The sequence below is a fragment of the Actinoplanes aureus genome (genome assembly GCF_015704865.1).
In the GTDB taxonomy this organism is placed as follows: domain Bacteria; phylum Actinomycetota; class Actinomycetes; order Mycobacteriales; family Micromonosporaceae; genus Actinoplanes; species Actinoplanes aureus.
Map to the genome: position 1 here is coordinate 56773 of NZ_JADQTO010000028.1, position 57671 is coordinate 114443.

The following is a 57671-nucleotide window of genomic DNA, read 5'->3' on the forward strand; positions in this document are numbered from 1 at the left end:
AGGAACGTGTCGCCGCCGTGGCCGCCAAGGACCCGAAACCCCTCGCGGCGCGGCAGCACCCGGACGTGATCGAGTTCAACGTACTGCCGCCGCTGCACACGCACGGCAGTGCCGCCGCCGAGACCACTACCCAGGCGTGGTTCGACGGGTACGCGACCGACATCGGCTACGAGGTGCGCGACCTGCATGTGACCGTGGACGGAGACGTGGGCTTCTGCTCGTTCGTCTACCACGTCTCCGGCACGCTGAAGTCGGGTGGCGAGGTCGACATGTGGGTGCGCGCGACCCTCGGCTGCGTGCGGCAGGACGGCCGGTGGCTGATCGTGCACGACCACGAGTCGGTCCCGTTCGACCCGGCCACCGGTCAGGCGCTGCTCAACCTCACGCCCTGACCAGTCCGGCGTCCACTATCGCGTCGACGGCGTCGGCGCGGACCGCGTACCGGGTGATGCCCCAGCGCTTCTCGTTGCGGGCCATCGCCGCCCGGATCTCGTCGCCGGTGCCGATCAGCACGAACGGCGCCTCCAGCAGCTCCGGGACCGGCATCCCGAGGTTTTCCGCGTGCGGCGCCGCGGCCGCCTCCGCGTCGTCGGTGACCGCGACGATCTGCACCAGCGCCTCCAGCGCGGGCGGCTCCGCGCGGGTGGCCGCGCCGGTCACGACCTGCTCGATCTGCCGGTCGACCTGATCGGGACGCCAGCGCGCCTCGTGCCGGTGCCCGTCCTCGAGGGTGCGGCCCAGCCCGCTGAGCCCGACGATGTCCGCGTGCTGCCCGGCCCAGCGCAGGATCCGGGAGTTGGCGGTGCCGATGGTCAGCGGGATCCGGTCCTGGACCGGTCGGGGCTTGTCCAGGCGGGCCTCGGCCATCTCCAGCAGTGGCTCCCGCCTGGTCACCGTCTCCCCCGGCTCCCGCCTGGTCACCGTCTCCCCCGCGAGCAGGGCGACGACAGCCTCGGCGACGGCCAGGCAGCGGTCGACACGGCCGCGCACGTCGGGGCGCTCCCGGCCGATCGCCCGCCACTCGGCCGGGGTGTGCCCGGCGCCGAGTCCCAGCCGGGCGCGCCCGCCGGAGATCACGTCCAAGGTGGCGACGTCGGCGGCCAGGTGGATCGGCTCGCGGACGCCGGCGTTGGAGACGTAGGCCCCGAGCCGGATCCGGGTGGTGACCGCGGCGGCCGCGGCCAGGGCGACGCTCGGCGCCGCGCACGAGCCGGGATGGTCAGCGGCCTGCAGCGTGTCGAAACCGGCCTGTTCGCAGCGCTGCGCCAGGCGCAGCCAGGAGGCGGCGTCGGTGGGCTGGGCCTGCACGGAGAAGACCTGGGTCATGGGGGGACCCTGGCATTGGGGTGGCGCGTGGGGAAGGTTTTTCTGCGGTCGGCCGAACCGGTGCGTCAGGAATTCTCGGTGGGCGGGGGCACGGGCAGCGGGCGCGCGCCGTGCGGGCGCAGGCCGTCGAAGATGATCGCCAGGTAGCGGCGCCAGAGGTCCGGGCCGCCGTGCGGGGCGAATCCGGCCACATGGCCGGGCGCGCACATCAGCAGCGCGACGTCGGTGCCGGTGACGTCGGCACGGATCGCGCCGGCCTCGCGGGCTCGGCCGACCAGGGTGTCGATCTGGGCGAACATCGCGGCACGGGCGTCGGACAGCCGCTCGTTGACCGCGTGGGCCTCGCGCAGCACCGACAGGTCGTTCTGCTGCTGCCGCTCGGCGGCGAGGGTCAGGAACTCCAGCAGCGCGGCGCCCGGGTCGTCCGCCGTGGCCAGCCGTTTCCCGGCATGGGTCAGCGCGTGGACACGGTCCAGCATCACCTCGGCCAGCAGGTCGTCCTTGGTGGGAAAGTGCCGGAACACGGTGCCCTTGCCGATCCCGGCGCGCTGGGCGATGTCGGCGACCGACACGTCGAGTCCCCGCTCGGCGAACGCGGCCTCGGCCGCGGCCAGCAGGAGCGCCCGGTTACGGGCGGCGTCGGCGCGCATACCGAGATTCTATTAAGTTGACCGGGCGGTCCGCTTAGGGCTACCGTTTTGCTCGGAACATGACCGGGCGGTCCGCTTATCGGAGGTGCGAGATGAAGGCTGTTATCACCATGGGCTACGGCGCTCCCTTCACGGTCGCCGAGGTTCCGGTGCCACGACCGGGGCCGGGGCAGATCCAGGTCCGCATCGCAGCGGCCGCGCTCAACCCGGTGGATCTCAAGATCGCCGCCGGTGACTTGCGGCCCCTGGCGGAGCTGTCGTTCCCGCACGTGCCCGGCAACGACTTCGCCGGCACCGTCACCGAGGCCGGCCCCGGCGTGACGGCCTACCAGGTCGGCGACGAGATCTTCGGACACGCCATGCCACGAGCGCTGCGGCCGGTCGCCGGCCAGACCCACCCGTCCCTGGGCACCGGCACACTCGCCGAGTTCGCGGTGGTGGAGGCGGACACCCCCTTCATCACCCGACGCCCGCGCAGCGTCTCCGCCGCCGAGGCCGCCGCACTCGGCACCGCGGGCCTGGCAGCTCGCGCTCTCGCACTAACCGCAGCCGTCCAGCCCGGCGAGACGGTCCTGGTGATCGGCGCCTCCGGCGGTGTCGGCACCGCGTTGCTCCCGCTCCTGCCCGCCGCCGCCCGCGTCATCGCCACCGCCCACCCGGCCGACGCCGACCTGCTGAGCAAGCTCGGCGCCGACGACACCATCGGCTACGACGAGGCCACCTACCCGACCGGGGTGGACGTCGCGCTCAACCTGGCCCTCCCCAGCGACCAGCTGGCCGGCGTGGCCCGCGCGCTGCGCCCGGGCGGGCGTCTCTACACGATCACGTTCCCGGTCCCCCGCCAGGAGTGGCTCGGCCGAGACGACGTCTCCCTTCAACTGGTCCTCGACACCGAGGGCGAGCTGGGCGGCATGCGGGAGGTCGCCGAGCTCGCGGCGGAGGGTGCGCTGGTGGCGACTGTTGGGCGGACTTACTCGCTGGAGGAGGGGCCGCAGGCATACGCGGATCTGGCACAGCGCCACACGGTTGGCAAGCTGGTCATCCTTCCCTGACGGGGTCGGCGTTCTTGCCCGGGGCGCTGTTCGGGTGTGGCCGGCCGGGGTTTGGGGGGTTCGGGGTGGCTGAGCTGGCTGGGGCTGGGCGAGGGTCGGGTCAGGTGGCTCCGGCTGGGGGGGTGCAGGCGGCGTCCAGGGGCGGCGGGCCGGGCCGGGCACTGAGGCCGACCCGGGCGGCAGGGCCGGGAACCGCAGGGCCGGGCCGACGCTTAGGCCGAGCCGGCCGTCAGGGGGCGGGCCACGCGGGACGGCAGCGCGGGGCCGAGCCGCCAAGCCGAGCCGGACCGCCAGGCCGAGCCGAACCGCCAAGCCGAGCCGGACCGCCAGGCCGAGCCGAACCGCCAGGCCGAGCCGAACCGCCAAGCCGAGCCAGACGGTTAAACCGCGTTGGCAGGCGACAGGCGGCTGGGGCGAGAGGCCGGACCGAAAGGCGGGCGGCAGGGCCAGGCGCTGAGGCCGAGCCGGACAGCCGGGCCGGGAACCGCAGGGCTGGGCCGGCAGTCAAGCCGAGCCGGGCGGCAGGGCCGGGCCAAGCGGGGCACCCAAGCCGAGCCGGCCCGCCAGGTGGAGCCGGGCGGCCGAGCCGGGCGGGATCGTGGGCGGATTAGGGCGATGCCGCTGCCTGCCTTCGCCGGCGATGGGGGTCAGCAGCGGCCGGCGGCCATTTTCATTAGATGGTCGAGGACCTTTTCGCCGGATGTTCGGAGGCCGTCGTGTTCGAACTCGTTCGTTACCCACGTGCGCAGGTTGGGGACGGCTGCGGCGGTTTCCAAGGAGAGGCCGGCGTCGACGTACATGTCGTCGGCGTAGACAGCGGCGCAGATTGGGATCTCGTTGGTTGCGAGCCGGTCGAGGTCGTACAGGGGTGGCCAGTCGTCGGCGTCGGCCAGCAGGTTCGCGGCGGCGGCGAAGGGTTTCAGGGAGGTGATCTGCTCGAACATCCAGGGGTACATCATTTCGCCAGTGAACAGCAGCGGGTTGGCGTCGGCGGCGAACTCGGGGTGTTGGGCCATGGCACGGGCGGCGGCCCAGCCGGTTGGGCGGGAGCCCTGGCCGTAGGTGTATTCCTGCAGCGCGAAGAGTGGGGTGTCGATGAAACCGGTGGAGCGCATGACCTCGTACCGGAAGGTGTCCGACAGCTCGGACCCGTGCCAGGCCTCCTCGAAGAGCCAGTGCAGTTGGGCGTATCCGGGGCTCATGCCGAAGGCGTTGCCGAGCAGGCGCAGGCGATCGACGGTGAGCCGGTCGCCGTCGGGCAGGCGTACGTCGGTCGTGGACAGGTGGTCGGCGACGCGGCGCACGATGGCGGCGTCTTGAGGGAAAGCGCGGTAGAACTCGGCGTTCTTGGCGGCGACCCGGGGGTAGGTGCGGGCGTACACGTCGTCGGCGGTTGCGGTCAGGCCGGGCACGCCGCCGGTGATGTAGCAGGTGCGCAGGCCGTGCGGGGCCGTGGACAGGTAGGTCATGGTGACGAAACCGCCGTAGCTCTGGCCGAGCGTGTCCCATTTCTCCCCAGCTGCGACTCGGTGCCGCAGGATCTCCGCGTCGGCGACGATGCTGTCGGCGCGGAACAGCTTGAGGCGGGCGGCGAGTTGGTCGGCGGGCATGTCACGTACCGTGCGGGCGGAGATCGGCGTGCTGCGGCCGGTGCCGCGCTGGTCGAGCAGCAGCACCCGGTGGGTTTTGACCGCGTGGCCGATCCAGCTGTCGGCGGCCAGCGGCCGCGGGGACTTGCCGCCCGGGCCGCCCTGGAGAAACAGCAGCCACGGCAGGTTGTCGCCGAACCGATCGGAGGCGGTCACCTCACGGGCGAAGACCTCGATCGTGGTTCCGTCGGGCCGGCGATGGTCCAACGGAACGGTGACGGTGTGGTCGACGAAACGCAGCCCAGGATGCGCGATCATCCGCCGATGATGGCAGCTGGTGCGCCGGCTCGCTTGCTGCTGCCGCGTCTGAGAACGCTGAACACGCGGTGCGTTCCATGCGCCAGCGAGACAGCCACTGCTCCTTGCTCGGTGGTCGATAAGGCGGGGGTTTGCGGGCCGGCTGTGCCTGAGGGCTGTCACCGTGCCACTCGCACACGCGCACCAGGGGTACGCCGTTCTGCCAGCCTGGGGCCGAGCTTGGTTTCGGGATCGAATGCCGGGACGTGGCATTCATATGGCCGGTCGGGGTCTCGGCGGCCAGGAGTCAGTGGGCTGGGAGCGGGTATAGGTCGATCATGACTGACTACGATCCTGAGCAGTTCGCGGAGTTCACCACCCAGGACGGGCCGGGTTCGGCCGACGTCGAGCGGGTGGAGCATCCGGAGCAGGAGCATCCGGAGCAGGAGGCGCACGGCGGGAGCATGGCGCCGGGTCTCGTCGACCCCACCGGGCGCCAGGTTGCGGACCCGCCGCCGGGCCGCTGACCATCGCAGCCTGACGGGCCGGCGGCAAGCGGATCGCCTGCCTCCGCAAGCGGTGGGTCAAGCGACAGGGGCCGCGCAGCGGGCGCGACATACCGGTCGCGGTCGGCGCTGCGGGCAAGGGCAAGCCCGCGGCAGCGCGGCGGGCAAGGGCGAGGGCAAGGCAAGGGCAAGGCCGCGGCGGGCTCGTGGCGGGTTAGCGGCGGAGCGTGCGCGGCGGCGGGCGCGGCGGCGGGGGCGGCGGGCATCACATGTGTATCAGGGGTGGATTGGCATGGCCCGGCTCATTGCCGTTCTTCGATGGTCGGTGGTGGGGTAGGGGAACCATTCCCCTGTACCCCGGAGGTCGTTCATGAGACGACGATCCCTGGCCGCCGTCGCTGCGGTCGCGCTCTGCGTGACTTCGGCATTCGCCGCCTCCTCTCCCGCTGGAGCGGGACCGACGCCGGACCCCGCCGCCGAATACGAGATCTACGACGTGCGCACGCACGCGCACCGCAACACGATCGCCCACACCGGTGTGGCGATCGAGGACATCGAGCACGGGGTCGCCACGGTCACCGCGACCGGTGCCGAGGTGAGCAAGCTGCGCAAGCTCGGGTTCACCGTGAAAGAGGTCGACCCGGTGATGGGCACCCTCGACTTCCCGCCCGCTGACTCGGCGTACCACAACTACACCGAGACGATCGCCGCGATCAATTCGGCTGTCGCCGCGTATCCGGCCATCGCCAGCAAGCGGGTCCTCGGCAAGTCGTACGAGGGGCGCGACATCGTCGCGGTGAAGATCTCTGACAACGTGGGCACCGACGAGGCCGAGCCGGAGGTGCTGTTCGACGCGAACCACCACGCCCGCGAGCACCTGACCGTCGAGCAGGCGCTCTACCTGCTGGGCCAGTTCACCAGCGGCTACGCCGCGGACACCCGGGTCCGCAACATCGTGAACAGCCGGGAGATCTGGATCATCCCGATGGTCAACCCGGACGGCGTCGAGTACGACATCGCCAGCGGCAGCTACCGGTCGTGGCGCAAGAACCGGCAGCCGAACAGCGGTTCCAGCTACATCGGTACCGACCTGAACCGTAACTACGGCTACCGGTGGGGCTGCTGCGGCGGCTCGTCCGGCAGCACCTCGTCGGCCACCTACCGCGGCCCGTCGGCGTTCTCCGCACCGGAGACCCGGGTCATCCGCGACTTCGTGAACAGCCGGGTCGTCGGCGGTGTCCAGCAGATCAAGGCCGCCATCGACTTCCACTCCTACTCGCAGCTGGTGCTCTGGCCGTACGGGCACACGACGGCGAACACCAGCACCGGCATGAACGCGGACCAGGCCAACACGTTCGCCACGTTCGGCCGGCAGATGGCCGCCACCAACGGCTACACACCGCAGCAGTCCAGCGATCTGTACATCACCGACGGTGACTCCCTCGACTGGCTCTGGGGCACGCACAAGATCTTCGCGTACACCTTCGAGCTGTACCCGGGCGGCGCGTCGGGCGGCGGCTTCTACCCGCCGGCCAGCGTGATCCCGCGCGAGACGTCCCGCAACCGGGAGGCGGCGCTGCTGCTCGCCGAGGTCGCCGACTGCCCGTACAAGGTAATTGGGAAGCAATCCACCTACTGCTGATCCGATACTCGCCGCGTGCGGATATCCGAAGAGACGGTCCGGAGCCTCGTCGCGGCGCAGTTTCCGGAGTGGGCGGGCCAGCCGGTGCGGCAGGCCCGCTCCGCCGGGACGGTCAACGCGATCTTCCGCGTGGGCACCGGCCTGACGGCCCGATTCCCGCTTCGCGAGGGTGAGACCGAGGCGGTTCGGCGCGAGCTTCTGGCCGAGGCGTACGCGGCCAGCCTGCTGCACAACCGCACCCGGTTCGCCACACCGCGGCCGGTGGCGATCGGTGAACCGGGACACGGCTATCCGCTGCCCTGGTCGGTGCAGACGTGGCTGCCCGGGACGATCGCCACGGACGACGACCCCGGCGAGTCCGAGGCGTTCGCTCGTGACCTGGCCGAGCTGATCGCCGGGATGCGGGCGGTCGGCACCGACGGGCGCACGTTCGCCGGACGCGGCCGGGGCGGTGTCATCGCGAACCACGAGGACTGGGTGCGGACCTGCCTGGCCAACAGCGAGCGCCTGTTACCCGTACCCCGATTGCGGCGCCTGTGGGATGCGATGCGTGAGTTGCCGCGCGGTGGTGACAAGGACGTGATGACCCACAGTGACCTGATGCCGGGCAATGTCCTGGTGGCCGGAGGCCGCCTGGCCGGCGTCCTCGACGTCGGCGGCTTCGGCCCGGCCGACCCGGCGCTGGACCTGATCGGCGCCTGGCATCTGCTGGAGTCCGGGCCGAGGGGCCTCCTGCGCGCCGAGCTGGGTTGTGACGACCTGGAGTGGGCGCGTGGGCAGGCGTGGGCGTTCGAGCAGTCGCTCGGCCTGGTCTGGTACTACGAGACCAGCAACCCGGTGATGAGCCGGATCGGCCGGCGCACCCTGGAGCGCATCGTCGCCGATCCGTGCGTGACGGTATGAGCGAACCGAGATTTAAAGATTTATCTACATAGATGCATGCTCTCCTCAGCGGCGTTCCCCACCGGGCACGCCCCGACTGAGGAGGACCCCCGAGATGCGCAGATGGCGAACCCTTCTGGCCGCCGTATTCACCGTCGCGAGCATGGGCGTGCTCGTCGCTCCGAGTCCCGCCGTCGCGGACGGGCCCGTCGTCACCCCGTACGTCGTCGGTGGCACCCGCGCCGCCCTGGGTGAGTTCCCGTGGATGGTGCGGCTCTCCATGGGCTGCGGCGGCGCTCTCTACAGCCCGACCCTGGTGCTGACCGCCGCGCACTGCGTCAGCCGGACCGGCACGAACACGTCGATCACCGCCACCCTCGGTGTGGTGGACCTCCAGTCGAGCAGCCGGATCACCCGCCGGTCCAACTACGTGTACCGGGCGCCGGGATACAACGGCAACGGCGACGACTGGGCCTTCATCCGCCTCTCCAGCGCGGTCACCGGCGTCGCCACCCTGCCGATCACCACCAGCACCGCGAACGACTCGGGAACCTTCACCGTCGCCGGGTGGGGCGCCAACCGTGAGGGCGGCGCGCAGCAGCGTTACCTGCTCAAGGCCAACGTCCCGTTCGTCAGCGACGCCACCTGCAACTCCAGCTCGATGTACGGCGGCGAGGTGATCGCCGCGGAGGAGATCTGCGCGGGCTACACCGCCGGTGGGGTGGACACCTGCCAGGGTGACTCGGGCGGTCCGATGTTCCGCCGGGACGCGAGCAACGCCTGGATCCAGGTCGGCATCGTGAGCTGGGGTGACGGGTGTGCCCGCCCGAACAAGCCGGGCGTGTACACCCAGGTCAGCTACTTCTCCTCGGCGATCCGCTCGGCCGCGTCAAGCCTCGGCGGCTGACACCACAACGCCAGCAGCGAAGATCGTCGACATCCGGGACCCGGATGGGACATCGTCGGAGCCATGCCCGAGCAACTAGCCCTACGGGACTGGGACGAGATCGCCGAGGGCCGTAGCTGCCGGTCCCGGCGGTCGCGCTGCGGCCCGGAGCGGCCGGTGATCGCGGGCATGGCGGGAGGTGTGAAATCGGCGGGACGGCGATCCGCGTACCGAAGAAAAACGATCAGAGAGTGACGGGCGCTGAAGCGCCGCACACCGCATCGCGGCCGCCGTGCTTGGCGGTGTAAAGCGCCTGGTCGGCGCGTTCGAGGAGCTGCTCGGACGACTCCCCGCCGTGCCACACCGCGTAACCGATGCTGCACGTCTCGGCGTCGGGCATGGCCCGGCGGACGCGTTCCAGGAGCGCGGCGGCCTCGTCCGGCGTGCGGCCGGACAGGGCGATCACGAACTCCTCGCCGCCCCAGCGGGCGATCGCGTCGCCGGGGCCGAGCTCGGCGGCGAAGGCGGTCGCGCTGCGGTGCAACAGGTCGTCGCCGGCGTTGTGACCGTACGTGTCGTTGTACCGCTTGAAATGGTCCAGGTCGGCGATCGCCACGGTGAGCGGGCGGTCCTGGGTCATCAGTTCGGCGAGCCGGCGCTGCCAGGCCCGGCGGTTGGGCAGGCCGGTGAGCGTGTCGGTGAACGCCATCTGCTCCAGGCGGTTCAGCAGGCGTTCGTGGTCCAGGGCGAGCGCGGTCTCGTCGGCGAGCAGGGCGACGGCTCGGGCGCGGTGGTCACTGACCGTTTCCACCCGCCGCTTCCAGCCGACGGCCAGCACCGCCATGGCCTTGCCGTCGACGAGGACCGGCTGCCACAGCATGGAACGGCCCTCGACGAGCTTGAGCAGGGCGGGTGAGACGCGCGGGTCCTGTGCGGGATCGGACAGGAAGATCGGCTCACGGTCGCGGTAGACGCGGGAGATCATCGAGGTGCCGTCGAGCGGGACGCGGGTGCCGAGGACGTCGGCGCCCGCCACGCCGGTGGCGACCATCTCGGCGCCGCTCGGATTCGGTTCCAGAAGGGTGACGTTGTCGGCTTCGGCGAGGTCGCGAACCGCCTCGATGATCGTGCTGCGAGCGTCCTCGCCGGTGCGGATGCGCCGGGCGGCGGCCGAGACGGCGGCGAGCAGCCGGTCCGATTCGCGGACGGCGGCCTCGGCCCGGCGCCGGTCGGTGATGTCCTGAAGTTGCAGCAGCATCCATGATCCGTCGCCGCCGCTGCTGTGGCCGACGGTCAGCCACGCCCAGCGCTCGGTGCCGTCCGGGTGGACGAACCGCTTCTCGCCCTCGCCGTCCAGGTACGGCCGGACGCTGGAGCCGACGAGCTGATCCCCGGACAGCCCGGCGAGGACGCAGAGGGCCGGGTTGACCGCGACGAACCGGCCGTGTTCGTCGGCGATCCCGACACCAGCCGGGGAGGCGTGGAAGAGGCTGGTGAAGCGTTCGGCGACGGCGGCCACCTCGTCGCGGGCGTCCCGCAGCTGGCGCTGCCGGCGGCTCACCGTCTCGTGCAGGATGGCGGCGAGCAGCGCCGCGATGACCAGTTGGACGGCGTAGTGGCTGAGTTCGGCGGTGCGCAGCTCAGGGCGCACGGCGACCGCGGCCGCCCATCCGGAGAGACCGCCGAGGGTGGCGGCCGCGGCGACGCGCCGGGACGGCACCGCCGCTCCGACCCCAACCAGGGCGAGCATCAGGAGCGTGGTGAAGTGCAGCTGCCCGGTCACGGCGACCTGCGCCACGCTGTCCAGCACCGGCAGGAAGCCGAGGGCGCCGCCGGCGAGCCAGCGCAGCCGGGGACGGTCGGCGGCCGGCAGTGCGGCGAGGGCCAGCAACGCGGCCGTGACCGCGGCGAGCAGGGTCATCGCCGTACGGGCGGAACCGGTCAGGGTGAGGGCGTTCGTGATCGTCAGGGCGACGTAGAAGGCGGCGACGGCACCGCGCATCCACCGGGTCGCGCCGGTGTCGTGCTGCTCTCCGATGGTCAAGGCCGTCCCTCCCTTCGCCGCAACGCTTGTCGGTCGGCGAGGCGGGGACTTGAGGGATCCGGCGGGTTGACCAGCGCCGGTAGGGTCGGGGCATGTACCGCGACCCCCGAATCCGTGTGTCGGACACCGACCGGGACGCGATCGTCGCACGGCTGAACGCGGCGACCGCCGAGGGCCGGCTCAACATCGACGAGTTCAGCTACCGGGCGCAGCGGGCGTACGCGTCACGCACCTGGGGCGAGCTGTCCCGCCTGGTCGCGGACCTGCCCGCACCGCAGGAGGTGCAGCCGATGCCGCCGCCGCGCAAGTCCACCGTGAGCGTCAGCCGGCTCCCCCTGCTCGCGCTGATCTTCGGGGCGCTGTCCATCCCGACGGTCGCCTGCTTCCCGCTCGGTTCGACCGCCGCCGTGGCCGGGATCGTGCTGGGCGCCCTCGGCATCCGCTCCGGCAACCGTGGGATGGCCGCCGCCGGGATCGCCTGCGGTGTTCTCGGCCTCGCCCTGCAACTCGTCGTGTTCGCGGTGTTCGGGGTCATGGACGCGGCATCGCCGGACTGATCAGCCTGCGAAGCGTGAGCTCCGTGCCATGGTGCGGTAGGCGGCCAGGGCCGAGGAGTCGGTGTCGAACCGGAAGTTGTGGTCGCTGTCGTGCTGGACGTCGGTGTCGAACCAGGCGACGCCGCCGACCGCCGGAGTCCTGGCCACCCAGCTGTTCAGCTGCTTGATCCAGCCGGCCTTGTTCTTCACCGCCGCCGTCTCGGTCAGGATGATCGGCTTGCGGCCGCCGTAGAGCTTCGTGATCGGGTTGAACAGGGTGGACGGCGACTCGCCGTAGAAGTTGTAGCCGGAGATGCCGACCCAGTCCACGTAGGCGTCACCGGGGTAGTAGTTCTGCACCTTGTTGGCCGAGGTGTTGGGCGAGGAGTTCCAGTTCGGGCTCCACACCCAGGCGATGTTGTTGGCGCCGACCTCGCCGAAGATGCGGTGAATCCGCTTGTACGCCTTCACATAGTTCGCCGGGCCCCCGTTCTGCGGGCCGCTCCACTCGAACCAGTCGCCGTTCATCTCCCAGCCCCAGCGCAGCAGAATGGGCCGCTTCATGCCCTTCAGCTTGCGGGCCACGGACCGGATGTTGGCGTCCGACGAGCCGTTGTTGATGCCGGCCAGCGGGGCGCCGTGCCAGGAGACCATAAGCACGCTGTTCTTGCTGACGTCCGGCTCGGAGGACGGCACGTAACCGGCCCACGGGTAGAACCGGTGCACGATGCGCTGCTCCCGGTCGAGCTGGCCGCGGCGCAGCGCGAGGCTCTGCTTCAGCGACTTGCCGCCGAGCGCCATGTACGACCCGAGCATCGCCTTGCCGGGGGTGAACGGCACCGGGCCGCCGCGGCCGTCGGATTTCGCGACCTGCGCGGTGGCCGGCTCGGTCGGCTTCTTGGAGGCGGGTGCGGAAGCCGAGGCGGTGGGCGGCGCGGGCGGGACCACCGAGGCGGTGGGTGCGGCCGACGTTGCACCGGGGACAGAAGCGACGGCAGAGGCAGAGGCGGGCGACGGTGCGGGCTCGGCCACCGGTGCCGTCCCGGCGGCCTGGGTGCCGCCGGTCGTGCCACAGCCCGCCGTGAGGGTCAGGGCCAGGAGCGCCAGCATGAATCGACGTGACCGCCTGCGGCCGTTGTCCGGCTCGGAAAACACACTTTCTCCCGTCGAACGGCTGCGAGGTCCGCCTCATCATGCCCCACGCGGGAGCCCTGCGTCTCGCCCGGGCGGCGTCGTTGATGATCTACGGCACAACCAAATCCGACAAGCTCCCCCGGGTGTTCGCATAATCGGGCATTTGCCAATATGCGACCTCATCCGATCATCCGAAAAAACTGCCGGAACAGCGGCGCGGAAAGCGAATTACGCACGCCGCCGAGAGGGCGGGCGTACGTTCTCCGGTGGAACGAAAACGATCAGGAAATCGTCAGACGGGGGATTGACATCATGCACGTTCGGAAACTGGGCGCCACAGTCGGAACCGTACTGTTCATCGCCGCCGCGGGCCTGACCCAAGCCGCCACTCCGGTAGCGGCCGCACCAGCAGGCGACACGATCATCGCCAGCGCGACCGACTTCCGTGACTTCAAGAAGGGCTACCGGGACGGGTACCGGGACGGGTACCGGTTCGGGTGGGAGATGGCGCGGGACGAGTGTAAAAAATCGCAGAAAATGATGTTCAAGTTCGACGACGATGAAGAGCGGGAGAGCGACTACATGCGGGGATACAACAAGGGGTACACCAAGGGAGAGGACAAGGGATTCGACAAGGCCTTCTGGGAATACTGCGACTGAATAGTCGTTACCGGCCGGGAACAGCGGACGGTCGTTCCGCCCGCTGTTCCCGGTGGTGTGGTCATTGTTCGTACAGTTTGTCGATCTCGGTGGCGTAGCGGTCCTGGATGATCCGGCGGCGCAGCTTGAGCGTCGGGGTCAGCTCGCCGCTCTCCGGCGTCCAGCCGGTCGGGAGCACCCGGAAGGTCTTCACCTGTTCCGGCCGCGACAACTTCGCGTTGGCCGCCGCGACCGCCGCTGTGATCTCGGCGACCAGCGCCGGATCGGCGGACAGCTCGGTGAGCGTCGCACCGGCCAGTCCCCGCTTGGCGGCCCACACCGGCACGCTCTCCGGGTCGAGAGCGATCAGCGCGGTCACGTACGGCCGGCGGTCGCCGATCGCCACGGCCTGGGCGATCAGCGGGTGCGCCCGCAGCAGGTTCTCGATCTGCGCCGGGGAGATGTTCTTCCCGCTCGAGTTGATGATCAGTTCTTTCTTGCGGTCGGTGATCGTGAGGTACCCGTCGTCGTCGAGCGTTCCCACGTCGCCGGTGGCGAGCCAGCCGTCGGCGTCGGTGACCGGGTCGATGCCGCCGTCGGCGCGCAGGTAGCCGAGGCAGACCAGCGGGCCGCGTACCAGGATCTCGCCGTCGGAGGCGAGCTTGAGCTCCATGCCGGCGTTGGCCCGGCCGACCGTGCCGGTACGGAAGTGGGTGGGCGTGTTGATGGTGGCGGTACCGGTGGTCTCGGTCATCCCCCACACCTCGAGCACGTCGAGGCCGAGACTCGCCAGATAAAGCAGCACCTCGACCGGGATCGGCGCGGCACCACTGCCGGCGTGGATCATGTTGTCCAGGCCGAGCCTGGCGCGCAGCGGGCGCAGCACCTTCTCGTCGAGCACGGCGAGCTTGGCGGCCAGCTCCGGTGGCACCGGCTGCTCGGCGGCACGCAGCTGGTACGCCTCCAGCGCCACCTCCCGGGCCGCGTCGACAGCCGCCCGCACCGGCGGATCGGCGGCGGCCAGCTGCCCCTGCACACCGGCGACCATCTTCTCCCAGATCCGCGGCACCCCGAAGAACGAGACCGGCCGGATCTTGACCAGCCCGGCGAGCAGTTGCGCCGGGTCCGGGCAGATGGTGACGTGCCCGGCCCGGTAGATCGGGTTGTAGATGCCGAGGATGCGCTCGGCGATGTGCGCCAGCGGCAGGTAGGCCAGCCCGGCGGCGTGGTCCGGGACGTCGACCGTGGCCTCCAGGACGACCGACTGGTAGATGACGTTGGCGTGGCTGAGCACCACACCCTTCGGGTCGCCGGTGGTGCCGGAGGTGTACAGCAGGGTGACCGGCTGCTCCGGGCGGATCTCGCGCCACGTCTTCTCGAAGGCCACCAGGTCCGGCTCGCCCTGGGCGGCGAGTTGCCGCAGGCTCACGAACCCGTCGCCTTCGGCGTCCACGACCACCACGTGGCGCACCTGCGGCAGCTCGGCGAGGATCGGCTTCCACCGCTCCAGCTCCTTCTCCCCTTCCAGCACGATGATCTCGGCGGCGCTGTGCCGGGCCAGATACTCGAGCTGGGTGGTGGAGAGCGTGGCGTACACGGTGGACGGCACGGCGCCCAGGTGGGTGGCGGCCAGGTCGATCAGCCAGTGCTCGGGACGACTGGACATCTGGATCAGCATCCGGTCGCCGGAGCGCAGGCCGAGGTCGGCGAGCCCGCGGGACAGGACGGCGATCTCGTCGCGCAGCTCGCGCCAGGTACGCGTGCGCTCCTGACCGAGCATGCTCAGGGCCGGCAGGTCTCCGAATTCGGTGGCGTTGCGGTGCAGCAGGGCGGGAATGGTCAGGCCGCGGACGGTGTCGGCACACCGTTGGGCGAGGTCGGCGTCCATGGTGTTGCCTCCTTCGATACAGGGGCCACACTGATGTGACAGGCGCCACTGTAAACGCCGGTTAACTTCCTGGGAAGTGCACGCCGGTAAACCGGCCGGCAGGCTGCGAATCTTGGCTAACTTCAGGCCGTCAGAACGGTCTGCATGAGGCGCACCAGATGCCGGTCCATCCCGGTACGCCGATCGAAGCGCACCCACCGGCTCAGATCGGCCACCACGTTGAGCGCCGCGTGCACCAGCACCCGCGCCTCGGCAGCCGGTACCTCCGGGCGCAGCCGGCCCAGCAGCCCCACCCACTCCTCGACGTGCAGCCGCTGCACCTTGCGCAGCTCGTGCCGGTCGGCGTCGGGCAGGTTGTTGTTCTCCGCCAGGTAGACCGAGACCAGGGCGCTGCGCTCGAAGGTCAGCTCGACGTAGGACTCGGCCATCCGGCGCAGCGCGTCCAGATCGCCGCCGGCTCCGGACAAGGCGACCGCGGTGGCCTCGGCGACGCGCTCCGAGGCGCGGTAGAAGGCGGCGGCGAGGATGTCCGCCTTGCCGGGGAAGTACCGGTAGACGCTTGACGCGTTGATGCCCGCGGCCCGGCCGATCTCCTCGACTCCGACGGCGTGGTAGCCGTACCGATGGAAGAGCTTGACCGCCTCGGCGAGGAGGATCTCGCGGCGCGCGCCCACCCGCGTCGCCGGTTGTTCGCCGGGCTCCGGCCCCACCGGCGCCGGCGTCGGCGGCTCGTCGCTCAGCACCGCCCGCGCGACCCGGTGCAGGGCCGCCTCCGCGCGGCCCTTGGCGATCGCCGCGCGGTGCGTGCCGAGGCTGCCGAAGACGCTGAGCGCGGCGCGGCCCAGGGCTTCCGCGTCCGGCTCGGTCAGTTCGGGCCGGACCTCGCGCAACGGTACGGCCAGCCGCCGCACGAACGCGGCGAGCCCGGCCCGGAACTCCTCGCGGTGCTCATCGGTCAGATAACGCCACTCCCACTGGTAGAGCCCGGCCACCTTGCGGCCCTCGACGCCGAGCCGGGCGAGCACGGCGAGCAGCTCGTCCAGCTCGGTCGCGCTCTCGGTGGCGGTCAGCACGGTGCCGGCCAGCTGGCGGGTGGCGTGGACGAGCATCGCGTACTTGTTCGGGAAGTGCCGGTAGATCGCCGGGCCGCTGATCCCGACCACGGTGGCGATCTCGTCGATGCTCACGCCGTGGTAGCCGCGCTCGCAGAACAGCTCGGCGGCGGCCAGGGCGAGTTGCGCCTTGCGGTCTTTCGGCCGCTTCCGGGCTGCCGCTGCTGTCTGCACGGGGCACAGCCTAGCTGTGAGTCGCCGCCTTGACACCTAGGGGAAACATCGGCAAAAGTTAGCCGCAATTCGCATCCGAGGGAGTAGGCGATGACTACCGAGGCCTTCATCTACGATGCCGTGCGGACCCCGCGCGGACGAGGCAAAAAGAACGGCTCGCTGCACGGGGTGAAACCCATCTCCCTGGTCGTCGGACTCATCGACGAGCTGCGGCGCCGGTTCCCGAGCGTGGACCCGGCCGACATCGAGGACGTCGTGCTCGGCGTCGTCTCCCCGCTCGGCGACCAGGGCTCCGACATCGCCAAGACGGCCGCGATCGCCGCCGGTCTGCCGTACACGGCGGCCGGCGTGCAGCTCAACCGCTTCTGCGGCTCCGGCCTGGAAGCGGTGAACGTGGCCGCGCAGAAGATCCGCTCCGGCTGGGAGGACCTGGTCCTGGCCGGCGGCGTCGAGTCGATGTCGCGGGTGCCGATGGGCTCCGACGGCGGCGCCTGGGCACTCGACCCGGAGACCAGCCTCAAGACCGACTTCATCCCGCAGGGCATCAGCGCCGACCTGATCGCCACCATGGACGGCTTCTCCCGGGAGGACGTCGACACCTTCGCGCTGGGCTCACAGCAGAAGGCGGCCAAGGCCTGGCAGAACGGCTACTTCGACAAGTCCGTGGTCCCGGTCCGTGACCGCAACGGCCTGCTGATCCTGGACCGCGACGAGCACATCCGCGCCGACTCCACGCTGGCGGGCCTCGGCAACCTGCCCGCCTCCTTCGCCGTCATCGGCGACCAGGGCGGCTTCGACGCGGTGGCGCTGCAGAAGTACCACTGGGTCGAGAAGATCAACCATGTGCACTCGGCCGGCAACTCCTCCGGGATCGTCGACGGCGCGTCGCTCGTCATGATCGGCTCGGAGGCGGCCGGGCGGCGCGCCGGCATCACCCCGCGCGCCCGGATCGTCGCGGCCGCGCTCAGCGGCGCCGACCCGACCATCATGCTGACCGGGCCCGCCCCGGCCGCGCGCAAGGCACTGGCCAAGGCCGGACTCACCGTCGACGACCTGGACCTGGTCGAGATCAACGAGGCGTTCGCGGCGGTCGTGCTGCACTTCATCGACGACCTCAAGCTCGACCCCGAGATCGTCAACGTCAACGGCGGCGCGATCGCGATGGGTCACCCGCTCGGCGCCACTGGCGCCATGATCCTCGGCACCCTGGTCGACGAGCTGGAGCGGCGCGGCGGGCGGTACGGCCTGGCCACCCTCTGCATCGGCGGCGGCATGGGCATCGCCACCATCGTCGAACGGCTCTGAGGAGATCTTGAAGATGACTGAGACCATCCGCTGGAACCGCGAGGACGACGGCGTCGTCATCCTCACCCTCGACGACCCCAACCACGGCGCCAACACCATGAACAGCGACTACGTGCGCAGCATGGAAGCCACCGTCGCCCGCCTGGAGGCCGAGCGGGAGCAGATCACCGGCGTGATCATCACGTCGGCGAAGAAGTCCTGGTTCGCCGGCGGCAACCTGGAGGACCTCCGCTCGGTCGGCCCCGGCCAGGGCGCCGACGCGTTCGCCCTGTCCAACCACGTCAAGGCTCAGCTACGCCGGCTGGAGAAGCTGGGCCGGCCGGTGGTCGCCGCGCTCAACGGCTCGGCCCTCGGCGGCGGCCTCGAGCTGGCGCTCGCCACCCACCACCGGATCGCGCTGAACAACCCGCGGCTGGAGGTGGGCTGCCCGGAGGTCACCCTCGGCCTGCTGCCCGCCGGTGGCGGTGTGGTGCGTACCGTGCGGCTGCTCGGTCTGTTCACCGCATTGACCCAGGTGCTGCTCAAGGGCAATCGGCACCGGGTCGCCGCGGCCCGGGATCTCGGGCTGATCGACGAGATCGTCGAGACCCCGGAGGAGCTGATCACCGCCGCGCGGGCCTGGATCGCCGCGAACCCGGACGCGGTGCAGCCGTGGGACGTCAAGGGCTACAAGATCCCCGGCGGCACCCCGTCCACCCCGGCGCTCGCCGCGCAGCTGCCGGCCTTCCCGGCGAACCTGCGCAAGCAGCTCAAGGGTGCGCCCTACCCGGCGCCGCGCAACATCCTGGCCGCCGCCGTCGAGGGCGCCCAGGTCGATGTGGACACCGCGTTCGTCATCGAGAGCCGGTACTTCGTCGAGCTGGTCACCGGGCCGGTCGCCAAGAACATGATCTCGGCGTTCTTCTTCGACCTGAACGCGGTCAACAACCGCGACATCGGCGACGTGCCGCCGATCACCAAGGTGGCGGTGCTGGGCGCGGGCATGATGGGCGCGGCCATCGCGTACGTGTGCGCCCGCTCCGGCCTGCCGGTGGTGCTGCGCGACGTCACGCTGGACGGCGCGAAGCGCGGCAAGGCGTACGCGGAGAAGCTCGTCGCCCGCGGCAAGGGCAAACCCGAGCTGCTCGACCTGATCACCCCGACCGACCAGGTGGCCGACCTGGCCGGCGCGGACGTGGTGATCGAGGCGGTCTTCGAGGACCCGGCGCTCAAGCACAAGGTCTTCGCCGAGATCGAGGGCGTCGTCGCCCCGGACGCGCTGCTCTGCTCGAACACCTCGACCCTGCCGATCACCCTGCTCGCCGAGGGCGTACGCCGCCAGGCCGACTTCATCGGCCTGCACTTCTTCTCCCCGGTCGACAAGATGCCCCTGGTCGAGGTGATCAAGGGCGAGCGGACCGGTGATCTCGCCGTGCGGCGTGCCCTCGCCGTGGTGCAGCGGCTGCGCAAGACCCCGATCGTGGTCAACGACAGCCGCGGCTTCTTCACCAGCCGGGTCATCGGCACCTTCACCAACGAGGGCCTGGCCATGCTCGCCGAGGGCGTCGCCCCGGCCAGCATCGAGCAGGCCAGCAGCCAGGCCGGCTACCCGGCCCCGGTGCTGCAGCTGATGGACGAGCTCACCCTCACCCTGCCCCGCAAGATCCGCAAGGAGTACCGGGCGGCCGCGGAAGCCGCCGGCGTCTCCTGGGAGCCGCATCCCGCGGACGAGGTCATCGACCGGATGATCGACGAGTTCGGCCGGCCGGGCCGCTCCGGCGGCGCGGGCTTCTACGAGTACGCCGACGGCAAGCGCACCGGGCTCTGGCCGGGCCTGTCCGCGTTCACCAAGCCGGAGGCGCGGTCGATCCCGTTCGAGGACCTCAAGGAACGAATGCTGTTCATCGAGGCGATCGAGACCGTCAAATGCCTCGACGAGGGCGTGCTCGCCTCGGTGCCGGAGGCCAACATCGGCTCCATCCTCGGCATCGGCTACCCCGGCTGGACCGGCGGCGTCCTGCAGTACGTCAACCAGTACGAGGGCGGCCTGCCCGGCTTCGTGGCCCGCGCCCGTGAGCTGGCCGAACGCTACGGCGACCGGTTCACCCCGCCGCCGCTGCTGCTGGCCAAGGCCGAGGCCGGAGAGGTCTTCGCCTAACGGCCACCTGCCGGCCGCCACGGTCGACAACCGCCAGGTTACGGTTGTTGATCATGTGCACGGAACACGAGTTACCCGGCGGCCGGGCGGATCACCGCCCGGCCGCTCCGTGGACCCCCGCGGTCCGCGCCCTGCTGCAGCACCTCGCCGACACCGGATTCGACGGCGCACCGGACCCGCACGAGACCGGCCTCCGGGGCGAGCCACTCGGCGAACAACGGCCCTGGCCACGGTGGGTGCACGATGATGACACCCTCTGGCAGGTCGCCCAGTGGATGCGTGAGTACCACGCCGCCGTCGCCGGGTTCGTCCCGCCGGCCGGCGCCGAGTGGCGCAAGGGCGGCACCTGGGAACCCGGGCTGATCATCGGCCACAACGACGCCGTACCGGCCAATGTGGCCCATGCCGACGGTCGGCTCACCGGTTTCGTCGGTTGGGACTTCGCCGGCCCGGTCACGGCCGAGGCCGACCTCGCGTTCGCCGCCTTCGCCTGGGTGCCGCTGACCGCCCGGCAGGTCGCCGAGGCCGAGGGCTTCACCGCTTTCGCCGACCGGCCCCGCCGGCTGCGCCTGTTCCTCGACGCGTACGGCTGGCGCGGGACCCTGCGGCAGATCGTGCAAGAGGTCCGCGACCGGATCAGCGCCTCCATCCACGACATCCGCCGCCTCGCCACCTTGGGCGACACCACTTGCCAGAAAATGGTGGAAACCGGTTACGACCGGGAGCTCGCCACCGCGGTCCAGGAACTCGCCACGTTCCCACGCTGACAGCCGACAAGGATCCGGCAAGAAAACCCACAGAAGTCAGCAAGGGCGTCCCGCCATGCTCGGGGAAACGAGCAACGGAGGACACCATGAACCAGGTCGCCGGCCTCGGCACCATCCTCGGCGTCTGGGCGCACCCCGACGACGAGGCGTACCTCTCCGGCGGTCTGATGGCCCTGGCCCGCGACGCCGGGTCACGAGTGGTGTGCGTGACCGCCACCCGCGGTGAACGCGGCACCGCCGACCCGGACCGCTGGTCACCGGAGCGGCTGGCCGAGCAGCGCACCACCGAACTGCGCGACTGTCTCGACGTCCTCGGTGTCACCGAGCATCACTGGCTCGGCTACCGGGACGGCGAATGCTCCCGGGTGCCGCCCGGCGAGGCGGTCGCGCGGCTCTGCCACCTGATCGACGAGATCCGCCCGGACACCGTCGTGACCTTCGGCCCGGACGGCAACACCGGCCACCCCGACCATCAGGCCGTCGGCCGGTGGACCGCCGCCGCCGTCGACCGGGCCGCACCGGCGAGGACCCGGTTGCTCCAGTCCGCGGTCACCGGCGACTGGGAGCGGCAGTGGCGCATCGTCAACGAACGCTTCAGCGTGTTCGCCCCCGGATATCCGGTCACCCGGCGGGAGAGCGAACTCGCCCTGCACCTCACCCTCGACCCGGCCACCCTGGCCCGCAAGGTGAAGGCCCTCACGGCCCAGACCACCCAGACCGCCGGGCTGATCGCCGCCATGGGCGACGACCAGTACGCCGCCTGGGTCGCCGACGAAACGTTCGTCACCGGTGCGAGTGGTCCACTGGTCTGCGAACGCTGCTGGTGGGATCACGAGAACGCCCGGTGGCGCTGCGCCGGGACCCCGGCGGCCAGCCTCCGGTAATAGGAGCTCGACCGCAGCAACTCCTCGTGCGTGCCGTCGGCCGCCACCACCCCGTCGTCCACCACCAGCACCCGGTCCGCCGACCGGACAGTGGAGAACCGGTGCGCGATCACCACCAGCGCGCACACCCGCGCCACCTCGCGCAACGCCGCCGCCAGGGCCCGCTCACCGTCCGGGTCCAGGTGCGCGGTCGGCTCGTCGAGCAGGATCACCTCGGGACGCGACAGCAGACACCGGGCGATCGCCACCCGCTGCCGCTGCCCGCCGGAAAGCCGGCCGCCGCGCTCACCGACCGGGGTGTCCAGCCCACGCGGCAGGGCCGCCACCACCGGGATCAGACCGGTCATGGCCAGCACCCGGGTCAGGTCGTCGTCGCCGGCCGGGCCCGCGCCGTACAGCAGGTTCTCCCGCAACGTGCCGGCCAGCAGCGGGCAGTCCTGCTCCACCAGGCCGACCACCGCACGATGCCGGGCGTACGGCAGCAGCCGCCCGCGCAACAGCACCCGCCCGTGATCCGGCTCGTAGAACCGTTCGGCCAACGCGAAGATCGTCGACTTGCCCGCACCCGACGGCCCGACCAGCGCGACGTGCCCGCAGGACGGCACCGCGAAGCTGATGCCGCGCAGCACCGGCCGCGCCCGGTCGTAGCCGAACCAGACGTCGCGGAACTCCAGCACCGGCGGCTCCCGGCCGCCCATCGGCACCACCGCCACCGGCCGGTCCCGCTCCACCGGCAACGCCAGCACCTCGTTGATCCGGTGCAGCGCCCCGGAACCCTGCTGCACCGAGCTGACCGCCTGGAAGATCTCGTAGATCGGCGCCGACAGATACGTCATGGCCAGGGTGAACGCCACCAGCTCACCGAGCGTGGTCTCACCCGCCGCCACCCGGGTCGCGCCGACCAGCAGCACCACCAGGAACGCGCCGCTCACCGCCAGGTCGTTGGTCGGCCCGCTGAGCGCGACCAGCCCGGCCATCCGCAGGTTCTCCCGGTAGGCCCGGCCGGCCGACGTGTGCAGGCGCGCCGCCTCCACCGGCTCCGCCCGGCAGGCCCGCACCGTCCGGATGCCGCCCAGCACCCGCTCCAGATCGGCCGCCAGGGTGCCCTCCGCCGTCTGCGCCACCCGCGAGGCCACCCGCAGCCGGCGCACCACCGCCAGCAAGCTGCCCACCGCCACCGCGAACAGCACCACCACGAGACCCAGCAGCAACACGTCCAGCCAGCCCAGCATCACCACGATCGCCACCAGGCCGACCACACCGGCCACACCGGTGCCCAGGCTCTGCGCGACGAGCGTCTTCACCACCGCGGTGTCCCCGCACGCCCGGGCGATCAAGTCGCCGGTGCGCACCCGATCCAAAACGGACAGCCGGGCCCGGAGCAGGTGAACGGTGACCGCATGCCGCAGATCCCGCGTCATCGTCTCGCCGGTGTGCGCCTGCACGTAGCGAGCCAGCGCCAGCGCGGCGGCCTGCGCGGTGAACAACCCGGCGAGAGCACCGAACACCGGCCATGGCACCCGGCCGCCCGCCGCCGCGTCCACCGCCCGGCCGGCCAGCAGCGGCTGCGCCAGCGCCAGCGCCGAACCGAGCAGGCTCAGACCCGCGGCCCCACCGATCCACCGCCGATACCCGCGGGTCAGCTGCCGCAGATCCCGCAACCGGGCCCGATCCGACAAGGCGCCTCCTCGGAAGGCTGGTCGAGGAAGCCGACGCTAGCCAGCGCTGATCACCGTGGGCAACGGCGCCGTCACCCAGGCATACCGCCGGGCTTCAAGAGATTCACCCCTTCCCGGTACGCGTCATCGGCCGTCCCGCCGAATCCACACCGCACCGGACTACCACGCGGCCATCTGCCGGGGCACGGCCGCAACGCGGCCGCCGGGAAAGGGAGGCCGGTCGCGGCCACCGGCGCGCCCGCCCGAGGGGGGTGGCATCATCCGAGCATGACCCTGCTGGCCGCGCTGCACGAGGACACCGACCGCGCCGACGCCGTCACCACCGCCGATGGCTTGCTCTCCCGCCACGAGCTGCTCGGCCGGGCCGCCGGCGTGGCCGCCGAGATCGCCGGAGCGCCGATCGTCGCGGTGCACGCCACTCCCACGACGGCCACGGTCACCGCGATCACCGGGGCGCTGCTCGCCGGCGTGCCGGTGGTGCCGGTGCCACCCGACGCCGGCGACCTGGAACGCAGCCACATCCTGCGCGACTCCGGTGCCACGCTGCTGCTCAGCGACGATCCGGCGGCCTCGGGCACCTCCGGCGTACCGGTCATGCCCGTCACCGGCGTACGGCCCGGCAGCGCCCCGCCGGAACCGGACGCACGGCGGCCGGCGCTGGTTCTCTACACCAGCGGCACCACCGGCCTGCCCAAAGGCGTGGTGATCTCGCGCGCCGCGATCGCCGCCGACCTCGACGCCCTGGCCGGCATCTGGCAGTGGACCGCCGACGACACCCTGGTGCACGGCCTGCCGCTCTATCACGTGCACGGGCTCGTGCTCGGCATGCTCGGCCCGCTCCGGCACGGCTCGCCGCTGATCCACACCGGCCGGCCCACCCCGCAGGCGTACGCGTCAGCGGGCGGCACCCTGTACTTCGGCGTACCCACCGTCTGGTCCCGGATCGCCGCCGCCCCCGACGCGGCCCGCGCCCTCGCCCCGGCCCGCCTGCTGGTCTCCGGCAGCGCCCCGCTGCCGGTGCCGGTCTTCGACACCCTCAAGACGCTCACCGGACAGTCCCCGGTCGAGCGGTACGGCATGACCGAGACCCTGATCACCATCAGCACCCGCGCCACCGGCGAACGCCGTCCCGGCCACGTCGGCCTGCCCCTGCCCGGCGTCGGCACCCGCCTGGTCGACGAGTCCGGCGCCGTCCTGCCCGCCGACGGCGTCACCATCGGGCATCTCCAGGTGAACGGCCCCACCCTGCTCGACGGCTACCTGCGGGACGGCGCCACCACGCCACCCGGCCTGGTCGACGGCTGGTTCCCCACCGGCGACGTCGCCACCGTCGGCCCGGACGGCTGGCACCGCATCGTCGGCCGCGCCTCCACCGACCTGATCAAGACCGGCGGCTACCGGGTCGGCGCCGGAGAGGTCGAGGACACCCTGCTGCTGCACCCCGCCGTACGCGAGGCCGCCGTCGTCGGCACCCCGCACGCCGACCTCGGTGAGCAGATCACCGCGTTCGTGGTCGCTGATCCGGTCACCCCGGACGAGCTGATCACCTTCGTCGCCGAACGCCTCGCCGCACACAAACGGCCCCGCGTCGTCCATCTCGTCGACCAGCTGCCTCGCAACGCCATGGGCAAGGTGCAGAAGAAGCAACTCGCCACCGGCTGAAACCTCAGGTCGGCAGAGTCCGCTGCCGAACAATCCGGGCATGATGAGACCGTCGTTGCGCTCCGCCTCCGCGGCCACAGTGGTTCTCATCATGTCGGCGGGCTGGTTCATCGTCGGCGCTGTGCTCGGCGTCCTGCACCAGCCGCTCGGCTCGCCGATATGGCTGCTCTGGCCGTCCACGATCGGCGCGGTCGCCACCGCCACACTGGCCTGCGCCGTCGCCGCCCGCACCGGGCAGGGACCGGCCGCGGCGTTCTGGCAGCGGCTCGCGCTCACCACCGCGCTGCTCACCGCCGGCACCGCCGGGCAGGCGTACGACTGCGTCAGCACCGGGCACCCGAACGAGATGGGGACGATCACCGCCGCGCTCTATCTGGGCGCGATCGGCGTCGGAATCCTCGCTCTGGTCCAGCTGCCCCGGCCGCGCCGCAGCTGGCGAGCCACCGTCTCGCTGTGCCTGGACATCGCCATCGTCGCGGTAGCCGCCACCATCATCATCACCCACTTCCTGGTGGCCACCTCGGCGCCCGGCGCCAACGGCAACGCCGAGGCGACCATGCTCTTCGTGGTGCTGGCCGCGGCCTGCTCCGCCGTGGTCGCGGTGATCAAAGTGGGCGTCACCCGCAGCGGCGCGGTCAACCGGCGAGCGCTCTGGGCGCTCGCCCCGATCGGCCTGCTCGGCCCGCTCTCCTGGGCACTCGCGCCGCTGCTGGACAACCGGGCGTTCCTCAACCCGACCGTGGTCACCCTGCCCACCGCCGGTCTGCTGATCGTCGCCGCGGCCCGGTTGCAGACCCTGGCCAACCTCGCTCCGGCCGGCGCGGCGGAGACCACCGACCGGCCGGCCGGTCACCTCGGCATCGTGCGGCAGGTCAGCCCGGTGCCGTACGCGGCCGTCGCCATCGTGGCGGTCATGCTGACCGCGGTCACCCTCCGGGTCGGCCACCTGCCACCCGGCCTCGCCGGCGGCTCGGTGCTGCTCACCCTGCTCGTCCTGACCCGCCAGCTGGCCGCACTGTCGGACAACAACGCGCTGCTCGACCGCCTCGACTCCCAGGCACACCACGACGACCTCACCGGGCTGCCCAACCGGCGGCTGTTCACGGCCGGGCTGGGCCGTCGTACCGGCAGCACCACGGTCGCCGTCTGCGACCTCGACGGGTTCGCCGCTCTCAACGACCGCCTGGGCGACGACGCCGGCGACGCCCTGTTGCGTGCCGCCGCCGAACGGGTCGCCGCGGTCGCCGGCCCGGACGGGGTCGCCGCCCGCCTGCTCGGCGACGAGTTCGGCCTGCTGCTGTCCGGCGACCGCACCGATGTCGCCGAGGCGCTGCTCCAGGCGTTCAATACACCGTTGCGGGTCGGCGGCCACGACCTGCTCGTCACCGTCACCGTCGGCGTCGCCACCGGGGACGGCCCGGCAGTACCCGATCTGCTGCGCCGCGCCGAACTGGCCCTGCAGGCCGCCAAACTGACCGGCACCAACCGGCACCGGGAGCACTCCCCCGAGCTGGACGCCACCGCCCAGCACCACGCCGAGCTCGCCGCCGCCCTGCGCCGCGGCCTCGACCACGGCGAGTTCCGGCTGCTCTACCAGCCCATCGTGGAACTGCCCAGCGGCGCCGTGATCGGCGTCGAGGCCCTGGTCCGCTGGCATCCCGCCGACGGTCCGGTGGTCTCGCCGGCCGAGTTCATCCCGGTCGCCGAACACAGCGGCCTGATCATCGACCTGGGCGCCTGGATCATCGACACCGCCTGCGCCGATGCCGCTGTCTGGCAGCACAGGCACGGCGCGAACAGCCCACGCGTCAACATCAACGTGTCGGCACGGCAGCTGCTCGACCCCGACCTGCCCGGCCTGGTCGCCGACGCTCTGCACCGGCACGGGCTGACGCCCGACCGGATCACCATCGAGATCACCGAGACCGCGGTCTTCGCGGGTGGCGCGGCGCTGAGCACCGTACGCGAGCTGCGCGACCTCGGCGTCGGCGTGGCCCTCGACGACTTCGGCACCGGCCACAGCTCGCTGACCCTGCTGCGCACCTGCCCGGTCACCACCCTCAAGGTGGACAAGTCGTTCATCGACGACCTGAACGGCACCGCTGAGCAGGAGGCCATCGCCACCTCGCTCAGCACCATCGCCAGCACGCTCGGCCTGCGCGCCGTCGCCGAGGGCGTGGAGACCCTCGATCAGGCCACCCGCCTGCACGACCTCGGTTACCGGTACGCCCAGGGCTACTACTTCGCCCGCCCGGCCCCCGCCGACCAGATCGACGCGGTCCTCAACGCTCCGGTGCCGGTCCGCTAGTCTCGCCCGGCTCAGCCGGCCGCCTCGTCCTCCGGCTCGGTGACCCAGGCGGAGAAGACCGGCACCCCGTGCCACGGGCCGGGCTGGTCGGTGACCGCGACCACCGCATACGGATGGGCGAACCGCAGCTCGGCGAACCGCACCGGCCGCTCCTCCGGCATCGACGTCAGCGTGGCGAACCCGGTGACCGCGGCCGCCTCGAACCCGTACCGGCCGAACCGGGCCGTCGCCGCCTGCTTCGCCTCGAAGTCGCAGTGGAAGCCGACCAGCTGCTCCAGCACTCGGGTGGCCGCTCCGAAACCGAGCTCCGGCGCGGACAGGTCGTGGTCGCTGGTGGCCGACCAGGCCGGCAACACCGCGCTGACCTGTTCGGCGTCGTGCATCGCCGCGGTCTTCTCCCGGATGCTCCACAGCTGACCGTCGCCGAGCGGCAGGTCGAACAGCGAGGTCCGCTCGGCCGCCGGCCCACCGGTGACGGCGTCCCGGCCGATCTCGTACGCCGCGGCGATCACCCGATCCGGCGGCACGTCCCCGGCCGCCGCCACCGACACCACCCGCACCTGCGCCCCCGACTCGGCATCGGTGGCCGGAGCGGCGTGCACGATCACCTCACCGGCGTGCCGCGACGTCGCCACGAACGCCCGGTGCCCGAAGCGCGGAGTACGCAGCACCCGGGTGAGCCGCGACGCCCAGGGCCCGCCCAGCGTCTCGGCCGGCCCGACCTCGAACGGGGTGTCCCAGCTCAGCCTGGTCGCCAGCGCGCTGGCCAGCAGCAGCACCACCTGCGGCGTCAGCTCGATGGGGAACCTGTCGATCAGGCCGAAGGTGTGCTCGCGCGCCCACCGGTCCAGCGCGGCCTGATCCGGTAACGGGCCGACCTCGGTGGCCGCCGGCAGCCCGGCCCGCCAGCCCTCCAGCCGCCGCGGATCGACGCGACCCTCCGCATGCCAGACCGCGGTGGCCGCTGCGACCAGTGGATGCGGCTTCGTCAGCAGCGCGGACGCCACCGATGCCGCCTCGGCGGGCCGCACACCGAGCACTTCGGCCAGTTCGTCACCGGCGGGCTCGGCGGACGCGGTCAGCGCCAGCAGCAGCCACGCCCCCAGCGGGGAGGCCACGTGATGCCGGGCACCCGCGGTCGTGTGAAGCCGCTGCGCGTAGCGGCCCAGGGCCGGAATCCACTCGTCGGTCATGCCGGCCAAAGCTATCCACGATCGCCACGCCCGTCCAACCCAGGTGACGCCACGATTCAAGGAGCCGGTCGCGGGTACGGTTCCGGGCGTGATCGTTTTCTGCCCGGAGTGCGGTGCGCCAGGCGTACCTCTGATGTTCGGTCTGCCCGTGCCGGAGGCACGCGAGGCCGCCGAGGAGGGTGAGCTGGCGCTGGGCGGCTGTGTCGTCTCCGCTGATCCGCCGAATTGGCAGTGCCCCCGGCGGCATCGCTGGCGCGACGCCGACGAACAGGCCTGGGAGGAGCGGCTCCAGTCGGTTCTGGAGGCACACGGCTACCGCGAGTCCGGCCCATTATTGCCGGACGTATGAAAAATCCCGTCATTGTCCGGTCTTGCCGATAACTGCCCGCATAGCGGCCCTAGGTGAGAATGCACCGCAAATACATCGACCGGATTGATAGTCGATCACCTCGTTGTTATCGTTCACACCGCTCAGCGACAATCCCGTAACGCGCTCGCATGGGAGTCCGGCAATGCACAGACGTTCCTTCGTGCTGCTCAGCGCGGCCGGCCTCGGCTCGATGCTCACCGGGTGCGGCGACGACGACGAGGGCTTCGATATCAAGAACGCGCCCACCGGGCCGATCGTTCTCGGCTTCTCGCAGGTCGGCTCGGAAAGCGGATGGCGCCTGGCCAACACGAAATCAATTCAGAAGGCTGCCGAGTATCGCGACATCCAGCTGAGGTTCGACAACGCCGAGGGCGACCAGGAACGGCAGATCGCGGCCCTTCAGTCGTACATCGACGCCCGGGTCAGCGTCATCGCCTTCTCGCCGGTGGTCGAGTCCGGCTGGGACGGCGTGCTCGGGCGGGCCCGGGACGCCGGGATCCCGGTGGTGCTCACCGACCGGCTCATCGACTCCAAGGACGAGTCGCTCTACGTCTGCTCGATCGGGGCGGAGTTCGTCTCCGAGGGCAACCTCGCCGCCCTCTACCTGGGGCACGACTACGTCGCGGCGAAACGTCCGATCAAGGTCGTGGAGATCCTCGGCACACCGGACTCCACCCCCACGAAGCAACGCTCGGAGGGCTTCGCCGCCACCGCCGCCAAGGAGAAGAAACTCCAGGTCGTCGACCAGGAGACCGGCAACTGGAGCAAGGCGGGCGGTGCGGCGGCCATGCGCAAGCTGCTCCGCCGCAACCCCGACCTGGACGCCGTGTTCGCCCAGAACGACGAGATGGGACTCGGCGCCGTCCCGGTGCTGGAGGAGGCCGGCCGGGAACCGGGCAACAAGACGCGCATCGTCACCGTGGACGCCACGAAGGCAGGCCTGCAGGGACTGGTCGACGGCAAGCTGAACTACGTCGTCGAGTGCAGCCCGGTCATCGGCAACCTGCTGATGGACGTGGTCGTCGACCTCTTCCACGGCGGCTCGGTGAACAAGCGCATCGCCTCGGAGAAGGCGGTCTTCAACAAGCAGTCCGCCGCCGACGCGCTGCCCGACCGCCCGTATTAGTCGCCGTCGCCGACGGCCTTGAACAGGGCGGCGACCTCGGCGTTGGACAGGTGCCGGAAGCCACCCGGGCGCAGGTCGCCGAGCCGGATCGGGCCCACCGCCGTACGGATCAGCCGGGTCACCGGGTGCCCGACCGCGTCCATCATCCGCCGCACGATGTGCTTGCGGCCCTCGTGCAGGACGATCTCCACCTGCGCGGTCTTGCCGATCGCGTCGACCAGCCGGAAGCTGTCCACCTTCGCCGGGCCGTCCTCCAGCACGACGCCGGCCTGCAGGGCGCGGCCCACGCTGCGCGGCAGCGGGCCGACCACCTCGGCCAGGTAGGTCTTGGAGATCTCGTAGGACGGGTGCATCAGCTTGTGCGCCAGCCCGCCGTCGTTGGTGAACAGCAGCAGGCCCTCGGACTCGGCGTCGAGCCGGCCGACGTGGAACAGCCGCTGCTCGAAGTTCGCCCCGAGGAAGTCGGCGAGCTCGGTGCGGCCCTTCTCGTCGTCGAGGCTGGAGACGACGCCGCGCGGCTTGTTCAACGCGACGTAGACCAGCTTGGTGTTGGTGATCACCCGCTGCCCGTCGACGTGAATCTCCGCGGTGGCGGGGTCGACCTTGTCGCCGAGCCGGGCGACCCGGCCGTTGACGGTGACACGCCGCCGGAAGATCAGATCTTCGCAGGCGCGCCGGGATCCAACACCGGCCGCCGCCAGGACTTTCTGGAGGCGTTCGGCGGTGTCAGCCTGAGGCATCGAGTACTTCTTCCACATCGTCGGGCAGGAACGGAGCGAGCGGCGGCAACTGGTCGACCGAGTTGAGGCCGAGCTTCTCGAGGAACAGGGTCGTCGTCCGGTACAGGTATGCCCCGGTTTCCGGCTCCGTGCCGCACTCCTCGATCAGGCCGCGAGTGACCAGCGTACGCATCACTCCGTCACAGTTCACACCGCGGATGGCCGAGATGCGCGAGCGGGTCACCGGTTGCTTGTAAGCGACTACCGACAGTGTCTCCAGCGCGGCCTGGGTCAGCCGCACCGACTGCCCGTCCAGCACGAAGCGTTCCACGTACGCGGCGTACTCCGGCCGGGTGTAGAGCCGCCAGCCGCCGGCCGCGCGCCGCAGGTCGATGCCGTGACCGGCCGCGGTGTAGCGCGCCGAGATGTTCTCCAGCGTGCGCGCCACGCGCTCCACCGGCTCCTCCATCACCTGGGCGAGCTGAAGCTCGCCCACCGGCTCATCAACCACCAGCATGATCGATTCCAGGGCCGCCGCCAGCTCGGCGTCATCAAGAACCGCGGTGGTACGCGCGAAACCGTCCCCAACCGCATCCAGGTCGTCCCGCTCCCCCCGGGCCTGGGCAGGCACGGTGCGCTGGGCAGGGGCCGGCGCCGAAACGCCGGTGGGTTCCGCCGCACCGGCCTCGCCGGTGTGCACCGGCGCGTCCACCGGGAACGCCTCGCCCTCCTCGCCGTCCTCGTCCTCGCCGTCCTCGTTCTCGGCGTCCTCGACCGACTCGGGCAGCGGCAGTTCCGGCTCCGGCTCGACGTCGGTCGGCTCCGGCTCCTCCTCGTCGTCGTCCTCGGGCATCTCGTGCGGTGCGTCGATCGCCACGATCGGCGCCACGTCGTGACCCCGCTCACCGGCGCCCTCGCCCGGTTCCACGTCCGGCTCGTCGGTTCCGGTCTCCGCTTCGGCCTCGGCCTCCGCCTGGTACTCCCGGTCCGGTTCGCGGTGGCGTTCCCACGGCGGCACCCAAGCGGCCGCCTGCGCCGCCAGCGAATCGGGACGCTGCTCGCTGCTCACGTTGTCTCCTCCACCGCCGACGATCCACCGGCCGGACCGTCACCCACGCCAAGATCACCATCGGACCGGGGCGCGTCAAGCTCAGCCGGGATAGTTTCGTCCGAACCGGTGGCCTTTGCGGCATCATCGGCGCCGTCCGGAGCCGGTTTGCTGCCCTCGTAGTCGTCGATGTCCAGTTCATCGCCCGCGTCGTCGCCGCCGATCCAGCGAACGGTCAGCTCGTCCAGCGACACCGGCTGCTCGAATTCGATCAGCCCCTCGCGGTAGAGCTCCAGCAGCGCCAGGAACCGGGCCACCACTTCCAGGGTGTTCTCGCAGTCGGCGACCAGCAGGCTGAAGGTGGCCACCCCGGCCCGGTGGAGCCGATCGCGCAGCAGGGTGGCGTGCTCGCGGACGCTGACGCGTACCTGATGGATGTGGGCGATCGAGACCTGCGGCGGGCCCGGCTTGGGCAGGAACTGCTTGAGCGCGAACTTCAGCAGGCGCTCCGGGCCGATGCCCAGGACCAGTTCGGGGAGCGCTTCGGCGTACCTCGGCTCCAGCGAGACCATCCGCGGCCAGCGACGCGCCCCGGCGGCCTCGAGCTCCGCGATGTGCGCGGCCGCCTCCTTGTAGGCCTTGTACTGCAGCAGCCGGGCGAACAGCAGGTCGCGCGCCTCCAGCAGGGCGAGGTCCTCCTCGTCCTCGACCTCGGCGGCGGGCAGCAGCCGGGCCGCCTTGAGGTCGAGCAGGGTCGCGGCGACCAGCAGGAACTCGCTGGCCTCGCCGAGGTCCCAGTCGTCGCCCATGGCCCGGATGTACGCGATGAAGTCATCGGTGACCTGGTGCAGCGCCACCTCGGTGACGTCCAGCTTGTGCTTGCCGATCAGCTGGAGCAGCAGGTCGAACGGGCCGGTGAAGTTGTCCAGCCGCACGGTGAACCCGCCGGAGTCGACCTCCGCCGGGACGATCTCGGCGGCGTCATCGGGCCCCGGCGGCTCGACGACCGCACCGGATGGCGACTGGGCAGGCTCTTCAGGCACGTGCCGACCGTAGACCATGCCGGTCACAAGCTGATCCTGGCTCACGCAGTCAGTAACGTCGCAACCCGTGACCGGTTGCTGCCGGCCCGGTTACGCTGCCGCGATGCGGTCACTGATCTCTCCACGCCTCCTGCTGCGCGAGTGGGAGGAAAAGGACGCCGACTTCATTCTCGACATGTACTCCCGCCAGGAGGTCTTCCGCTTCCTGGGCTCGAACCCACAAGCGGTACGCGATCACGACGGGGCGCTGGCGAAACTGGCCCGCTGGCGCGACCGTCAGGACGAGCGGCACGCGGTCTGGGCCATCCAGGACCGGCGCAGCGGGCGCCTGCTCGGCACCGCGTTACTGGTCCGGCTGATGGCCTCCGGCGATCCGATGGAGCCGGCCGATGAGACCGAGATCGGCTGGCACCTGCACCCGGACGCCTGGGGCAACGGTTACGCCACCGAGGCGGCGAACGCGGTGCTGGCGTACGCGGCCCGGATGGGTCTGCCAACGGTGCTCGCGGTCAGCTACCCGGAGAACACGGCCTCGCAGGCGGTCTGCCGCCGCCTGGGGATGCGCCATCTGGGCCAGACCGATCGGTACTACAACCTGACCTGCGAACTCTTCACCACGTAGCAGTCGGGCCGCCGCCTTCCGACGGCGGCCCGATGCGTCACTTCTTCTTCGAGTCCTTCTTGGACTTCGGAGCCTTGACCTTCGCGCTCTTGTCGCTCTTGGCCTTCGCCTCGACCTTGGCGGCCTTGTCCTTGGCCTTGACCTTGTCCTTGGCCTTGACCGTGGACTTGGCGGCCTTGACCTTCACGTCGTCCTTGGCCTTCGCGGCCTTGACCTTCACGTCGTCTTTCTTCGCCATACGGGCCTCCCTCCGATCGACACCGCGCGACCGAGCGGCCCGCGCTCCGTGACTGTAAACGTGATCAACAAACCCCGGGTTTGCGTGGCGGAATTGAGATGTTCACCATTCGTTTTTTCGCCTCATCTGGCACAGTTGACGCACCGCTGTCGGCTCATCAGGCGGCATAAGGTTGGTCGGTGATCCGTAAGCGAGTCCTGGTCACCGGCGTGGTGCAGGGCGTCTTCTTCCGCGACACCTGCCGCCGCGTCGCCGGGCAGCAGGGCGTCACCGGCTGGGTGCGCAACCTACCGGACGGCCGCGTCGAGGCCGTGTTCCAGGGCGCTCCGGAGAGCGTCGAGCGCCTCGTCACGTGGTGCCGCACCGGTCCGCCGGACGCTCAGGTCACCGCCGTCGACGTGCACGACGAACCACCCGAGCGAGCGGACCGCTTCGAACTCCACTGACCGGGGGCTTTCGCGGCTTGCGGCAACCGTCCACGGTGAAGGGTGCGCCCTGCCCGAGGAGGAGACATGCCGAACTACGACGCGGTGATCGGCATCGACGAAGCGGCCCTCAACGAGGTCATCCTGTCGGTGTACGAAGCCACCCACGACCTGCTGCTCACCGGAAGCCTGCCGATCGCTCTCCCGGCGCTGTCGGTGACCCGCATCGACTACGACCTGGCCACCGCACCGACGGTCACCCTGGCACCGTCGGCCGACGTACGCGAATGGCACCGGGCACTGCTCGACCAGCTCGCCGGCGGCAATGCCGAGCAGGTCGCCGCCACCGCGTCGCGGGCCTCGTTCGAGCTGGTGGTGCCCCGGGTGGATCTGACGTTCCACTTCAGCGACGGCGACCCCACCCGGTTCGAGGCCTCGCTGCACGCCGGCCTCCAGATGATCGTCGAGTCCGGCGGGGTGCTCACCCCCGACCTGGTGACGCTCCGGGTCGAGGTGCCCGGCAACCCGGCGATGACCCAGATCGTCAACCGCGGCGTGGTGCCCGAGCTGACCCGGCTCATCGAGCAGACGTTCCTGCGCCCGCTGCGCATCCCGCCGCTCGGCCTCGGCTCACTGCAGGTCGCGCCGCCGGCCGTCGCGACCGGCGAGGGCCGGCTGCTCGCCACCACGACCCTGCTCCCGGAGCAGCCCGGCACGGCCCCGCTCGCCGGTGCCTGGCCGGAGCGCAAGGCGTTCGTAGCGGTCCGGGCGCCGCTGCTCAACCGGCTGCTCGACAACGCGGCGGCGGCGTACCCGGTGACCGGCGACTGGTCGACCCAGATCCGGCTCCTCCCGGTCGACGTCACCGTCACCGCCGAGTACACGGCCCGGTTCTCCCACTTCTCGCTGGACGTGGTGCCCGGTCAGAACGGCCGGCTGCACGGGTCCGCCCGCATCGACGTCGACCTGCACCTGTGGGCGAAACCGGTGGGCTGGTCCTTCGACGGCACCGCCACCGCCCACCCGACCGTACGGGTCACCGCCTCGGTCAACGCGGCCGGCGAAGTGGTGATCAAGCTGGACCGGGTCGAGGCGGTGACCTTCGACTTCGACATCAACGGCGTACCGGCGTTCCTGGACAACCTGCTGCGCATCGTGGTGAACGCCCTGGCCCCGGTGATCACCGCAGCGGTCGAGGGGCAGATCGCCAAACTGCCGCCGCAGCCGGTCACCCGCATCCCCGACTTCCGGATCCCGCTGGAGGAGGCGACCGTGGTCGTGGCCCTCCAGGACGTCCAGATCAGCACCCTGTCCACACCTGACGACAAGGTCTGCCTGGCCACCACGGGCGGTGCCACGGTACGGCTGGAACTGCACACCGCCGGCCGGCTGTCCACGCACATTCCGTCTTGATACCCCCCGGGGGTAATATGGCGCGATGGACGAACGACTATTCCTGATCGTCGGATACGACGGGGCGGAACTGCTCGACATCGCCTGCGTCACCTCGGCCCTGCACATCGCCAACCGGATCGGCGCCACCCCGCCGTACCGGACGGTTCTCGCCACCCTCGGCCAGGCGGCCCTGAGCTGCGACTCCGGTCTGCGGCTGGAGGCACAGGCGGTGCTCGAACGGGTCAACGAGCCACTCGACACGCTGCTCGTCGCGGGTGGGCTCGGGCATGAGCGGGCGGCCGGCAACCCGTACCTGGTCAGCCATGTCCGTCGCCTGGCACCGCTGGCCCGCCGGGTCGCCGCGGTCTGCACCGGTGCCACCGTCCTCGCCGAAGCCGGCCTGCTCACCGAGCGGCGCGCCACGACCCACTGGATGTACGCGGACCGCCTCGCCGAGCGCTATCCCAAGGTGCTGGTCGACCCGGACCCGATCTACATCCGGGACGGCTGCGTCAGCACCTCCGGCGGCGTCACCAGCGCTCTGGACCTCACCCTCGCCTTCATCGAGGAGGACAACGGGCCCGCCATGGCCCGCGGCGTCGCCCTCGGCACCGTCGCCTATCTGCAACGGCCCGGCGGGCAGTCACAGATCAGCATGTTCCTGGCCCGGCGCAGCAGCGACGACTTCGTGGTACGGCGTACCACCGACCACATCGCCGCCCACCTCAGCGGCGACCTGACCACCGGCACGCTGGCCCGCCGGGCCGGAGTCAGCGAGCGGCACCTGTCCCGGTTGTTCCTCACCTACGTGCACCAGACCCCCGCGCAGTACGTGCGCCGGGCCCGTACCGAGGCCGCCGCCCACCTGCTGACCAACACCGAGCTGCCGCTGTCCGCGGTGGCCCGGCGGTGCGGGTTCGGCTCGACCGAGTCGCTGCGGCAGGCGTTCCTCGACCGGTACGACGTACCGCCGTCCCGCTACCGCACCGCCGCGGCCCTGGGATCCTAGAGCGGTGATCTTGCTTGGCCCAACCTCAACGCTGTCTCAACGGCCGCCAGACAGCACCCACGTTGGGCCGGACAGGACCCCTCTCTAGATCTAGACGGCGCCGGACAACGGTCCGACGTTGAGCTCGACAGAGAGCCGATCGACGGTGGGCGCTGCCGGGTCCGGTTCCGGTCTCTCCGGCCGCTCCGGCTGTTCCGGCTGTTCCGGCTGTTCCGGCTGTGCCGGTTCCGGCTCTGGCTGCTCCGGCTCCGGCTGCTCCGGCTCCGGCTCTGGGTGCTCCGGCTGTGGCTCTGGCTGTTCCGGCTCTGGCTCTGGCTGTTCCGGCTCTGGCTCTGGCTGCTGGGGTTCCGGCTGCTCCGTTTTCGGTGGGGCCACTTGCGGCTGGGCGACCGGCAGGTCGGCAGTGCCCGGTCGGTAAGCCGAGCCGGGCACGGCCATCCGCTCGTGGATTTCCGGCAGGCCGGTCAGCGTGGGGATGGCGGTCGGCGCCGGCCGACCGGGCGGTGTGCGCGTCACCGTCACCACCTTCGGGCGGGGCGTCGGCGTCACGGCCGGCTGCTCCGGCCGGACCTGCGGCCTCGGCGCCGTGGTCCGGGCCGGTCGCGCCATCCGAGTGTCGGGCGCTGCCCGTTTCGCAGCGCCGGCCGGAGTCCGCTTCGGAGTCGCGGCCGGGGTGCGGTTCCGAGCCGGCGATGTCCTGCTCGGACCCGGGGACGGGACCGAGGCCGGCTCACCGATCCCGCCCGGTGCCACCGGTGGCACGGCGACCACGCCGCCCTGGACCGGGGCCACGCCCGGCTGTCCCGCGTCGCTCTCCGAGATGGCCAGCAGCACCGGCGAGGCAAGCGCGGCCACCGCCAGCACGGCTCCGACGCCCCGCGTCGCATCGGGATACCGCCGGACGATCCGCACCGCGGGCCCGGCACCCGGCGCCCGCGCCACCAGGCCCACCGTCGCCCTGACGCCGTCCGCCGCCCGGCCGAGCACCGCCGCACACACAGCCCGCCCGTCTACGGCCGCATCCCCGGCCCGCCCATGAACAGCCGCGCTCGCCGCGCGCCCGACGGTCGCGCCCGACGCCCGTCCGCCAACGGCCCCGACCACGGCCTGTCCCGCATCGACCGCAGCCGGTGCCCGCCGGGGGACTGGCGTGTCCGCGGCGCGCCGTTTTCGCGTACCCCGCAGTCGTAGCCTGCCGAAAGTGCCGCCCACCGCGCCGATTGTGTCGGAAAGCGACTGCCGCCACTGCCGGCCGCGCGCCGCCTCGCCGTCATAGATGGCGTCCAAGGCCGCGTGCAGCGGCTCCGCGGACGCCTCGTCCACCAGCGCGGCCGCGCACCAGGCCGGGACCGCCAGGCGCTTCGGATATCGGCGCACCAGCGAGTTGATCGCCCAGGCCACGGTCGCTATGACCGTCTCGTCGCGGCGGAGACCGGCGGAGACCGGCGCGCCGGCCCGGGCCAGCACGGTCAGCAGCTCGCGCGCCTGGCGTTCGGTGAGGATCGGCACGAGCCGGTCCAGCATTCGCGGGTGGAGCGCCAGCTCGGCGCCGATCAGATGTTCGTGCAGCGGGTCGGGGCGCAGGGCGGCGCACTGCCAGCCCGGCTCGCCGTAGAGGTCGGTCAGCCACTCGGCCGTGGCGTGCTTGACCGCGGGCGGCTGGTCGTCCAGCAGCGGTACCCGGTCCAGCAGATCCAGGAGCCGCTCCCCGGGCTGGCGCCGGACCGTGCAGAGCGTGGCCACCGCCACCGTCTGGCGCAGCGCGGTGCCGGTCAGATCGTCCAGCCCGTACGTCGCCCGGGCCCGCCGCAACCAGTGCCGCGTCTCGTGCTCCACCAGGATCGCGGTGGCGTCCGGACCGGAGACCGGCTGGACCGCGTTCAGCAGCCGCGCCATCGCTTCCATGTGAACGGCGAGCACGTTGCCGTAGCGGTCGTCGTCCAGCAACGGCGTCTCGATCGCGGCCCGGAGCTCGAGCCGGTCGCCGAACGCGACCAGGGCCCGCCGGAACGCGGCCGCACGCTGATCCACGTCGTCGAGCGGCCCCAGTTTCTCGGTGACCGCGTCGAGGTCGTCACCGGACCAGGTCCGCGGCAGCAGCGCCGCGAACGCGTCGCTCGCCAGCGCCAGCTCGTGCAGCCAGGTCCCACCGGTACGCGCCACCAGCAACAACCGGACCCGCTGCCGCTCCGGCAGCTCGGCGACGAGAAGCTCCAGCCGGTCGCGCTGCTTCTCGGCCTCGTCGACCACGAGCAGCAGGGGTTCGCGGACGTGCCGCAGCCGCTCGAACAACCCGGCCGGCGCGTCCTCGCGGAGGTCCACGACCAGCCAACCGGCCCGACCGGCGTCTCGGGCGAACTTTCGGGCCAGCCGGGTCTTGCCCTGCCCGCCGGGGCCGGTCAGCACCCGTACGCCCGCCGCCGTCTCCCCGCCCAGCCATCGGCGCAGCCGGTCCAGCACCTCCCGGCGACCGTGGAACGGCACCACCTCGGACTCGGCGCGCAGCAGTCCGGCCGGGCTGACCCGGACCGGCAGCGGACGGCGCTGGAGGCCGGCGAGTTCCGCCGGTTCCACCAGCGGCCGGCCGGCGGCGCCACACACCGCGGTCACGAACCCCGGATCGGCGAGAAGCGCCTCGCTGCGGACCGCGGTGAGCCGGCGGCTCCCCGACTCGGGTGGGTCCTCGACGACCAGCCCGACCAGCAGGCCCTCGGAGAAGAGGCCGGCGCCGGCCATGCCCTTCCACGTCGACCGGTCGCCCGGCGGCCGCGGCCACGAACCGACCCGCAGTTCGATCCGGGCGGGCTGTTCGAGGGCGTTGAGCGTCCCCACCGCGTGCGCCCAGTCACCGTCGGCGTAGCGGGCGCCCGGGAAGCCGGCCGCCTCCGCCGGGATCCCGGACGGCCCGGTGACGAACCGGCCCCACCGCGGTTCCGGCAGCGTGGGCGGGACCCAGTCGCCGTCGGCGATGTGCAGGACGGCCGCGTCCAGCTCCTCCGAACGCCACCGCACCTCGCACGGATGGCAGGTGCCCGCGTCGACCTCCGGGATCCGCACCAGCACGTCGCCGGTGGGCAGCACATGGTTCGCGGTCAGCACCAGACGATCGGTGAGCAGCAGGCCCGAGCCGCTGGCGTACGGCCGCGGCCCGGCACCCGGGTCGCAGATGTAGATCTCGCAGACGCGCCGGTCGGGTATCACGTCAGACCGCCCCCTGGCTTGCCGGTAAGAACTCATACGACAACTCCGGACAGTCCGGACAGAGGCGCGCGTGTCCGGTAGCCGACAACCCCGGCTCCCGGTAGACATGGACACATGTCGCTCTTGGACGACCCCGGACTTTTCGGCCGCCAGTGGGCGGCTCGCTACGACCACGGCCTTCCCGACCCGGCCCCGGCGGTCGAGTTCCTGGCCGGACTGGCCGACGGCGGCCCGGTCCTGGAGCTGGCGATCGGCAGTGGCCGGGTGGCGCTGCCGCTCGCCGAGCGCGGCATCCCGGTCGAGGGCATCGAGGCCGCACCCGAGATGGTGGAGCTGCTGCGGGCCAAGCCGGGCGGCGCGGACTTGCCGGTCACCATCGGTGACATGGCAGACGTGGCGGTCGACGGCCGCTACCCGCTGGTCTACCTGGTCTTCAACACCCTGTTCAACCTGACCGTCCCCGGCCGGCAGGAGGACTGCTTCCGCAACGTGGCCCGGGTCCTCGCACCCGGCGGCGCCTTCGTCATCGAGGCGTTCGTACCCGATCCGGCCCAGTTCGACCGCGACGAGCAGCAGATACAGGTCTGGTCGGTGACCGAGGAGGCGGTCACCGTACGCCTGCACCGGTACGACCGGGCGGCACAGAGCTTCCTCCGCCAGACGGTCACGTTCAGCAACGACGGGGTCAAGCTCCAGCCGTTCGGGATGCGCTACCAGTGGCCGGAGCAGATCGACGCCTTCGCCGCCGACGCCGGGCTCTACCTGGAGGCGCGCTACGCCGGCTGGGCGGGCGAGGAATTCCGGCCGGACAGCGCATCGCACATCTCGGTCTACCGAAGCTCGGAGTGAATCCAGCCGATCGCAGAAATCCGGCACCGTTGCACACGGATCCGGACCGGTCCGGCCGCACCCGCAGCCACCGGCCCGCCGCCACGGACACGATCGGCGCATGCAGATCGCCATCGTCCTCTACCCCGGCGTCACCGCACTCGACGCGATCGGCCCGTACGAGTTCCTCCGCTCCCTGCCCGGCGCCGAGGTCCGCTTCGTCGGTGCCGAGCCAGGCCCGATCGTCGCCGACAGCGGCGTGCTGTTCCTCGGCGTGACCCACACCTACGCCGAGACACCGCGGCCGGACATCGTGCTCGTACCCGGCTCCGGCCCCAGCACCGCGAGCGCCATGGCCGACACCGAGCTGATCGACTGGCTGCGCCGCGTGCACGAGACCACGCAATGGACCACGTCGGTCTGCACCGGCGCGCTCATCCTGGGCGCCGCCGGCATCCTGACCGGCAAGCCGGCCACCACCCACTGGACCGTGCAGCGTGCCCTGGCCGCCTTCGGCGCCGAAGCCCGGAAGAACGACCGGATCGTACGCGCGGACAAGGTCGCCACCGCGGCCGGCGTCTCAGCCGGTCTCGACCTCGGCCTCTGGCTGGTCGGCGAGATCGCCGGCCGCGACCACGCCGAGATTGTGCAGCTCTACATCGAGTACGACCCGCAGCCACCCTTCGACGCCGGCCACCCCAGCAAGGCCCGCAAGGAGATCACCGACCGCGCCTACCGGCTCAGCCGCAAGATCGCCTTCACGCCGTCCCAGCTGGGCGCGGTCGCCGTGGTGGCCTGGCGGCAGACCCTCACCGCCTTCCGCTCCAGGCGGAACCCGGCACACGACTAGGCGGAGCGTCAGGCCCAGACGCGCAGGAACAGTGCGCCGAGGATGTTGAGGATCATCAGCAGGATCGGCAGGCCGAGCGGGAAGAACGCGCAGATCAGCAGGATCAGCACCCCGATGTTCTTGTCCTCGAACCAGAGCCGCATCCAGTTCATGCTCGGTCCGGGCCGGCGCAGCGCGAACCAGAGGATGCCGAAGCCGTCCAGCGGCGGAATCGGGATGAGCGCCAGCAACCCGAAGGCGAGCAGGCCGACGCCGAGGGAGAGCAGGATCTGCTCGGCGTACGGCAGGGCGACGCCGCGGAGCACGTCACCGATGCCGGCGACGGACAGAACCACCTCCGCGTTCGCCGGGAAGATGATCGCGTACGCCGCGATCAGCACCTCTCCGGCGAGGATGCAGGCGACCGGCCCGGCCACGAAGACCGCCGCGGCCCGCCCGCGGCCCCGGTAGCGGGGCACCTCGTCCACGGTGAGCTGCCGGCCCCACCCCATCCCGCCCACCGCGGCCGAAACCGCGCCGAACGGGTCGATGTCCTCCCGCGGGCTCAGCCGCAGCGACCCCCGGCGTTCGGCCAGGCCGACGGTGCGGGCGGTGAAGCGGATGGCGACCGCACGCAGCGCCAAGCCGAGCAGGAATGCGGCGACCAGAGCGACGAACGCCACCGGTTCGCCGAGCGCGAAGAGCACGGGTGTCGGACCTAGCCTCGTTCTGTTTTGGCGGCGATGACCTCGCGAGCGAGCTGACGGTAGTTACGGGCGCCGGACGACGCGGGATCCAGCGTAGTGATCGGCGCGCCGGCCACGGTCGACTCCGGGAACTTCACCGTCTTCGTGATGACCGTCTGGTACACCTTGTCGCCGAACGCCTCCACGACCCGCTGCAGCACCTGGCGGCAGTGGGTGGTGCGGGAGTCGTACATGGTGGCGAGGATGCCTTCGAGTTCGAGGTCGAAGTTGAGCCGCTCGCGGACCTTGTCGATGGTGTCAAGCAGCAGGGCCACACCGCGCAGTGAGAAGAACTCGCACTCCAGCGGGATGAGCACGCCGTGGGCGATGGTCAGCGCGTTGATCGCCAGCAGGCCCAGCGAGGGCTGGCAGTCGATCAGGATGAAGTCGTACTCCTTGCGGACCGAGCGCAGCGCCCGGGCCAGGGCCATCTCCCTGGCCACCTCGTTGACCAGCTGGATCTCGGCCGCGGAGAGGTCGATGTTGGCCGGCAGCAGGTGCAGCCCGGCCACGTCGGTCTTGATGATGACGTCCTCGGTGGCGACGTCGTCCTGCATCAGGAGGTTGTAGACGCTCAGGTCGAGGTTGTGCGGGTTGACCCCGAGGCCGACCGAGCAGGCGCCCTGCGGGTCGAAGTCGACGAGGAGAACCTTGCGCCCGTACTCGGCGAGGGCGGCGCCTAGGTTGATGGTGGTGGTCGTCTTGCCGACGCCACCCTTCTGGTTCGCCAGGGCGATGATGCGCGCGGGGCCGTGCCGGTCGGTCGGCATCGGCTCGGGGATGGGCCGGCGCATCGTGTAGGCCGTGGGGTCGGCCGGGCCCAGGTCGGCGCCGAGATCGAGCGAGTTCTGCTGGTCACGGAGCGCGGAAGTCCAGGCCTCCGCACGGTCGCCGTTCCCTGACATGATCCTCGCCCCCTTCCGACCCGATTTGCATTTAGTTTTCCGCCGCGGGTTGGCTCAGCCGATGCCCGACTGTACGCCACGGGCCCATCCCGAAAGGGGTCAGCCGTTCGGCGTGTCGCACCTATGGATACACAGCTTCTAACGAGCCCGGGGGTGAGAGGTCGCGTACACCTCCCGGAGGCGCTCGACGGTCACCAGCGTATACACCTGTGTCGTGGTGACCGAGGCGTGTCCCAGCAGCTCCTGGACGACCCGTACGTCGGCGCCGCCGTCGAGCAGATGGGTGGCGTACGAGTGCCGCAACGTGTGCGGGCTCACCGCGTACGGACCGTCCACCGGCAACCCCGCCTCGAAGGCACACCGGTGCAGCACCGTCCACGCGCTCTGCCGGGACAGCCGTCCACCTCGGGCGTTCAGGAAGATCGCCGGCGTACCCCGGCCGGCCTCGGCGAGCAGCGGCCGAGCCCGTACCAGATAGGCCTGCAACGCGGTCCGCGCGTAACCGCCCACCGGGACCACCCGGGTGCGTCCGCCCTTGCCCCGCAGCACGGCCGACGGGTCGTCGTCGAGCTCCAGGTCGTCGATGTCGGCGCCGACCGCTTCGGAGATGCGCGCCCCGGTGCCGTAGAGGAACTCCAGCAGGGCCCGGTCGCGCAGCCCGAGCGGAGAGTCGGTGCCCGGCACGGCGAGCAGCCGGTTCACCTGGTCCACGTCGAGCGCTCTAGGCAGCCGTTTCGGGGGCGCCGGAGGGCGTACGTCCGCTGCCACGTCCTGCGGCACCAGGCGCTCGCGGACCGCGAAGCGATGCAGCCCGCGCACCGCGCTGATGGCCCGCGCCGCCGAGGCCGACGCCAGGCCGTCCTCGCGCAGCCCGGCCAGGTGCGCGGTCACGTCGGCGGCGCGCACCTGCCCGAGTTCCTCGATCCCGGCCTCGGCCAGCTGCCGCGCGTACCGGTCCAGGTCACGCCGGTACGAGGCCAGGGTGTTACGCGACAGCCCACGCTCGACACTGAGGTGGTCGAGATAGGCCTTTATCGCGCCGTTCAAAGTCAGCGGAGTACCTCCATCAGGGGTATCGCGTCCATGCCGTGCGCGTCGGCGACCGGACCGTAGGTGACCCGCCCGTCGAACGTGTTCAGCCCGGCCGCCAGCGCCGGATCGCGGCGCAGCGCGTCGCGCCAGCCCTGGTTGGCCAGTTCCAGAGCGTACGGGAGAGTGACGTTGGTCAGCGCGTAGGTGCTGGTGTGCGGCACCGCGCCGGGCATGTTCGCCACGCAGTAGAACATCGACTCGTGCACCCGGTAGGTCGGATCGTCGTGGGTGGTCGGCCGCGAGTCCTCGAAGCAGCCGCCCTGGTCGATGGAGATGTCGACGAGCACGCTGCCCGGCTTCATCCGGGACACCAGCTCGTTGGAGATCAGCGTCGGCGCTTTCGCGCCCGGCACCAGCACCGCGCCGATCACCAGGTCGGCGTCGAGGACGGCCTTCTCGATCTCGTACGCGTTCGACGCGATCGTCTGGATGTGCCCGCGGTAGTCGGCGTCGGCCGCGCGCAGCCGGGCCACGTTCTTGTCCAGCAGCAGCACCTCGGACTGCATGCCGAGCGCGATCGCGGCGGCGTTCATCCCGGAGACGCCGGCGCCGATCACCACGACCTTCGCCGCGTACACCCCGGGCACGCCGCCCATCAGCACGCCGCGGCCGCCGCCCTGCCGCATCAGGTGGTACGACCCGACCTGTGGTGCGAGCCGGCCGGCCACCTCGGACATCGGCGCCAGCAGTGGCAGCGAGCGGTCCGGCAGTTCCACGGTCTCGTACGCGATCCCGGTCACCTTCCGGTCGATCAGCGCGTCCGTGCACTCCTTGGACGCGGCCAGATGCAGATAGGTGAACAGCACCTGTCCCGGCCGCATCCGGTGGTACTCCGGCGCCACCGGCTCCTTGACTTTGAGGATCAGGTCACCGGTCCCCCACACCGCATCCGCGTCCGGCAGGATCTCGGCGCCCGCCGCCCGGTAGTCCGCGTCCGTGATGGACGAGCCCATACCGGCTCCGGCCTGCACATACACCTGATGGCCGGCCCGGGCGAACTCGAAGACGCCCGCCGGGGTGATCGCCACCCGGAACTCGTTGTTCTTGACCTCACTGGGAATGCCGACCTTCACGAGCCGACACCGTCCTCTCTCAACGCTGAGCTAGTCCCCTTGCGCGGAGAGTACCCCTGGTGACGTCCCAGTTCGCGCCGCATGTCCCGGGATACCCCCGTCGGCGGCGAGGCGGTACGGTCGCCCGGTGATCGGCCTTCCCTGGATCCTGGTCGACGAGACCATCGACGACAGTGACAACGTCGTCGCCACGTGCGCCGACATTGACGGACTGTTCGCCGACCCACCCGAGCCGGCGGTCGAGCGCTACACGCTGCTCGATTGCACCCCGGCCGGCCGGCTGCGCGCCGCCTGCGACGGCAGCGGCCCGTCCTGGCTGGGCAATATCGGTCTGGAAGCGATTGACCCACCCGACTCCTGCGCCGTCGAGCTGCTCGACGTCACGGTCCTGAAGAGCAGCCGCTCCGGGCGGCACGGTCCCCTCGAAGTGGTCCTCGAGGGGCGGCTGCGCCAGCCGCCGAGACGCGCCCCCGAGGCGGACGGCTATCTGCTCACCGGCATCGACGCCGACGGCGAGGAGGACTTCGGCGCCTGCGCCGGCCTGGACGGGGTGTTCCGTGACCGGCCCGCGCCGCCGCGCCGGCCGGCCGCCCTGATCGGCTGCCGGCCCGGTACCCGGTTGCAGCGTGCCCTGGAGGCTCTGGACCGTGGCACCGCCCGTCACCGGCGCTGGGTCAACGCGTCGATCTTCAGCGTGGGCCGGGACGGCACCGCCACCCGGCTGCTCGACTCGGGGCTCGGCGCGGAGGTGGCCGGCGTACGCCCGTCGCTGCTCGGCGACGACCTGCTCGATGTGACGCTGGAGCCGACGTACGCCGACGCGGTCGGACCGTCCCGCCCGGCCCGTGCCCGCGAGGTCTGGAAGCGCTGGCAGGAGGGCCGTCCCATCGATCCCGGCGCGTGGGCCCGCTACGACCGGGAACTGCGGCAGGAGTGGGCCGGGGCGGCGTTGGCGCACCACCGGCACGCCCCGGACCGCAAGCCGGGCGCGACCGTGCACCTCGAGGGCCGGCACGTCACCGACGAGGAGGGCTTCTACTGCGCGATCGGCGAGGCGGTCAACGGGCCCGGCGGCTACTTCGGCTGGAACCTGGGCGCCCTGCACGACTGCCTGCTCGGCGGATGGGGCGTGGCGCCCGGTTTCCGGCTGGTCTGGCACGACTCGGCGGTCGCCCGCGACCATCTGGTCCCCGGTTACGACCGGCGCTGGTGGGCGCCGTCGCTCACCATGGACCAGCTCCTCGAACTGCTGGCCGCGGACGGCGTCGAGGTCGAACTGCGCTGATCACACCGAGGCGGATCGCATGCTCATCAAGTGGGTCACCTGCACGACCAGCGACCCGGCTGCCTTCGCCACCGGTCAGTCCGCCTGGGCCGGGCTGCGCGATCTGCCCGGCTTCCTCGGCCAGGCCGGCGGCTGGAGCCGGCACGAGCCCGGCCGGGCGCACATCGTCGCCTGGTGGCAGGACCGGGCGAGCTATCAGGCGTTCATGGCCGGGCCGCACGATCGGCTCGCCGCCGCCCAGGCCGGCGCCTACGACACCATCCAGGTGCGACTCTTCGACGCGCCGCAGGAGATCGCCCGGCCTGTCCAGGCGGCTCTGCTCCTCGCCGCCATTACCGGCGACCAGGTCACCCTCGACCCTTCCTGGACGGTCAGAGGAAGAGCGGCAGCAGGGCCAGCGCGTTGATCGCGCCGTGTACCAGCAGGATCGCCCACACGTTGCGGTACCGGGACCACAGGTAGCCGGCGAACAGGCCGAGCCCGCCGTTGGAGACCAGGATCAGCAGGGTGATGTCGAAGAACGGGCCGTCGCCGTAGCGGTGCACGTGCATGACCGCGAACAGCAGCGTGGACGCGGTGATCGCCGGCCAGCGGCCCCACAACGCCTCGAGACGGGTCTGCAGGATCACGCGGTAGAAGATCTCCTCCAGCACGCTGGCGGTGACGAAGGTGAACAGCATCCCCACCGCGAGCGTCAGCAGGTCCCAGTCCTGGTATCCGGAGAGGTCGCGAGCGCCGACCAGTGGGCTGTAGAAGAACAGGTAACCCCAGGTCACGACCACGATCGCCGGGCCGAGCCAGTACCACAGCCGGGGCAGCCGGGCCCGGTGCTCGCGCGCACCGGACCGCCCGGGGATGCGGCGCAGCACCAGCCACGCCCCGATCAGCAGGATCAGCACCTTGGCCAGCGGATAGACGTCCGCGAGGCCGGGCGTGGTCCGCAGCGCCAGGCCCACCGGCGGAAACAGCAGGGCCAGGCCGATCAGCCACCAGGCCTGCCTGCGCAGCGCGTCCCGCTCGCCCCCGGCGGCGAGCTCCAGCTCCGGCAACCTCGGCGGCACCAGCCGGATCAGCAGCAAGCCGACCAGGTACGGCACCGCCACCGCGGCCAGTGGCACGGTGTCGGCCTCAGCGTCCGCGGAGGTCGCCAGCCGGGTACGCCCAGTGAGCCACAACAGAATCGGAGCTGCGGCGAGCAGCACGAGCCCGGCGGCGGTCAACACCTTGATCCGCATCGCTCCATTGTGATCAGCGAGGCGACCCTGAGTGGCCCCGTCGGGGCGATTCCGGATATGTCACACCGCACCGGGCGACCACGATGAGGCACATGGCTACTTCTCGATCTATCGCGCTGTCCGCCATGGTCGTCACGTTGCTGACGCCCGGCATCGCCCAGGCACGGCCGCCGGCGCCGGCGTTGGACTGGGGCGACTGCGCCAAACCCGACCCGGCCGTGCAATGCGCCGATCTGCGGCTTCCGGTGGACCGATCGAAACCGGACGGTGCGACGTTCGAGCTCGCGGTGGCCCGGCGCCCGGCCCGGGTACCGGCCGAGCGGGTCGGGACCCTGATCTTCGGACCGGGCGGGCCGGGCGACTCCGGGGTGAGCCGGGTGCTCGCCGGCAACCGGTTCAGCGACGAGCAACTCGACCGGTTCGACATCGTCAGCTTCGATCCGCGTACGGTCGGCGCCAGCGACGCACCCACCTGCGCGCCGGAACCGGACCGCCCGCCGGTGATCCTGCGCGACCAGGCCGACTTCGACGCCACCGTGGCCCACAACCGCGCGTTCTGGGAGCGATGCCGGGCGAGCAGCGCGGTCTTCGACCACGCCGACACCAAAAACACGGTGTACGACCTGGAAGCGCTCCGCCGCGCGCTGGGCGAGCCGGCGCTCACCTTCCACGGAAGCTCCTACGGCACGCTGCTCGGTCAGCAGTACGCCGAACGGTTCCCCGGCCGGGTCCGGGCGATCGTCCTGGAGAGCGTCTTCGACCACGGCCTCGACCTGTCCACCTTCGTCCGTACCCAGGCGATCGCGCTGCAGGACTCGTTCGACGAGTTCGTGGCCTGGTGCGACCGGACCGGCCCGTGCCCGCAGGACGTCCGCGCCACCTGGGCGGAGGTGCTGGCCCGGGCGGACCGGGGAGACTACGCGCCGTACACCGCCTTCGACGTGGCGGCCCTGCCGCTGGGGACCCTGCAGAAGCCGGACTGGCCCGCCCTGGCCGGTGCGATCACGGGGCTGGTGGCCGGGCGTACTGACGTGCTGCGCCCGTTGCCGCCGCTCGCCGCCGGGGTGGTCTGCGCCGACTTCCCGGTGCCGGTGCGTGACTTCCAGGCGTACCGGAAGCTGCTCCGGGTGGCCCGGCTCGCCGGGCCGGACATCCGCTACGGCGCCGGCCTGCTGGCGATCTCCACCTGCCTCGGCTGGCCGCAGCCGGTGGCGAACCCGCCGCACCGGCTGCGGGTGCACACCGAGACGCCGTTGCTGCTGCTCAACGCCCGGCACGACCCGCGCACCGGCCACGAGTGGGCCGCGCACGTCGCCGCGCGACTGGGCCGGCACGGGCGGCTGGTCACCTACGAGGGCTGGGGACACGGCGTCTACCGGACCACGGACTGCACCACCGCGGTGGTCGATCGCTACCTGATCGACCTCGCCCTTCCGCCGCACGGGCATACCTGTCCGGCGCCACTTCGGTAGGTTGCCGATCATGCTGGACGATCTCGTGCGGGTGGACTGGGCCGGGCTGACTCACGCCTACGGGCCGGCGGACGATCTGCCCGGCCTGTTGCGCGGCCTGGCCCAGGGTGATGACGACGCCCTGTTCGAGCTCTACGGCAACATCTGGCACCAGGGCACGGTCTATCCGGCGACGGCGTACGCGGTCCCGTATCTGATCCGGCTCCTGGACGGCCCGGACAGTGACACCGCCGGCATCCTCGGCCTGCTCGACGAGATCGCGCGGGCCGGGGCCGGCCGGGAGGACGCCGCCGCCCACCTCGCGGTGGCGGCCGGCCTGCCCAGCTATCTGCGCCTGCTCGCGGCCCACCCCGAGCAGGGCGTCCGGGCCGCGGCGGCGGCCACCATCGGTGCGCTCGGCCAGGCGGTGGCCGGCGGCGCCTCCGCGGCCCTGCGGCAAGCCGCCACCGGTGACAGCGATCCCACGGTACGGGCGGCGGCCGTGCTCGCCCTGGGTGTACGCGGTGACGGGGTGGCCGAGCATCTCGACGACCCCGCGCCGCTGCCCCGGCTCACCGCCGCCCTGGCGATGGCCCGCGCCGAGTCCGCTCTGCCCGCCGCGGCGGTGTCCATCCTCGAACGGGACGCGCCCGCCTGCCTGGGCGACATCGAGCGGCTGCCGGAGTTCGACGACGACCCGCTGGTGTGGGTCCTGCGCGGGCTCCGGCACCGGTGGGAACTCCAGGTCGACCTGGTCACCGCCTGGCTGCGGCATCCGGATCCGGCGGTCCGCGAAGGTGCCGCGTACGCCGCCGAGGAACCCCTGATGCACTGGCGTCCCGCCGCCGGCCGGCTGGCGCCCGCCCTCGCCGCCGCGGTCGCCGATCCGGAGAAGAAGGTCTACCACTGGGCGGTGCGGAACCTGGCGAACGCCGGGCGGGCCGCAACGGCGTACGCCGACCAGCTCGCGGCCGCTATGGACCAGCACCGGGAGGCGGTGGCCGTGACAGCGCTGGCCCGCATGGGCGATCCGCGTGCCGACGCGTACCTGGCGGCCGTGCTGGCGGCCCTGCCGGACGCGGACATCGACCGGCTGGGCGGGGCGTTCGACGCGCTCGGGCCCTGGGCGGACCGGTGCCGGGCGGTGATCACCGGTGCCATCCCGTCCGCACCGGCCGGCCGGCCCCGCGAAGGGCTCATGCGTGCCGCCCATCGGGTCGGCGTGCCGGCTGCCGAGCTGCTGCCGGTGCTGCGCCGGGAGGCGGACCGGCATCCGCGCGCGGTCGCCCGGGTCCTCGGGGACCTCGGGCCGTCAGCTGCCGAGGCGCTGCCGGAACTGCAGGCCATGCGGCGGGCCGGCGCCGGGTGGGATGCCGAGCTGGCGATCTGGCGGATCACCGGCGCGACCGGCGAACTGCTGGCCCGGGTGCGTGCCGCGATCAGCGACCGCGTCGAGCCGGAGGCACTGGAGGTGCTCGCCGCGGCGGGGCCGGCCGCGGGCGACCTCGCCGGGCTGCTGCCCCGGAAGTTCGACAGTGACGATGCCCGGCAGGCGCTGTGGGCGGCGGTGGCCTACTGGAACCTCACCGCTGACCCGGTGCCGGTGGTGCCGGTCCTGCTGCGCTTTCTCAATTGCGGGCCGCGCGGGATGGTCGCGGTTCAGTGCCTGGGCGACATCGGGCCGGCCGCTGAGGCGGCGGTTCCGGTGCTGCGCGCCGCGGTCGAGTCGCCGTACCGGCAGTGGCAGATGTCGGTCGGTGAGGACGGGGTCCGTCAGGACGAGGCCTGGCGCGACGCCTGCTCGGCCGCCCTGGCCCGCATCAGCTGATTTCTGTCGTACCCGGCGGATAGGTTGCCGGCCATGCTGGACGACCTCGCGACGGTGGACTGGTCCGCGCTGACACATGCGTACGGGGCCGCGGACGACGTGCCGGACCTGCTCCGGGATCTGGCCGGGGGCAGCGGCAAGGCGCTGTCCGAGCTCTACGGCAACATCTGGCACCAGGGGACGGTGTACGAGGCTACGGCGTACGCGGTGCCGTTCCTGATCCGCGTCCTGGAGGCACCGGGCGCCGACCCGGGCGGTGTGCTCGGCCTGCTCGCTTCGATCGCCGACGGCACGTCCTACATGGATGTGCATCGCGGGCTGCTCCCCCGTTCCCAGCGGGACAGCGGCGAGATCGTCGAGCAGATGGACGCCGAGCTCGGCTGGGTCGCCGCCGCCGGCCGGGCGGTGGCCGAGGGGATGCCGGTCTACTTACGACTGCTCGCCACGCACCCGGATGAGGACGTGCGCGCCGCGACCGCCCACCTGCTCGGCGGCGTGGGTGCGGGCGCCGCCCGGCAAGCCGGGTTGCGCCAGGCCGCCGGCGGCGATCCCAGCGATCTGGTCCGGGCCTGCGCGGTGCTGGCCCTCGCCGCCGTCGACGAGCCGGTGGCGGGGTCGCTCAGCGACCCGGAGCCCCTCCCCCGCCTGGCCGCCGCGATCGTCACCGCGAACATCCGGGCGGACGACGACCCGGAGCCTGTGCCCGAGCCGATCGCCCAGATCATCGAGCGGGACGCTCCGGACTGCCTGACCCGGATCCAGCGCCTACCCGGCGGTGTGAGCAACGGCCTGAGCTGGGTCATCGCAGCGGTGGCGCGGCACCCGCGTCTACAGATCCGGCTGCTGACCGCCTGGCTGCGCCACCCCGGCCGCCCGATACGCGAGGCCGCCGCCTACGCCGTCACCGGGCCGCTGCACACCTGGCGACCGGCCGCCGCGGCGCTGGTGCCGGCCCTTGCCGCCGCCCAGCGAGACTCTTCCGAGGCCGTTCGCACGATCACCCTGCGGCATCTGGCCGGCGCCGGTCAGGCCGCCGCAGGAGCCGCAGACCTGCTGTGGGCCGCCGTGGAGAAGGGCCCGGTGCACAGCCAGGGCACGGTGTTCGCCGACGATCGCCCGGTCGGCGCCTCCGCGCTCGTCTCGCTCTGCCTGCTGCGGGACCCGCGCGCCGACCGGTTTCTGGCCGCCTTGCTGCGCGAGCGCCCGCTTCGGACGGCGGGACTGGATGACGCCATCGAGGCGATCGGTCCGTGGGCCACAGCGTGCCGGTCAGTGATCGTCGACGCCGTCGAGGCGGCGGAGGCCGGAGCCGTCCGGGCCCGGCTGATCCGGGCGGCCGGCAGGGCGGGAGCCGACCCGGCCGGGCTGGTGCCGGTGTTGCGACGACACGTCGCCGAGCACCCGCACTCGGCGAGCGAGCTTCTCGGCGATCTCGGGCCGGCCGCGGTCGCGGCGCTGCCCGAGCTGATCGCGATGCGGGCCGACGACGACCCCGCCCGGAAGCGGATCGCGGCCCGGGCACTGTGGCGGATCACCGGCGAGGTGGACGACCTGCTCACGGTGCTCCGCGACCAGATTCGCGAACACGGCGCGCTGGAGACCCTCGCCGAAGTCGGCCCGGCCGCGGCCGGGCTGGCCGAGCTGCTCCCGCCGATGTTCGACGGTGACGACGAGTGGCGGGCGGTCCACGCGGCCATCGCCTACTGGCACCTCACCGGTGCCGCCGGCCCGGTCGTGCCGGTCCTGGTGCGCTACGTCGCGTGCGTCCCGTGGGGAGTCCTGGCGGTGCGTGCGCTGGCCGCCATCGGGCCGGCCGCGCAGGAGGCGATCCCGGTGCTGCGGGCGCACGCCGGCTCGCCGTACCGGGCGGTGGGGTGGCGCTGGGGCGGCTCGGACGGCCTGGTCGCTGAGGACGAGGGATGGCTTGCGGTGTGCCATTACGCCATCGACCGGATCCAGGGCGGGCAGCCGGACAGTGGCTGGCCGGACGTCCTCGTACCCGAAGCATTCCGGCAGCCATGATGACGCGAGCGCGGCCGCCCGACGAAGACCGCCGGAAGGCAGGGGCCAGTAAAACGCGAGTCCGGCCGCCGACGAGGACCGCTGGAAGGCGGCCTACCAGGACGCGAGCGCGGCCGGCCGCCGGAGACCGCCGGAAGGCAGGCCCGCCGGCCAAAACGCGAGCGCGGCCGCCCGGATGGGCGGCCGCGCTCGCGACGGGCTCAGGCGGCCGGCAGCAGCGTCCAGCCGGAGTCGCGGGCGCGGGAGGCGGCCAGGATGCCGGCCACCGCGGCCGCGTTGGTGATCTCGCCGCGGAAGACCATGGCGACCGCCTCGTCCAGGGCGACGCGGCGGACCTCCAGGTCGGCCTCCTCCGCGGTCCGCGCGTGCCGGTCGGCCTCCGGCACCGGGGTGAGGTCGCGGGCCAGGAACACCCGCACCCACTCGTCGGAGAAGCCGGGTGAGGTGTGCAAGTCGATCAGCGGCTCGATCCGGCCCGCCGTGAGGTCCGCCTCCTCGGCCAGTTCCCGCGCCGCGGTCACCGCCTCGTCCTCGCCCTCCACATCGCGCAGGCCGGCCGGCAGCTCCCAGAGGCGCTGCCGGACCGCGTGCCGGTACTGCTTGATCAGCACCACCCGGTCGTCGGAGTCGAGGGCGACCACGACGACGGCGCCGCGGTTCTCCACCACGTCACGGTCGGCGGTGCTGCCGTCCGACATGGTCACGTCGTCGGTGAAGACCGTGAAGATCGCGCCTTCGTACCGTTCGACACGGGACACCGTCTCGTGCTCGAACGCCATGTCAGGCGACCTCGACCGGCTCGACCGGCAGCTCGTCCGCGGCGGCGTACACGATCGCGGCCTTGACCAGCCCGTCGAAGAGGGGGTGCGGCCGGGTCGGCCGGCTCTTCAGCTCCGGGTGCGCCTGGGTCGCCACGAAGTACGGGTGCACGTCCCGGTCCAGCTCGATGAACTCGACGAGCCGGCCGTCCGGCGACGTGCCGGAGAAGACCAGACCGGCCTGGGACAGCTTGTCCCGGTAGTCGTTGTTCACCTCGTAGCGGTGCCGGTGCCGCTCGGAGATCTCCGTGGAGCCATAAACCTCGGCGACGATGGAATCGGCCTTCAACGCAGCCGGGTACGCACCGAGCCGCATGGTCCCGCCCAGGTCGCCCTTGCCGGCGACGATGTCCTCCTGGTCGGCCATCGTGGAGATCACCGGGTACGGCGCCTTCTCGTCGAACTCGACCGAGTTGGCCCCGGACAGACCGGCCAGGTTGCGGGCGGCGTCGATCGTCATGCACTGGAGACCGAGGCACAGACCGAGGATCGGGATCTTGTTCTCCCGCGCGTACCGCGAAGTGTTGACCTTGCCCTCGATCCCGCGCACGCCGAAGCCGCCCGGGATGACGATGCCGTCCGCGCCCTTCAGGGCGGCGGCCGCGCCGGCCGGGGTGTTGCAGTCGTCGCTCGGCACCCAGCGGATCTTGATTTTCACGGTGTTGCCGAAGCCGGCCGCCCGGATGGCCTCGCTCACCGACAGGTACGCGTCCGGCAGGTCGACGTACTTGCCGACCAGCGCGATCGTGATCGTGCGCTTCGGGTGGTGCACCCGCTCCAGCAGGTCGTTCCAGGTCTTCCAGTTGACGTCCCGGAACGACAGACCGAGTCGGCGCACCACGTACGCGTCGAGGCCCTCGTCGTGCAGCACCTTCGGGATGTCGTAGATGCTCGGCGCGTCCGGGCAGGCGATGACCGCCTCGCGGTCGACGTCGCAGTAGAGCGCCAGCTTGTGCTTGAGCTTCTCCGGGATCTCCCGGTCGCTACGGCAGATCAGCGCGTCCGGCTGGATACCGATGTTGCGCAGCGCCGCCACCGAGTGCTGGGTCGGCTTGGTCTTCAGCTCGCCCGACGGCGCCAGGTAGGGCACCAGCGACACGTGCAGGTAGAAGACGTGGTCACGGCCGACCTCGTGGCGCACCTGGCGGATCGCCTCCAGGAACGGCAGCGACTCCATGTCGCCGACCGTGCCGCCCACCTCGGTGATGACGACGTCCGGCACCCGGCCCTGCTCGTCCGGATCGGCCATCGCGAAGATCCGGCTCTTGATCTCGTTCGTGATGTGCGGGATCACCTGCACGGTGTCGCCGAGGTACTCACCGCGGCGCTCGCGCGCGATGACCGCCGAGTAGACCTGGCCGGTGGTGACGTTCGCCTTGCCGGACAGGTCCCGGTCCAGGAAGCGCTCGTAGTGACCGACGTCCAGGTCGGTCTCGGCGCCGTCCTCGGTGACGAAGACCTCGCCGTGCTGGAACGGGTTCATCGTTCCGGGGTCGACATTCAGATAAGGGTCAAGCTTCTGCATCACGACGCGGAGACCGCGGGCGGTGAGCAGATTGCCGAGGCTGGAGGCGGTGAGGCCTTTGCCCAGCGAGGAGGCGACGCCCCCGGTGACGAAGATGTGCCGCGTCTCGCGCACTGTTGAGGCCAAGGCCCGCTCCCGTGGTCGCCGATCTTCCGGTTCTTGCGGCCGGGGCAGCGCCCCATCCACGGGAGTCCACCGTAACACCGATTGCCGCCGGTGCCATGTTCGGGCTGGTCGGCGTGCGTGTCATCGGATCCGTTAGATCACCACTACTGGATCTTCGTCGGATTTGCGCAGTGACGGCCCGCCCGGTCCGTCCGTTTCGCCCGGTGGCGGCGTCCGGTCGGCGGCGTGCACCAGCACCCGCAGCGCGGTGAGCACCGCCACAGGAACCGCCGCCGCGGCCGCCGCACCGGCCGCGCCGACCGCGGTGCCGCCGAAGACACCGGCGATCAGGGTGGCCACCGCCGTACCGGCCAGCCCGGCGCGTACCGCGGGATGCAGCCCGTACACCCGGGTCAGCCCGCCCCACGGGGAGAACTGGCAGAACAGCAGCATCAGCGTCCCGGCGAGGGCGAGCAGCGTGAGCGGGCTGTCCAGCAGCGCCTGCCCGTTCGCGGCGGCCGCCCGCTGCATCGCCGGGCCGGCGGTGCCGTTCCCCAGGGCGGTCAGGAACCGTCCCAGCGTGCCCTGCTCCAGCGGCAACCGGCTCAGGTCCAGCGCCGCGAACCCGGCCGTCACGGCCAGCCCGGCCACCGTCGCCCAGGCCAGCCGGGGGAAGGTCAGCCAGCCGCCGGTGCTGAGCGCCGCCGCGACACACACCCCGGCCGTCACCGCGATGGCGCCCACCGGGTCGGCACCCAGGTACGGGCTGCCGACCATGACCACGCCGATGCCGCCGAAGAAGACGATCACCACCGGCCGCCAGCGCCGGCTCACCCACTGGGCCAGGCAGCCGGCCAGCAGCAGCAGACAGGCCACGAACACGCCCAGCCCGACACTGCCCAGCCCGGCGTAGCGGACCCCGTACACCGCCGAATAGCCGGCCACCCCGTTGAGCTGCAAACGGGACCCGGTGAGCAGGTCCACCGCGATCACCGTCGCGCCGATCGCGGAGACCGCCGCCATCGGCCACAACGTCTCCCGGTAGCGGGGCGTCAACCGGATCAGCAGGGTGCCGGCCACCATGATCGCACCGGTCGCCGACCCGAATATCCACGCCGGATGGGTGCTGTTCCACCACGGCGCCAGGTCGGCGAGCAGGGCCGCCGGGATGGCCAGGCCGGCCGCGATCAGTGCCGCCTCGGCCAGCGCCACCAGCCGGGGCGGCGGCAGCGGCGGAGCGGCCGGGCCGGCGTGCCGGCGGGCCCGGACCAGCACCGGGACCACCGCCACGAAGAGCAGGAACTGCACGATCGCCAGCACGGTGAAGAAGATCTCGGCGACGCCGCGCTGGGCGATCGACCGCTGGTCCGCGTCGTGGTTGCCCTGCATCGCCTCGGCCGGGTCGGACGGCCGGCCGTCGGAGACGGTGGCCGCGTACCCGTTGAACAGCTTCTCCGGCGACGGGCGGCCCAGCGCGGACAGCACCGTCGGCGCCAGGTCGACAAGCTGCAGGTAGCCGTCGCGGCCGGTGCCCGCGGAGGTCAGCCAGCCGCCCTGCCAGCCCTCCCCCTCGGCGATCGCCACGTGCAGCCGTGAGGTGCGCTCGGTGTCCGACAGCCCGGCGATCACCATGAGCGACCGCTCCGGGCGGGCGGCCAGCACCCGGGCCAGCACCGCGTCGGCCGCGGCCACGGCGGCCTGCCGTTCGGCTCCGCTACCCGAGATGGTGCCCAGGTCCACGATGCTCAGCACGCACTGGCCGAGCAGTGGCGCCGGATCATCCGGCAGTTCGGGCAGGTAGCGGTCGACGCGGCCGAACGGGCGGGCCGCCGCGATCGCCGCACCCGGCCCCACGGCCACCGTGCAGCGCACCGACTCGGCCAGGGCGCCGGGCGTGGTGCCGTACGGCAGCCGCTCCTGATTGGTCCGCACCACCGTCCGCTGATCGACCACGTTCGCCCCGAAACCGTCCGGCTGGGTGAGTTCCGGTTCCGCCGGCGGGCATCGGCCGGTCACCGCCCGGGTGTCCCACGCCGCATAGTTACCGGCGCCCAGCGTGAGCCAGCCGTCCGACGGACAGGTCACGGCGTGCGCCGAACGTACCGACAGCCAGCCCACCGAGCCCTGGGTCGCCTCCTGCCACAGCGCCGGGGTACGCCTCGGATCGAGGTCCTCCCAGCGCAGCCCGGCCGCGGCCGCCACCACCACGTAGTCGGCGCGGCCCCGGCGCGACTCCTCATCGGGGCTGACGGTCAGACCGGTCAGGCTGGCCACCGCTATCAACGCCACCAGCAGGTACGGCACCCACACCTTGGCACGCGGGCCGCGCGGGGTGCCGGGACGTCGTACCCGGCGCAGCCGGTTGAGCCAGTGCGGCACCCTGATCACCGGCGAACCGCCGCGACTTCCGCGTACGCCGAACGCACGTCAGCCACCACGTC

General features: G+C 71.7%; 49 protein-coding genes and 1 pseudogene (2 of these 50 only partly in view). 27 read left to right on the plus strand and 23 right to left on the minus strand.

Going from position 1 to position 57671, the window contains the following annotated elements; all coding sequences use genetic code 11:
• On the plus strand, positions 1-392 hold the 3' portion of the coding sequence (locus I4J89_RS39610; protein ID WP_196419344.1) for a YybH family protein. The gene continues 34 nt to the left of window position 1, outside the view; the window shows 392 of its 426 coding nt (coding positions 35-426); its start codon lies beyond the left edge, outside the window; its stop codon occupies positions 390-392.
• Here the strand turns inward: I4J89_RS39610 and I4J89_RS39615 are convergent.
• Positions 382-1326, minus strand: a complete 945-nt coding sequence (locus I4J89_RS39615; RefSeq protein WP_196419345.1) for an LLM class flavin-dependent oxidoreductase — start codon at positions 1324-1326, stop codon at positions 382-384. The genes I4J89_RS39610 and I4J89_RS39615 overlap by 11 nt on opposite strands.
• Before the next feature lie 65 nt (positions 1327-1391).
• Positions 1392-1976, minus strand: coding sequence for a TetR/AcrR family transcriptional regulator (locus I4J89_RS39620; protein ID WP_196419346.1), 585 nt, complete (start codon positions 1974-1976; stop codon positions 1392-1394).
• Positions 1977-2068: 92 nt separating this feature from the next.
• Here I4J89_RS39620 and I4J89_RS39625 point away from each other — a divergent pair, with 92 nt between their 5' ends.
• The gene (locus I4J89_RS39625; RefSeq protein WP_196419347.1) at positions 2069-3028 is read left to right on the plus strand and encodes an NADP-dependent oxidoreductase; all 960 of its coding nucleotides are present in this window, start codon (positions 2069-2071) and stop codon (positions 3026-3028) included.
• A 647-nt stretch (positions 3029-3675) separates the two neighbouring features.
• On the opposite strand, the gene I4J89_RS39630 is transcribed toward I4J89_RS39625, so the two are convergent.
• Positions 3676-4935 carry an alpha/beta fold hydrolase gene (locus tag I4J89_RS39630; RefSeq protein WP_196419348.1) on the minus strand — a complete coding sequence of 420 codons (1260 nt, stop codon included), beginning with the start codon at positions 4933-4935 and terminating at the stop codon, positions 3676-3678.
• 317 nt (positions 4936-5252) lie between these two features.
• Here I4J89_RS39630 and I4J89_RS39635 point away from each other — a divergent pair, with 317 nt between their 5' ends.
• The 4 genes and pseudogenes from I4J89_RS39635 to I4J89_RS39650 all read left to right on the plus strand — a co-directional run bounded on the left by I4J89_RS39635 (position 5253) and on the right by I4J89_RS39650 (position 8851).
• On the plus strand, positions 5253-5441 hold the full coding sequence (locus I4J89_RS39635; protein WP_196419349.1) for a hypothetical protein: 189 nt from the start codon (positions 5253-5255) through the stop codon (positions 5439-5441).
• A gap of 349 nt (positions 5442-5790) precedes the next feature.
• Positions 5791-7059: pseudogene (locus I4J89_RS39640) on the plus strand (M14 family metallopeptidase); the annotation flags it as partial.
• 18 nt (positions 7060-7077) lie between these two features.
• Positions 7078-7965, plus strand: coding sequence for an aminoglycoside phosphotransferase family protein (locus I4J89_RS39645; protein WP_196419351.1), 888 nt, complete (start codon positions 7078-7080; stop codon positions 7963-7965).
• Positions 7966-8059: 94 nt separating this feature from the next.
• A complete protein-coding gene (locus I4J89_RS39650; RefSeq protein WP_196419352.1) occupies positions 8060-8851 on the plus strand; it encodes a S1 family peptidase in 792 nt (263 codons plus the stop codon).
• 223 nt (positions 8852-9074) lie between these two features.
• Here I4J89_RS39650 and I4J89_RS39655 read toward each other — a convergent pair whose 3' ends face one another.
• Positions 9075-10874, minus strand: coding sequence for a diguanylate cyclase domain-containing protein (locus I4J89_RS39655; protein ID WP_230860395.1), 1800 nt, complete (start codon positions 10872-10874; stop codon positions 9075-9077).
• A 92-nt stretch (positions 10875-10966) separates the two neighbouring features.
• Between I4J89_RS39655 and I4J89_RS39660 the strand changes: the two genes are divergently transcribed.
• Complete coding sequence (locus tag I4J89_RS39660) at positions 10967-11431, plus strand: DUF1707 SHOCT-like domain-containing protein (RefSeq protein ID WP_196419353.1); 465 nt, start codon at positions 10967-10969, stop codon at positions 11429-11431.
• Here I4J89_RS39660 and I4J89_RS39665 read toward each other — a convergent pair whose 3' ends face one another.
• Positions 11432-12520, minus strand: coding sequence for a glycoside hydrolase family 26 protein (locus tag I4J89_RS39665; protein ID WP_196419354.1), 1089 nt, complete (start codon positions 12518-12520; stop codon positions 11432-11434).
• A gap of 336 nt (positions 12521-12856) precedes the next feature.
• Between I4J89_RS39665 and I4J89_RS39670 the strand changes: the two genes are divergently transcribed.
• Complete coding sequence (locus I4J89_RS39670; RefSeq protein ID WP_196419355.1) at positions 12857-13204, plus strand: hypothetical protein; 348 nt, start codon at positions 12857-12859, stop codon at positions 13202-13204.
• A 61-nt stretch (positions 13205-13265) separates the two neighbouring features.
• On the opposite strand, the gene I4J89_RS39675 is transcribed toward I4J89_RS39670, so the two are convergent.
• Both I4J89_RS39675 and I4J89_RS39680 read right to left on the minus strand, forming a co-directional pair.
• Positions 13266-15071, minus strand: coding sequence for an AMP-dependent synthetase/ligase (locus I4J89_RS39675; RefSeq protein ID WP_196419356.1), 1806 nt, complete (start codon positions 15069-15071; stop codon positions 13266-13268).
• Between the two features lie 122 nt (positions 15072-15193).
• Positions 15194-16357 (minus strand): TetR/AcrR family transcriptional regulator, encoded by a 1164-nt coding sequence (locus I4J89_RS39680; protein ID WP_309238677.1) that lies wholly within the window; start codon positions 16355-16357, stop codon positions 15194-15196.
• A gap of 90 nt (positions 16358-16447) precedes the next feature.
• Here I4J89_RS39680 and I4J89_RS39685 point away from each other — a divergent pair, with 90 nt between their 5' ends.
• The 4 genes from I4J89_RS39685 to I4J89_RS39700 all read left to right on the plus strand — a co-directional run bounded on the left by I4J89_RS39685 (position 16448) and on the right by I4J89_RS39700 (position 21450).
• Positions 16448-17662, plus strand: a complete 1215-nt coding sequence (locus tag I4J89_RS39685) for an acetyl-CoA C-acetyltransferase (protein WP_196419357.1) — start codon at positions 16448-16450, stop codon at positions 17660-17662.
• 13 nt (positions 17663-17675) lie between these two features.
• Positions 17676-19799: a 3-hydroxyacyl-CoA dehydrogenase NAD-binding domain-containing protein gene (locus I4J89_RS39690; protein ID WP_196419358.1), complete on the plus strand. Its 2124-nt coding sequence runs from the start codon at positions 17676-17678 to the stop codon at positions 19797-19799.
• Positions 19800-19852: 53 nt separating this feature from the next.
• A complete protein-coding gene (locus tag I4J89_RS39695) occupies positions 19853-20566 on the plus strand; it encodes a phosphotransferase (RefSeq protein WP_196419359.1) in 714 nt (237 codons plus the stop codon).
• A gap of 86 nt (positions 20567-20652) precedes the next feature.
• Positions 20653-21450: a PIG-L family deacetylase gene (locus I4J89_RS39700; protein ID WP_196419360.1), complete on the plus strand. Its 798-nt coding sequence runs from the start codon at positions 20653-20655 to the stop codon at positions 21448-21450.
• On the opposite strand, the gene I4J89_RS39705 is transcribed toward I4J89_RS39700, so the two are convergent.
• Entirely contained in the window at positions 21396-23129 is a 1734-nt protein-coding gene (locus I4J89_RS39705; protein WP_196419361.1) for an ABC transporter ATP-binding protein, read from the minus strand. The two genes, I4J89_RS39700 and I4J89_RS39705, sit on opposite strands and share 55 nt — an antisense overlap.
• A 267-nt stretch (positions 23130-23396) precedes the next feature.
• Between I4J89_RS39705 and I4J89_RS39710 the strand changes: the two genes are divergently transcribed.
• A complete protein-coding gene (locus I4J89_RS39710) occupies positions 23397-24791 on the plus strand; it encodes an AMP-binding protein (protein WP_196419362.1) in 1395 nt (464 codons plus the stop codon).
• A gap of 40 nt (positions 24792-24831) precedes the next feature.
• Positions 24832-27099 carry a putative bifunctional diguanylate cyclase/phosphodiesterase gene (locus I4J89_RS39715; RefSeq protein WP_196419363.1) on the plus strand — a complete coding sequence of 756 codons (2268 nt, stop codon included), beginning with the start codon at positions 24832-24834 and terminating at the stop codon, positions 27097-27099.
• Between the two features lie 11 nt (positions 27100-27110).
• Here I4J89_RS39715 and I4J89_RS39720 read toward each other — a convergent pair whose 3' ends face one another.
• On the minus strand, positions 27111-28292 hold the full coding sequence (locus I4J89_RS39720) for a serpin family protein (RefSeq protein ID WP_196419364.1): 1182 nt from the start codon (positions 28290-28292) through the stop codon (positions 27111-27113).
• An 88-nt stretch (positions 28293-28380) separates the two neighbouring features.
• Between I4J89_RS39720 and I4J89_RS39725 the strand changes: the two genes are divergently transcribed.
• Both I4J89_RS39725 and I4J89_RS39730 read left to right on the plus strand, forming a co-directional pair.
• Positions 28381-28641, plus strand: a complete 261-nt coding sequence (locus I4J89_RS39725) for a hypothetical protein (protein ID WP_196419365.1) — start codon at positions 28381-28383, stop codon at positions 28639-28641.
• Between the two features lie 163 nt (positions 28642-28804).
• Positions 28805-29788, plus strand: coding sequence for an ABC transporter substrate-binding protein (locus I4J89_RS39730; protein WP_196419366.1), 984 nt, complete (start codon positions 28805-28807; stop codon positions 29786-29788).
• On the opposite strand, the gene I4J89_RS39735 is transcribed toward I4J89_RS39730, so the two are convergent.
• From I4J89_RS39735 to I4J89_RS39745, 3 genes are read right to left on the minus strand one after another with little or no spacing between them, the layout of a single operon-like run.
• The gene (locus tag I4J89_RS39735) at positions 29785-30546 is read right to left on the minus strand and encodes a pseudouridine synthase (protein ID WP_196419367.1); all 762 of its coding nucleotides are present in this window, start codon (positions 30544-30546) and stop codon (positions 29785-29787) included. The two genes, I4J89_RS39730 and I4J89_RS39735, sit on opposite strands and share 4 nt — an antisense overlap.
• Entirely contained in the window at positions 30515-31576 is a 1062-nt protein-coding gene (gene scpB, locus I4J89_RS39740; protein WP_196419368.1) for an SMC-Scp complex subunit ScpB, read from the minus strand. Before scpB ends, I4J89_RS39735 begins: the two co-directional genes overlap by 32 nt.
• Positions 31573-32616, minus strand: a complete 1044-nt coding sequence (locus I4J89_RS39745) for a segregation and condensation protein A (RefSeq protein ID WP_196419403.1) — start codon at positions 32614-32616, stop codon at positions 31573-31575. Before I4J89_RS39745 ends, scpB begins: the two co-directional genes overlap by 4 nt.
• A gap of 85 nt (positions 32617-32701) precedes the next feature.
• On the opposite strand from I4J89_RS39745, the gene I4J89_RS39750 reads away from it, so the two are divergent.
• Entirely contained in the window at positions 32702-33220 is a 519-nt protein-coding gene (locus tag I4J89_RS39750) for a GNAT family N-acetyltransferase (protein WP_196419369.1), read from the plus strand.
• Positions 33221-33257: 37 nt separating this feature from the next.
• Here the strand turns inward: I4J89_RS39750 and I4J89_RS39755 are convergent, their stop codons facing one another.
• Entirely contained in the window at positions 33258-33458 is a 201-nt protein-coding gene (locus I4J89_RS39755; protein ID WP_196419370.1) for a hypothetical protein, read from the minus strand.
• 179 nt (positions 33459-33637) lie between these two features.
• Here I4J89_RS39755 and I4J89_RS39760 point away from each other — a divergent pair, with 179 nt between their 5' ends.
• The 3 genes from I4J89_RS39760 to I4J89_RS39770 all read left to right on the plus strand — a co-directional run bounded on the left by I4J89_RS39760 (position 33638) and on the right by I4J89_RS39770 (position 36287).
• Positions 33638-33904, plus strand: a complete 267-nt coding sequence (locus I4J89_RS39760) for an acylphosphatase (RefSeq protein WP_196419371.1) — start codon at positions 33638-33640, stop codon at positions 33902-33904.
• 66 nt (positions 33905-33970) lie between these two features.
• On the plus strand, positions 33971-35296 hold the full coding sequence (locus I4J89_RS39765; protein ID WP_196419372.1) for a hypothetical protein: 1326 nt from the start codon (positions 33971-33973) through the stop codon (positions 35294-35296).
• A gap of 25 nt (positions 35297-35321) precedes the next feature.
• Complete coding sequence (locus tag I4J89_RS39770) at positions 35322-36287, plus strand: GlxA family transcriptional regulator (protein WP_196419373.1); 966 nt, start codon at positions 35322-35324, stop codon at positions 36285-36287.
• 90 nt (positions 36288-36377) lie between these two features.
• On the opposite strand, the gene I4J89_RS39775 is transcribed toward I4J89_RS39770, so the two are convergent.
• On the minus strand, positions 36378-39488 hold the full coding sequence (locus I4J89_RS39775) for a P-loop NTPase (RefSeq protein ID WP_196419374.1): 3111 nt from the start codon (positions 39486-39488) through the stop codon (positions 36378-36380).
• Positions 39489-39602: 114 nt separating this feature from the next.
• Between I4J89_RS39775 and I4J89_RS39780 the strand changes: the two genes are divergently transcribed.
• Positions 39603-40337, plus strand: a complete 735-nt coding sequence (locus tag I4J89_RS39780; protein ID WP_196419375.1) for a class I SAM-dependent DNA methyltransferase — start codon at positions 39603-39605, stop codon at positions 40335-40337.
• Positions 40338-40437: 100 nt separating this feature from the next.
• Entirely contained in the window at positions 40438-41166 is a 729-nt protein-coding gene (locus I4J89_RS39785) for a DJ-1/PfpI family protein (RefSeq protein ID WP_196419376.1), read from the plus strand.
• A gap of 8 nt (positions 41167-41174) precedes the next feature.
• On the opposite strand, the gene I4J89_RS39790 is transcribed toward I4J89_RS39785, so the two are convergent.
• The 4 genes from I4J89_RS39790 to ald all read right to left on the minus strand — a co-directional run bounded on the left by I4J89_RS39790 (position 41175) and on the right by ald (position 44961).
• A complete protein-coding gene (locus tag I4J89_RS39790; protein ID WP_196419377.1) occupies positions 41175-41852 on the minus strand; it encodes a zinc metalloprotease in 678 nt (225 codons plus the stop codon).
• A gap of 11 nt (positions 41853-41863) precedes the next feature.
• On the minus strand, positions 41864-42796 hold the full coding sequence (locus I4J89_RS39795) for a ParA family protein (protein WP_196419378.1): 933 nt from the start codon (positions 42794-42796) through the stop codon (positions 41864-41866).
• Positions 42797-42934: 138 nt separating this feature from the next.
• The gene (locus tag I4J89_RS39800; RefSeq protein ID WP_230860396.1) at positions 42935-43843 is read right to left on the minus strand and encodes a site-specific tyrosine recombinase XerD; all 909 of its coding nucleotides are present in this window, start codon (positions 43841-43843) and stop codon (positions 42935-42937) included.
• 2 nt (positions 43844-43845) lie between these two features.
• Positions 43846-44961: an alanine dehydrogenase gene (ald, locus tag I4J89_RS39805; RefSeq protein WP_196419379.1), complete on the minus strand. Its 1116-nt coding sequence runs from the start codon at positions 44959-44961 to the stop codon at positions 43846-43848.
• 127 nt (positions 44962-45088) lie between these two features.
• Between ald and I4J89_RS39810 the strand changes: the two genes are divergently transcribed.
• The gene (locus tag I4J89_RS39810) at positions 45089-46246 is read left to right on the plus strand and encodes a barstar family protein (protein ID WP_196419380.1); all 1158 of its coding nucleotides are present in this window, start codon (positions 45089-45091) and stop codon (positions 46244-46246) included.
• Between the two features lie 19 nt (positions 46247-46265).
• The gene (locus I4J89_RS39815; protein ID WP_196419381.1) at positions 46266-46652 is read left to right on the plus strand and encodes a YdbC family protein; all 387 of its coding nucleotides are present in this window, start codon (positions 46266-46268) and stop codon (positions 46650-46652) included.
• Here the strand turns inward: I4J89_RS39815 and I4J89_RS39820 are convergent.
• Positions 46618-47481 (minus strand): CPBP family intramembrane glutamic endopeptidase, encoded by an 864-nt coding sequence (locus tag I4J89_RS39820; protein ID WP_196419382.1) that lies wholly within the window; start codon positions 47479-47481, stop codon positions 46618-46620. The two genes, I4J89_RS39815 and I4J89_RS39820, sit on opposite strands and share 35 nt — an antisense overlap.
• 92 nt (positions 47482-47573) lie before the next feature.
• On the opposite strand from I4J89_RS39820, the gene I4J89_RS39825 reads away from it, so the two are divergent.
• The 3 genes from I4J89_RS39825 to I4J89_RS51335 are packed head-to-tail and all read left to right on the plus strand — an operon-like array spanning position 47574 to position 52782.
• Entirely contained in the window at positions 47574-48953 is a 1380-nt protein-coding gene (locus tag I4J89_RS39825) for an alpha/beta hydrolase (RefSeq protein WP_373688195.1), read from the plus strand.
• A gap of 10 nt (positions 48954-48963) precedes the next feature.
• Complete coding sequence (locus tag I4J89_RS39830) at positions 48964-50760, plus strand: HEAT repeat domain-containing protein (RefSeq protein WP_196419384.1); 1797 nt, start codon at positions 48964-48966, stop codon at positions 50758-50760.
• A gap of 33 nt (positions 50761-50793) precedes the next feature.
• On the plus strand, positions 50794-52782 hold the full coding sequence (locus I4J89_RS51335; RefSeq protein WP_196419385.1) for an amino acid adenylation domain-containing protein: 1989 nt from the start codon (positions 50794-50796) through the stop codon (positions 52780-52782).
• Positions 52783-52982: 200 nt separating this feature from the next.
• Here I4J89_RS51335 and I4J89_RS39840 read toward each other — a convergent pair whose 3' ends face one another.
• The 4 genes from I4J89_RS39840 to I4J89_RS39855 all read right to left on the minus strand — a co-directional run.
• Entirely contained in the window at positions 52983-53561 is a 579-nt protein-coding gene (locus I4J89_RS39840; RefSeq protein ID WP_196419386.1) for an NUDIX domain-containing protein, read from the minus strand.
• Between the two features lies 1 nt (position 53562).
• Positions 53563-55251 (minus strand): CTP synthase, encoded by a 1689-nt coding sequence (gene pyrG, locus I4J89_RS39845; protein ID WP_196419387.1) that lies wholly within the window; start codon positions 55249-55251, stop codon positions 53563-53565.
• Between the two features lie 132 nt (positions 55252-55383).
• Positions 55384-57618 (minus strand): hypothetical protein, encoded by a 2235-nt coding sequence (locus tag I4J89_RS39850; protein WP_373688196.1) that lies wholly within the window; start codon positions 57616-57618, stop codon positions 55384-55386.
• Positions 57615-57671 carry the 3' portion of a glycosyltransferase family 4 protein gene (locus I4J89_RS39855; RefSeq protein WP_196419388.1) on the minus strand. The gene runs 1056 nt beyond the window's last position, so the window shows 57 of its 1113 coding nt (coding positions 1057-1113); its start codon lies off the right edge, out of view; its stop codon occupies positions 57615-57617. The genes I4J89_RS39850 and I4J89_RS39855 overlap by 4 nt, the downstream gene beginning before the upstream one ends.

Excerpts from the sequence above, each read along its gene's own strand:
- I4J89_RS39675 (WP_196419356.1), bottom strand. The coding sequence starts at position 15,071 with ATGGACGCCGACCTCGCCCAACGGTGTGCCGACACCGTCCGCGGCCTG.
- I4J89_RS39635 (WP_196419349.1), top strand. The coding sequence starts at position 5,253 with ATGACTGACTACGATCCTGAGCAGTTCGCGGAGTTCACCACCCAGGAC.
- I4J89_RS39735 (WP_196419367.1), bottom strand. The coding sequence starts at position 30,546 with ATGTGGAAGAAGTACTCGATGCCTCAGGCTGACACCGCCGAACGCCTC.
- I4J89_RS39660 (WP_196419353.1), top strand. The coding sequence starts at position 10,967 with ATGTACCGCGACCCCCGAATCCGTGTGTCGGACACCGACCGGGACGCG.
- I4J89_RS39780 (WP_196419375.1), top strand. The coding sequence starts at position 39,603 with ATGTCGCTCTTGGACGACCCCGGACTTTTCGGCCGCCAGTGGGCGGCT.
- I4J89_RS39730 (WP_196419366.1), top strand. The coding sequence starts at position 28,805 with ATGCACAGACGTTCCTTCGTGCTGCTCAGCGCGGCCGGCCTCGGCTCG.
- I4J89_RS39820 (WP_196419382.1), bottom strand. The coding sequence starts at position 47,481 with ATGCGGATCAAGGTGTTGACCGCCGCCGGGCTCGTGCTGCTCGCCGCA.
- I4J89_RS39770 (WP_196419373.1), top strand. The coding sequence starts at position 35,322 with ATGGACGAACGACTATTCCTGATCGTCGGATACGACGGGGCGGAACTG.
- I4J89_RS39620 (WP_196419346.1), bottom strand. The coding sequence starts at position 1,976 with ATGCGCGCCGACGCCGCCCGTAACCGGGCGCTCCTGCTGGCCGCGGCC.
- I4J89_RS39840 (WP_196419386.1), bottom strand. The coding sequence starts at position 53,561 with ATGGCGTTCGAGCACGAGACGGTGTCCCGTGTCGAACGGTACGAAGGC.
- I4J89_RS39690 (WP_196419358.1), top strand. The coding sequence starts at position 17,676 with ATGACTGAGACCATCCGCTGGAACCGCGAGGACGACGGCGTCGTCATC.
- I4J89_RS39650 (WP_196419352.1), top strand. The coding sequence starts at position 8,060 with ATGCGCAGATGGCGAACCCTTCTGGCCGCCGTATTCACCGTCGCGAGC.
- I4J89_RS39750 (WP_196419369.1), top strand. The coding sequence starts at position 32,702 with ATGCGGTCACTGATCTCTCCACGCCTCCTGCTGCGCGAGTGGGAGGAA.
- I4J89_RS39665 (WP_196419354.1), bottom strand. The coding sequence starts at position 12,520 with ATGCTGGCGCTCCTGGCCCTGACCCTCACGGCGGGCTGTGGCACGACC.
- I4J89_RS39715 (WP_196419363.1), top strand. The coding sequence starts at position 24,832 with ATGATGAGACCGTCGTTGCGCTCCGCCTCCGCGGCCACAGTGGTTCTC.
- I4J89_RS39720 (WP_196419364.1), bottom strand. The coding sequence starts at position 28,292 with ATGACCGACGAGTGGATTCCGGCCCTGGGCCGCTACGCGCAGCGGCTT.
- I4J89_RS39670 (WP_196419355.1), top strand. The coding sequence starts at position 12,857 with ATGCACGTTCGGAAACTGGGCGCCACAGTCGGAACCGTACTGTTCATC.
- I4J89_RS39700 (WP_196419360.1), top strand. The coding sequence starts at position 20,653 with ATGAACCAGGTCGCCGGCCTCGGCACCATCCTCGGCGTCTGGGCGCAC.
- I4J89_RS39765 (WP_196419372.1), top strand. The coding sequence starts at position 33,971 with ATGCCGAACTACGACGCGGTGATCGGCATCGACGAAGCGGCCCTCAAC.
- I4J89_RS39685 (WP_196419357.1), top strand. The coding sequence starts at position 16,448 with ATGACTACCGAGGCCTTCATCTACGATGCCGTGCGGACCCCGCGCGGA.
- I4J89_RS39695 (WP_196419359.1), top strand. The coding sequence starts at position 19,853 with ATGTGCACGGAACACGAGTTACCCGGCGGCCGGGCGGATCACCGCCCG.
- I4J89_RS51335 (WP_196419385.1), top strand. The coding sequence starts at position 50,794 with ATGCTGGACGACCTCGCGACGGTGGACTGGTCCGCGCTGACACATGCG.
- I4J89_RS39625 (WP_196419347.1), top strand. The coding sequence starts at position 2,069 with ATGAAGGCTGTTATCACCATGGGCTACGGCGCTCCCTTCACGGTCGCC.
- I4J89_RS39795 (WP_196419378.1), bottom strand. The coding sequence starts at position 42,796 with ATGTCAGGGAACGGCGACCGTGCGGAGGCCTGGACTTCCGCGCTCCGT.
- I4J89_RS39615 (WP_196419345.1), bottom strand. The coding sequence starts at position 1,326 with ATGACCCAGGTCTTCTCCGTGCAGGCCCAGCCCACCGACGCCGCCTCC.
- I4J89_RS39710 (WP_196419362.1), top strand. The coding sequence starts at position 23,397 with ATGACCCTGCTGGCCGCGCTGCACGAGGACACCGACCGCGCCGACGCC.
- I4J89_RS39755 (WP_196419370.1), bottom strand. The coding sequence starts at position 33,458 with ATGGCGAAGAAAGACGACGTGAAGGTCAAGGCCGCGAAGGCCAAGGAC.
- I4J89_RS39825 (WP_373688195.1), top strand. The coding sequence starts at position 47,574 with ATGGCTACTTCTCGATCTATCGCGCTGTCCGCCATGGTCGTCACGTTG.
- I4J89_RS39745 (WP_196419403.1), bottom strand. The coding sequence starts at position 32,616 with ATGGTCTACGGTCGGCACGTGCCTGAAGAGCCTGCCCAGTCGCCATCC.
- I4J89_RS39830 (WP_196419384.1), top strand. The coding sequence starts at position 48,964 with ATGCTGGACGATCTCGTGCGGGTGGACTGGGCCGGGCTGACTCACGCC.
- I4J89_RS39630 (WP_196419348.1), bottom strand. The coding sequence starts at position 4,935 with ATGATCGCGCATCCTGGGCTGCGTTTCGTCGACCACACCGTCACCGTT.
- I4J89_RS39785 (WP_196419376.1), top strand. The coding sequence starts at position 40,438 with ATGCAGATCGCCATCGTCCTCTACCCCGGCGTCACCGCACTCGACGCG.
- I4J89_RS39815 (WP_196419381.1), top strand. The coding sequence starts at position 46,266 with ATGCTCATCAAGTGGGTCACCTGCACGACCAGCGACCCGGCTGCCTTC.